Source organism: Kribbella sp. NPDC059898, from assembly GCF_042730855.1.
Lineage (GTDB): Bacteria > Actinomycetota > Actinomycetes > Propionibacteriales > Kribbellaceae > Kribbella.
The window spans coordinates 125,807-180,785 of record NZ_JBHWKR010000015.1; the positions used below are offsets into that span (position 1 = coordinate 125,807).

General features: G+C 68.7%; 54 protein-coding genes and 2 pseudogenes (1 of these 56 only partly in view). 34 read left to right on the top strand and 22 right to left on the bottom strand.

What is annotated here, in order from left to right; all coding sequences use genetic code 11:
- Positions 1–288 (top strand): annotated as a pseudogene (locus ACFV9C_RS35790) (hypothetical protein); the annotation flags it as partial.
- On the opposite strand, the gene ACFV9C_RS35795 reads toward ACFV9C_RS35790, so the two are convergent.
- A complete protein-coding gene (locus ACFV9C_RS35795) occupies positions 289–1,203 on the bottom strand; it encodes a hypothetical protein (protein WP_380200716.1) in 915 nt (304 codons plus the stop codon).
- A gap of 61 nt (positions 1,204–1,264) precedes the next feature.
- Entirely contained in the window at positions 1,265–2,212 is a 948-nt protein-coding gene (locus ACFV9C_RS35800) for a hypothetical protein (protein WP_380200718.1), read from the bottom strand.
- Between the two features lie 108 nt (positions 2,213–2,320).
- Between ACFV9C_RS35800 and pgsA the strand changes: the two genes are divergently transcribed.
- The 3 genes from pgsA to ACFV9C_RS35815 are packed head-to-tail and all read left to right on the top strand — an operon-like array spanning position 2,321 to position 4,915.
- The gene (pgsA, locus tag ACFV9C_RS35805; RefSeq protein WP_380200720.1) at positions 2,321–2,956 is read left to right on the top strand and encodes a phosphatidylinositol phosphate synthase; all 636 of its coding nucleotides are present in this window, start codon (positions 2,321–2,323) and stop codon (positions 2,954–2,956) included.
- A complete protein-coding gene (locus tag ACFV9C_RS35810) occupies positions 2,956–3,822 on the top strand; it encodes a phosphatidylinositol mannoside acyltransferase (RefSeq protein WP_380200722.1) in 867 nt (288 codons plus the stop codon). The genes pgsA and ACFV9C_RS35810 overlap by 1 nt, the downstream gene beginning before the upstream one ends.
- Before the next feature lie 10 nt (positions 3,823–3,832).
- Positions 3,833–4,915, top strand: coding sequence for a glycosyltransferase family 4 protein (locus tag ACFV9C_RS35815; protein ID WP_380200724.1), 1,083 nt, complete (start codon positions 3,833–3,835; stop codon positions 4,913–4,915).
- On the opposite strand, the gene ACFV9C_RS35820 is transcribed toward ACFV9C_RS35815, so the two are convergent.
- Complete coding sequence (locus ACFV9C_RS35820; protein WP_380200726.1) at positions 4,891–5,853, bottom strand: helix-turn-helix transcriptional regulator; 963 nt, start codon at positions 5,851–5,853, stop codon at positions 4,891–4,893. The genes ACFV9C_RS35815 and ACFV9C_RS35820 overlap by 25 nt on opposite strands.
- Positions 5,854–5,914: 61 nt before the next feature.
- Here ACFV9C_RS35820 and ACFV9C_RS35825 point away from each other — a divergent pair, with 61 nt between their 5' ends.
- Positions 5,915–7,051 (top strand): epoxide hydrolase family protein, encoded by a 1,137-nt coding sequence (locus tag ACFV9C_RS35825; RefSeq protein ID WP_380200728.1) that lies wholly within the window; start codon positions 5,915–5,917, stop codon positions 7,049–7,051.
- Here the strand turns inward: ACFV9C_RS35825 and ACFV9C_RS35830 are convergent.
- Complete coding sequence (locus ACFV9C_RS35830) at positions 7,044–7,451, bottom strand: HIT family protein (RefSeq protein WP_380200730.1); 408 nt, start codon at positions 7,449–7,451, stop codon at positions 7,044–7,046. The two genes, ACFV9C_RS35825 and ACFV9C_RS35830, sit on opposite strands and share 8 nt — an antisense overlap.
- 51 nt (positions 7,452–7,502) lie before the next feature.
- Between ACFV9C_RS35830 and ACFV9C_RS35835 the strand changes: the two genes are divergently transcribed.
- The 3 genes from ACFV9C_RS35835 to ACFV9C_RS35845 are packed head-to-tail and all read left to right on the top strand — an operon-like array spanning position 7,503 to position 10,074.
- A complete protein-coding gene (locus ACFV9C_RS35835) occupies positions 7,503–7,952 on the top strand; it encodes a hypothetical protein (protein ID WP_380200732.1) in 450 nt (149 codons plus the stop codon).
- Positions 7,949–8,827 carry a tetratricopeptide repeat protein gene (locus ACFV9C_RS35840; protein WP_380200734.1) on the top strand — a complete coding sequence of 293 codons (879 nt, stop codon included), beginning with the start codon at positions 7,949–7,951 and terminating at the stop codon, positions 8,825–8,827. Before ACFV9C_RS35835 ends, ACFV9C_RS35840 begins: the two co-directional genes overlap by 4 nt.
- On the top strand, positions 8,824–10,074 hold the full coding sequence (locus ACFV9C_RS35845; protein ID WP_380200736.1) for a tetratricopeptide repeat protein: 1,251 nt from the start codon (positions 8,824–8,826) through the stop codon (positions 10,072–10,074). The genes ACFV9C_RS35840 and ACFV9C_RS35845 overlap by 4 nt, the downstream gene beginning before the upstream one ends.
- Here the strand turns inward: ACFV9C_RS35845 and ACFV9C_RS35850 are convergent, their stop codons facing one another.
- Positions 10,075–12,201: an elongation factor G-like protein EF-G2 gene (locus ACFV9C_RS35850; protein ID WP_380200738.1), complete on the bottom strand. Its 2,127-nt coding sequence runs from the start codon at positions 12,199–12,201 to the stop codon at positions 10,075–10,077. It lies immediately after the preceding gene.
- 95 nt (positions 12,202–12,296) lie between these two features.
- Between ACFV9C_RS35850 and ACFV9C_RS35855 the strand changes: the two genes are divergently transcribed.
- Both ACFV9C_RS35855 and ACFV9C_RS35860 read left to right on the top strand, forming a co-directional pair.
- Positions 12,297–14,189: a DUF2207 domain-containing protein gene (locus ACFV9C_RS35855; protein ID WP_380200740.1), complete on the top strand. Its 1,893-nt coding sequence runs from the start codon at positions 12,297–12,299 to the stop codon at positions 14,187–14,189.
- 32 nt (positions 14,190–14,221) lie between these two features.
- Positions 14,222–16,123 (top strand): DUF2207 domain-containing protein, encoded by a 1,902-nt coding sequence (locus ACFV9C_RS35860; protein WP_380200742.1) that lies wholly within the window; start codon positions 14,222–14,224, stop codon positions 16,121–16,123.
- 1 nt (position 16,124) lies between these two features.
- Here ACFV9C_RS35860 and ACFV9C_RS35865 read toward each other — a convergent pair whose 3' ends face one another.
- The 3 genes from ACFV9C_RS35865 to ACFV9C_RS35875 are packed head-to-tail and all read right to left on the bottom strand — an operon-like array spanning position 16,125 to position 19,590.
- On the bottom strand, positions 16,125–16,652 hold the full coding sequence (locus ACFV9C_RS35865; RefSeq protein WP_380200744.1) for a ferritin: 528 nt from the start codon (positions 16,650–16,652) through the stop codon (positions 16,125–16,127).
- Positions 16,649–18,559 (bottom strand): DUF2264 domain-containing protein, encoded by a 1,911-nt coding sequence (locus ACFV9C_RS35870; RefSeq protein ID WP_380200746.1) that lies wholly within the window; start codon positions 18,557–18,559, stop codon positions 16,649–16,651. The genes ACFV9C_RS35865 and ACFV9C_RS35870 overlap by 4 nt, the downstream gene beginning before the upstream one ends.
- Positions 18,559–19,590, bottom strand: a complete 1,032-nt coding sequence (locus ACFV9C_RS35875; RefSeq protein WP_380200748.1) for a hydroxyacid dehydrogenase — start codon at positions 19,588–19,590, stop codon at positions 18,559–18,561. The genes ACFV9C_RS35870 and ACFV9C_RS35875 overlap by 1 nt, the downstream gene beginning before the upstream one ends.
- Positions 19,591–19,739: 149 nt before the next feature.
- Between ACFV9C_RS35875 and ACFV9C_RS35880 the strand changes: the two genes are divergently transcribed.
- From ACFV9C_RS35880 to thrS, 3 genes are all read left to right on the top strand, one after another.
- Positions 19,740–20,654, top strand: a complete 915-nt coding sequence (locus ACFV9C_RS35880; protein ID WP_380200750.1) for a proteasome assembly chaperone family protein — start codon at positions 19,740–19,742, stop codon at positions 20,652–20,654.
- Positions 20,655–20,705: 51 nt separating this feature from the next.
- Positions 20,706–21,551 (top strand): acyl-CoA thioesterase, encoded by an 846-nt coding sequence (locus ACFV9C_RS35885; protein ID WP_380200752.1) that lies wholly within the window; start codon positions 20,706–20,708, stop codon positions 21,549–21,551.
- 148 nt (positions 21,552–21,699) lie between these two features.
- Positions 21,700–22,950: a threonine--tRNA ligase gene (gene thrS, locus ACFV9C_RS35890; protein ID WP_380200754.1), complete on the top strand. Its 1,251-nt coding sequence runs from the start codon at positions 21,700–21,702 to the stop codon at positions 22,948–22,950.
- Between the two features lie 44 nt (positions 22,951–22,994).
- On the opposite strand, the gene ACFV9C_RS35895 is transcribed toward thrS, so the two are convergent.
- Genes ACFV9C_RS35895 through ACFV9C_RS35910 form a run of 4 tightly spaced genes read right to left on the bottom strand, consistent with a single transcriptional unit; the run spans position 22,995 to position 27,218 of the window.
- Positions 22,995–23,852: a MaoC/PaaZ C-terminal domain-containing protein gene (locus ACFV9C_RS35895; protein ID WP_380200756.1), complete on the bottom strand. Its 858-nt coding sequence runs from the start codon at positions 23,850–23,852 to the stop codon at positions 22,995–22,997.
- Positions 23,852–25,198, bottom strand: a complete 1,347-nt coding sequence (locus tag ACFV9C_RS35900; RefSeq protein ID WP_380200758.1) for a 3-oxoacyl-ACP reductase — start codon at positions 25,196–25,198, stop codon at positions 23,852–23,854. Before ACFV9C_RS35900 ends, ACFV9C_RS35895 begins: the two co-directional genes overlap by 1 nt.
- 8 nt (positions 25,199–25,206) lie before the next feature.
- Entirely contained in the window at positions 25,207–26,484 is a 1,278-nt protein-coding gene (locus ACFV9C_RS35905) for an acetyl-CoA C-acetyltransferase (RefSeq protein ID WP_380200760.1), read from the bottom strand.
- Complete coding sequence (locus tag ACFV9C_RS35910) at positions 26,481–27,218, bottom strand: TetR/AcrR family transcriptional regulator (protein ID WP_380200762.1); 738 nt, start codon at positions 27,216–27,218, stop codon at positions 26,481–26,483. The genes ACFV9C_RS35905 and ACFV9C_RS35910 overlap by 4 nt, the downstream gene beginning before the upstream one ends.
- A gap of 84 nt (positions 27,219–27,302) precedes the next feature.
- Between ACFV9C_RS35910 and ACFV9C_RS35915 the strand changes: the two genes are divergently transcribed.
- On the top strand, positions 27,303–28,658 hold the full coding sequence (locus ACFV9C_RS35915; protein ID WP_380200764.1) for an acyl-CoA dehydrogenase family protein: 1,356 nt from the start codon (positions 27,303–27,305) through the stop codon (positions 28,656–28,658).
- 615 nt (positions 28,659–29,273) lie between these two features.
- Here the strand turns inward: ACFV9C_RS35915 and ACFV9C_RS35920 are convergent.
- The 4 genes from ACFV9C_RS35920 to ACFV9C_RS35935 are packed head-to-tail and all read right to left on the bottom strand — an operon-like array spanning position 29,274 to position 31,662.
- On the bottom strand, positions 29,274–29,573 hold the full coding sequence (locus tag ACFV9C_RS35920) for a hypothetical protein (protein ID WP_380200766.1): 300 nt from the start codon (positions 29,571–29,573) through the stop codon (positions 29,274–29,276).
- On the bottom strand, positions 29,528–29,896 hold the full coding sequence (locus tag ACFV9C_RS35925) for a dTMP kinase (RefSeq protein ID WP_380200768.1): 369 nt from the start codon (positions 29,894–29,896) through the stop codon (positions 29,528–29,530). The genes ACFV9C_RS35920 and ACFV9C_RS35925 overlap by 46 nt, the downstream gene beginning before the upstream one ends.
- Positions 29,871–30,491, bottom strand: coding sequence for an exonuclease domain-containing protein (locus ACFV9C_RS35930; RefSeq protein ID WP_380200770.1), 621 nt, complete (start codon positions 30,489–30,491; stop codon positions 29,871–29,873). Before ACFV9C_RS35930 ends, ACFV9C_RS35925 begins: the two co-directional genes overlap by 26 nt.
- A complete protein-coding gene (locus ACFV9C_RS35935) occupies positions 30,484–31,662 on the bottom strand; it encodes a hypothetical protein (RefSeq protein WP_380200772.1) in 1,179 nt (392 codons plus the stop codon). Before ACFV9C_RS35935 ends, ACFV9C_RS35930 begins: the two co-directional genes overlap by 8 nt.
- An 818-nt stretch (positions 31,663–32,480) precedes the next feature.
- Between ACFV9C_RS35935 and ACFV9C_RS35940 the strand changes: the two are divergent.
- The 3 genes and pseudogenes from ACFV9C_RS35940 to ACFV9C_RS35950 all read left to right on the top strand — a co-directional run.
- A pseudogene (locus ACFV9C_RS35940) lies at positions 32,481–32,741 on the top strand (helix-turn-helix domain-containing protein); the annotation flags it as partial.
- A gap of 228 nt (positions 32,742–32,969) precedes the next feature.
- On the top strand, positions 32,970–33,785 hold the full coding sequence (locus ACFV9C_RS35945) for a hypothetical protein (protein WP_380200876.1): 816 nt from the start codon (positions 32,970–32,972) through the stop codon (positions 33,783–33,785).
- Positions 33,785–34,264 carry a hypothetical protein gene (locus ACFV9C_RS35950; protein WP_380200774.1) on the top strand — a complete coding sequence of 160 codons (480 nt, stop codon included), beginning with the start codon at positions 33,785–33,787 and terminating at the stop codon, positions 34,262–34,264. Before ACFV9C_RS35945 ends, ACFV9C_RS35950 begins: the two co-directional genes overlap by 1 nt.
- 1,296 nt (positions 34,265–35,560) lie before the next feature.
- On the opposite strand, the gene ACFV9C_RS35955 is transcribed toward ACFV9C_RS35950, so the two are convergent.
- A complete protein-coding gene (locus tag ACFV9C_RS35955) occupies positions 35,561–36,250 on the bottom strand; it encodes a hypothetical protein (RefSeq protein WP_380200776.1) in 690 nt (229 codons plus the stop codon).
- Positions 36,243–36,623 carry a hypothetical protein gene (locus tag ACFV9C_RS35960; RefSeq protein WP_380200778.1) on the bottom strand — a complete coding sequence of 127 codons (381 nt, stop codon included), beginning with the start codon at positions 36,621–36,623 and terminating at the stop codon, positions 36,243–36,245. Before ACFV9C_RS35960 ends, ACFV9C_RS35955 begins: the two co-directional genes overlap by 8 nt.
- Positions 36,624–37,331: 708 nt before the next feature.
- Here ACFV9C_RS35960 and ACFV9C_RS35965 point away from each other — a divergent pair.
- The 4 genes from ACFV9C_RS35965 to ACFV9C_RS35980 all read left to right on the top strand — a co-directional run bounded on the left by ACFV9C_RS35965 (position 37,332) and on the right by ACFV9C_RS35980 (position 41,573).
- Positions 37,332–38,150: a serine/threonine-protein kinase gene (locus tag ACFV9C_RS35965; protein ID WP_380200780.1), complete on the top strand. Its 819-nt coding sequence runs from the start codon at positions 37,332–37,334 to the stop codon at positions 38,148–38,150.
- 2 nt (positions 38,151–38,152) lie between these two features.
- Positions 38,153–39,511 (top strand): hypothetical protein, encoded by a 1,359-nt coding sequence (locus ACFV9C_RS35970; RefSeq protein ID WP_380200782.1) that lies wholly within the window; start codon positions 38,153–38,155, stop codon positions 39,509–39,511.
- Positions 39,512–40,767: 1,256 nt separating this feature from the next.
- On the top strand, positions 40,768–40,929 hold the full coding sequence (locus tag ACFV9C_RS35975; protein WP_380200784.1) for an acyl-CoA dehydrogenase family protein: 162 nt from the start codon (positions 40,768–40,770) through the stop codon (positions 40,927–40,929).
- A 281-nt stretch (positions 40,930–41,210) separates the two neighbouring features.
- Positions 41,211–41,573 carry a hypothetical protein gene (locus tag ACFV9C_RS35980; RefSeq protein WP_380200786.1) on the top strand — a complete coding sequence of 121 codons (363 nt, stop codon included), beginning with the start codon at positions 41,211–41,213 and terminating at the stop codon, positions 41,571–41,573.
- Between the two features lie 48 nt (positions 41,574–41,621).
- On the opposite strand, the gene ACFV9C_RS35985 is transcribed toward ACFV9C_RS35980, so the two are convergent.
- Positions 41,622–42,233: an exonuclease domain-containing protein gene (locus ACFV9C_RS35985; protein ID WP_380200788.1), complete on the bottom strand. Its 612-nt coding sequence runs from the start codon at positions 42,231–42,233 to the stop codon at positions 41,622–41,624.
- Positions 42,234–42,382: 149 nt separating this feature from the next.
- Here ACFV9C_RS35985 and ACFV9C_RS35990 point away from each other — a divergent pair, with 149 nt between their 5' ends.
- Genes ACFV9C_RS35990 through ACFV9C_RS36005 form a run of 4 tightly spaced genes read left to right on the top strand, consistent with a single transcriptional unit; the run spans position 42,383 to position 44,851 of the window.
- The gene (locus ACFV9C_RS35990) at positions 42,383–43,072 is read left to right on the top strand and encodes a helix-turn-helix domain-containing protein (protein WP_380200790.1); all 690 of its coding nucleotides are present in this window, start codon (positions 42,383–42,385) and stop codon (positions 43,070–43,072) included.
- The gene (locus ACFV9C_RS35995) at positions 43,069–43,734 is read left to right on the top strand and encodes an arsenate reductase ArsC (RefSeq protein ID WP_380200792.1); all 666 of its coding nucleotides are present in this window, start codon (positions 43,069–43,071) and stop codon (positions 43,732–43,734) included. Before ACFV9C_RS35990 ends, ACFV9C_RS35995 begins: the two co-directional genes overlap by 4 nt.
- Positions 43,731–44,453: an aquaporin gene (locus ACFV9C_RS36000; RefSeq protein ID WP_380200794.1), complete on the top strand. Its 723-nt coding sequence runs from the start codon at positions 43,731–43,733 to the stop codon at positions 44,451–44,453. The genes ACFV9C_RS35995 and ACFV9C_RS36000 overlap by 4 nt, the downstream gene beginning before the upstream one ends.
- On the top strand, positions 44,450–44,851 hold the full coding sequence (locus ACFV9C_RS36005; protein WP_380200796.1) for an arsenate reductase ArsC: 402 nt from the start codon (positions 44,450–44,452) through the stop codon (positions 44,849–44,851). Before ACFV9C_RS36000 ends, ACFV9C_RS36005 begins: the two co-directional genes overlap by 4 nt.
- A gap of 104 nt (positions 44,852–44,955) precedes the next feature.
- On the opposite strand, the gene ACFV9C_RS36010 is transcribed toward ACFV9C_RS36005, so the two are convergent.
- A complete protein-coding gene (locus ACFV9C_RS36010) occupies positions 44,956–45,303 on the bottom strand; it encodes an ArsR/SmtB family transcription factor (RefSeq protein WP_380200798.1) in 348 nt (115 codons plus the stop codon).
- A gap of 72 nt (positions 45,304–45,375) precedes the next feature.
- Between ACFV9C_RS36010 and ACFV9C_RS36015 the strand changes: the two genes are divergently transcribed.
- Positions 45,376–46,758 carry an FAD-dependent oxidoreductase gene (locus ACFV9C_RS36015; protein ID WP_380200800.1) on the top strand — a complete coding sequence of 461 codons (1,383 nt, stop codon included), beginning with the start codon at positions 45,376–45,378 and terminating at the stop codon, positions 46,756–46,758.
- Between the two features lie 51 nt (positions 46,759–46,809).
- Here the strand turns inward: ACFV9C_RS36015 and ACFV9C_RS36020 are convergent, their stop codons facing one another.
- On the bottom strand, positions 46,810–47,343 hold the full coding sequence (locus tag ACFV9C_RS36020) for a DinB family protein (RefSeq protein WP_380200802.1): 534 nt from the start codon (positions 47,341–47,343) through the stop codon (positions 46,810–46,812).
- A gap of 100 nt (positions 47,344–47,443) precedes the next feature.
- On the opposite strand from ACFV9C_RS36020, the gene ACFV9C_RS36025 reads away from it, so the two are divergent.
- The 8 genes from ACFV9C_RS36025 to ACFV9C_RS36060 all read left to right on the top strand — a co-directional run bounded on the left by ACFV9C_RS36025 (position 47,444) and on the right by ACFV9C_RS36060 (position 54,215).
- Positions 47,444–47,830 carry a MerR family transcriptional regulator gene (locus ACFV9C_RS36025; RefSeq protein WP_380200804.1) on the top strand — a complete coding sequence of 129 codons (387 nt, stop codon included), beginning with the start codon at positions 47,444–47,446 and terminating at the stop codon, positions 47,828–47,830.
- On the top strand, positions 47,827–48,153 hold the full coding sequence (locus ACFV9C_RS36030; protein ID WP_380200806.1) for an alkylmercury lyase: 327 nt from the start codon (positions 47,827–47,829) through the stop codon (positions 48,151–48,153). Before ACFV9C_RS36025 ends, ACFV9C_RS36030 begins: the two co-directional genes overlap by 4 nt.
- A gap of 16 nt (positions 48,154–48,169) precedes the next feature.
- On the top strand, positions 48,170–48,550 hold the full coding sequence (locus tag ACFV9C_RS36035) for a VOC family protein (RefSeq protein ID WP_380200808.1): 381 nt from the start codon (positions 48,170–48,172) through the stop codon (positions 48,548–48,550).
- Positions 48,551–48,605: 55 nt separating this feature from the next.
- The gene (locus ACFV9C_RS36040) at positions 48,606–49,406 is read left to right on the top strand and encodes a hypothetical protein (protein ID WP_380200810.1); all 801 of its coding nucleotides are present in this window, start codon (positions 48,606–48,608) and stop codon (positions 49,404–49,406) included.
- A 119-nt stretch (positions 49,407–49,525) separates the two neighbouring features.
- A complete protein-coding gene (locus ACFV9C_RS36045; RefSeq protein WP_380200812.1) occupies positions 49,526–52,324 on the top strand; it encodes a LuxR C-terminal-related transcriptional regulator in 2,799 nt (932 codons plus the stop codon).
- A complete protein-coding gene (locus ACFV9C_RS36050; protein WP_380200814.1) occupies positions 52,321–52,824 on the top strand; it encodes a hypothetical protein in 504 nt (167 codons plus the stop codon). The genes ACFV9C_RS36045 and ACFV9C_RS36050 overlap by 4 nt, the downstream gene beginning before the upstream one ends.
- Positions 52,825–52,891: 67 nt before the next feature.
- Complete coding sequence (locus tag ACFV9C_RS36055; protein WP_380200816.1) at positions 52,892–53,731, top strand: cytochrome c; 840 nt, start codon at positions 52,892–52,894, stop codon at positions 53,729–53,731.
- 1 nt (position 53,732) lies between these two features.
- Positions 53,733–54,215, top strand: coding sequence for a DUF1269 domain-containing protein (locus tag ACFV9C_RS36060; RefSeq protein ID WP_380200818.1), 483 nt, complete (start codon positions 53,733–53,735; stop codon positions 54,213–54,215).
- Between the two features lie 6 nt (positions 54,216–54,221).
- Here ACFV9C_RS36060 and ACFV9C_RS36065 read toward each other — a convergent pair whose 3' ends face one another.
- Positions 54,222–54,979 carry the 3' portion of a hypothetical protein gene (locus ACFV9C_RS36065; protein ID WP_380200820.1) on the bottom strand. The gene runs 1,141 nt beyond the window's last position, so the window shows 758 of its 1,899 coding nt (coding positions 1,142–1,899); the start codon falls outside the window, past its right edge — the gene reads right to left on this strand; it ends in the stop codon at positions 54,222–54,224.

Here is a 54,979-nt window from a genome sequence, read left to right on the forward strand (position 1 = left end):
CGGCCCGCCCCTAACACACCCTTGCTCCCCCCCCTGTCCCCCCCGTTGGGCCCCCCCCCCCCCGGCCGGCGGTGGCCGGCGGGGCCGCGGTTGGCCGCCGCCCACGGCTTCAACATCGGCATGAACCAGGGCGAGATCGCCGGCGCCGGCATCGCCGCTCACCTGCACCAGCACGTCGTACCGCGCTGGTCCGGCGACATGAACTTCATGCCGGTCATCGCCGGTACGAAGGTCCTCCCGCAGCTCCTCTCCGACACCCGGGCACTACTGGCCAAGTCCTGGCCGTGATCAGTCCCCGGCGAGCAGCGGATCGCCGAACGCGGCCCAGCGGAAGTAGACCGGGTCCTTGAACGTCGCGGGCACCTTGCCGAGGCCCTGGACGGTCGTCGCCAGTCCGTTGGCGTGCCCAACGGAGTACAGGTAGCCGTTGCCGGTGTCCCGGTCGATGCCGAGCAGGATCGAGCCCTTCCCGCACGGTGCCGCGACCAGGGTCTCGAACACCTGCCAGGTCGACGTACGGACAGGCTTCACCTCGGTCCGCAGGGGCTTCCCGCGGACCGCCGAGAACCGTACCGTGGTCAGCTTCCCGTCGCTGCGTGACATCAGGAACGTGTCGTACGTCGCCGTCTGGCTGATCTGCGCGATCCCCTTGGTGTACGGGAAGTTCCCAAGCACGCCGTCGTAGTGGTAGTACTGCCGGCCCTCGACGGTCTCGATGGTCCGGCGTTCCATGTTGCCGTTGTTGTTCAGCGACCAGGCCGTGTCCCGCAAGCCGAACCCGGTCAGGTCGTAGCTGCGGTAGTTCTGCCAGCCCGGCCCGATCCGCGTGAGGTACTTCTCCAGTAGCGCACCGCCGCCGGCCGGTGTCCGGTAGGAGACGTTGTACAGGATGGAGCCCAGTACGGCGTTCCCGATGTGCAGCTCCGAGCCTTCCCCCATGCCGTACCGGAGCTGGGAACTGATCCTCGCCTGCCCCGGCGCGTAGACGCCCTTCGCGACGACCTTGTCGGTGACCTTCGTGACCGGCGCCGTCGCGGTGAACGTCTGCATCCGATGATCCCCGGCGGCCGTCACCGAACCGACCGAGATCCTGCACGGCGCCGTCGTCCCGCTCTGCTCAGCCGTCGCCGTGTCCGGCGTGAGCAGCCCCATGGTGAGTACTCCGGCCGTCAGCAGCCCGCCGTACCCGAGAAACCTGCGCATTCTCCACCACCCCCATTGATGATCGATGATGGTTGGATGCCGGTCTGGACCGGAAAGTTGGTCAACGCAGGAACAGCGGGAGCATTGGGTCGACCAACGTGGTCAGGGTGTCGAGGCTGACCGGCTGCGGCGGGTCGGTGAGGGCGGTGACCCGGACGACGCGGCGGCCTTGGCGGAAAACGAGTTCGGGGGTCTGGGGGAGGTAGTAGCCGGGATCGCCCAGCGGGGCGAAGCCCGGCGGCGGGATCTGCTCGGCTTCCGGGATCGTCTTCTGGTCGAAGGCCTCGACGATCGAGACCGTGGCGTCGGCGGTTCCCCAGATGCAGGTGAGCGCGCCCTTCACCCGGTAGTCGCGGCGCAGCCGGACCTGGGCGCGGACGAACCGCTCGGCGGCGGCGTTGGACAGCTGGCACGTCTCGTCGACCTGTCGTGCGGGCCGCAGACTGCGTGGTGCGGCGTCCCGCGCGGCCTCGGCGATCGCGACGGCCGTGGCCCGGCTGATGCCGTCCGGTGTACCGAGGTCGATGCCGCCGGCGGGGGTGACCCGGACCGCGTGGCCGTCGGCGTGGAAGACCAGGCGGGACTCGCCGATCAGGGCCTCCGGGCCGAGCTCGGGCAGCGACTCGACGCCGCCGGCGTCCCGCATCAGCCGGACGAGCGAGTCCGGGCGGCTCGGCAGCGCGCTGACGCCGATCGTGACCGGTCGCCCGTCGACGAGCAGCGTGCACAGGTCCATCGAGGGCAGGCCGCCGTCGTTCCAGGCGTTCGGCTTCGCGGTCACCGGGTGTTCCAGACGGGTGGTCAGGGCTCGTGTGATCGCCGTACACACCTGCGGCCCGGGGGCTCCCGCCGTACCGTCGAGGCCCTCGGGCTGGGCGGGAGCGACCGCGGTCGGGAGCACCGTCGTCGGCTCGACCGGTGCCGGGGCCGTGCCGTTCGCGCGCTGGGCGACCGCACAGCCGCTGGTCAGCAGCAGGAGAGTGAGCGCGCCGGCCAGCTGTCGTCGCATGCGTCACCTCCTCCAGCACCCAGCATCGCCCCTGAAAGGCTCGGTCGCAGGCTGAAAGTCGTGCCTCGTCATCGGATGGTGACCCGGGTGAACTACGATCGCGCTGCCATGCTTAACAGATTCCGTCAGTTCTGGACCAAGGTGATCACGCCGATCGCCACCCTCCTGCTCAAGCTCGGCGTGAGCGCCGACATGGTCACGCTCGTCGGCACCATCGGGGTGTCCGCCGGTGCGCTGATCTTCTTCCCGCGCGGGCAGCTGTGGATCGGCGTCCTGGTGATCACGCTGTTCGTGTTCTCCGACCTGATCGACGGCTACATGGCCCGGACCTCGGGGACGTCCTCGAAATGGGGCTCGTTCCTGGACTCGACGCTGGACCGGATCGCCGACGGCGCGATCTACGGCGGCCTCGTGATGTACTACGCCAACTCGAAGGCCGGCGACTCCACGCTGATGGCCGCGGTGACGCTGTGGGCGCTGGTGATGGGCGCGGTCACGTCGTACGCGCGGGCCAAGGCGGAGAGCCTCGGCCTGAAGGCCAGCGGCGGGCTCGCCGAGCGCGCCGACCGGCTGGTGTTCACGCTGATCCTGGCGTTCTTCTCGGACCTGTTCGACCTGCCGATCCTGCTCGAGCTCGTGATCTGGTACGTCGCCGTGGCGAGCACGATCACGGTGGTCCAGCGGTCGCTCTCGGTCCGCAAGCAGGTCATGTCCGACCCGGCGAAGAACGACCTCGAGTCCTGATGGAGGCCGCCCGGCAGCGGGCCGTCGACCTGGCGTTCGCGCTCGCCTGGGCCCTGGTACGGCGGTTGCCCGAGCGGACCGTGACCTGGCTGTTCGCGAAGGTGGCCGACCGGACGTACGCGCGGAACGGCCGCGGCGTACGGCGCCTGCGCTCGAACCTGGCCGCCGTACGGCCGGACGCCACCGATGCCGAGCTGGACGCGCTGACCCACGCCGGGATGCGGTCGTACCTGCGCTACTGGCAGGAGGCGTTCCGGCTGCCGGAATGGTCGGACGAGCAGATCGTCGGCCGGGTCCGGACCGTCAACGAGAAGCTGCTGCGGGACGCGTACGCCGCCGGGCAGGGCGTCATCTGCGCGCTGCCGCACCTGGCGAACTACGACCACGCCGGCGCCTGGGCCGGGCTGACCGGGATGCCGGTGTCGACGGTCGCGGAGCGCCTGCGGCCGGAGTCGCTGTTCGACCGGTTCATCGCGTACCGCAAGCGGCTCGGCATGGAGGTGCTGCCGCTGACCGGCGGCGACGAGGACGTGACCGCCGTACTCGCGGACCGGTTGCGGGCGGGTGGATTCGTCTGCCTGGTGGCCGACCGGGACCTGTCCGAGCGCGGCGTACCGGTGACGTTCTTCGGCCGGCCGTCGCGGATGCCGGTCGGGCCGGCCGCACTGAGCCTGAAGACGGGCGCGCCGCTGATTCCGGCGACGCTGCACTACGACGGGCCGGACCTGGTGATCACGTTCCACGACACGATCGAGCCGGACACGGCGGCCGGCATGACCCAGCGTTGCGCGGACGCCTTCGCCCGAGGGATCGCCGAGCACCCGGGGGACTGGCACATGCTGCAGCGCATCTTCCTCGACCAGTAACAATCTAAGGGTGAGGATCGGCGTGGTGTGCCCGTACTCGCTGGGTACGCCCGGCGGGGTGCAGAACCACGTCCGCGACCTCGCCGAGGCGCTGCTCGGGCTCGGACACGAGGTGTCGGTGCTCGCCCCGGTCGACGACGCCGACAACGTGCCGCCGTACGTCGTCTCGTCCGGCCGCGCGGTCGGCGTCCCGTACAACGGGTCGGTCGCCCGGGTGACGTTCGGCCCGCGGACGGCGGCCCGCGTGAAGAACTGGCTCGCCGACGGCGACTTCGACGTCGTCCACGTGCACGAGCCGACCACGCCGAGCGCGTCGATCATCGCGCTCTGGTCCGCGGACGGGCCGTTCGTCGCCACGTTCCACACCTGGCAGGTGCGGTCCCGGGCGATGAGCGTCGCATCGAGTCTGCTGCGCCCGGCGCTGGAGAAGATCGACGCGCGGATCGCCGTCTCGGAGAACGCCCGCTCGATGATGGTGCAGCACGTCGGCGGCGAGGCCGTGGTGATCCCGAACGGCCTCTACACCGCGCGCTTCAAGGGCAGCCCGCGCGCCGAGTGGATGGGCGCCGACGGCACTATCAGCTTCCTCGGCCGCCTCGACGAACCCCGCAAGGGCCTCAGCGTCCTGCTGGACGCCGTACCGCTGCTGCTGGCCGAGCGCCCGCACCTGAAGATCCTCATCGCCGGCGCCGGGCACGCGGACATCCCGGTACCGCACGAGAACGTGCTGTTCCTGGGCGCGATCGACGACGAGGCGCGGGCCGACATGCTGGCCGGGTCGGACGTGTACGTCGCCCCGCATCTGGGTGGTGAGAGCTTCGGCATCGTCCTGCTGGAGGCGATGGCCGCCGGGGCTCCGGTCCTCGCCAGTGACCTCCCCGCCTTCCGCACCGTCCTGGAGGGCGGGCGCTTGGGGGAGCTGTTCGAGCCCGGCAACGTGACGGAACTGGCCGCCCGAGCCCTCCGGCTCCTCGACAACCCGGTGCGGCGCGAGAGCCTTCGTGCCAATGGGCTGGCCGCAGCACCGGGCTACGACTGGTCCGTCCTGCTCCCGGAGCTCCTGTCGGTCTACGAACTGGTCGCCCGCCGATAGCGCTCCGCCAGCTTCTCCAGGTACGCCGTCAGCTCCGGCGGACCCTCCACCACCACAAAGTCCTCGTCCAGCAAGCTCAAGCGCACCGCCAAGCTCTCCACCCGGTCCGCACCGGTCCGCAGCAGACACCGCCCGTCGTCGATCGGCTCGACCACCCCCACTGCGGGCGTCAACCGCTCAGCCAACACAGACGCCCGTACGGCGACCTCCACCGACGCCTTGTATCGCCAGGCAGCCGCGGCCGCGCCCCGCGACACGTACGCCGCCACGTCCCCGCCCGACGGCAGCTCGCGCGGGACGAATCGCGGACCGGTCGGGATCCGCGGCCGCACCCGGTCCACCCGGAACGTTCGCCAGTCGTCCCGCTCCAGGTCGAACGCGACCAGGTACCAGCGCCGCCCCCAGTTGACCAGCCGGTGCGGCTCCGCCCGCCGCAGGGACGCCGTACCGTCGTGAGACAGGTAGTCGAAACGCAGCTGCTCGCGGTCCCGACAGAGCCCGGCCAGCTGGGTGAGGACCTCCGGGTCGACCTGCGGCCCCGCCTCGTCCGCCGGGACCTGGACCGTGTAGCTGGCGAGCGTGCTGACCCTCCGCCTGAGCCGCGACGGCAGTACCTGCTCCAACTTCGTCAACGCGCGCAGCGACATCTCCTCGACACCGGCAACGCCCGCGGCCTTGCGGAGCCCGATCACCACCGCCACGGCCTCGTCGTCGTCCAGCAACAGCGGAGGCAATGCGGCACCCGCGCCGAGTCGGTAGCCGCCCACCGAACCACGGGTCGCGTCTACCGGATAACCGAGCGACCGCAGTCGCTCCACGTCGCTCCGCACGGTCCGCGGGCTGACCTGCAGCCGCTCCGCCAGCTGGGCACCCGTCCAGTCCCGAGGCGACTGCAGCAGCGTGAGCAGCTTCAGCAACCGCGCCGATGTCTCGATCATGCCGAAAGTCTCGCAGACCATTAGGAAGCTAACTCGCCTAATGGGTTCCTAGATTGACGACATGACGAACAACACCGAGATCCGACCCTTCCGCATCGACATCCCGCAGGCCGACCTGGACGACCTGCGGAGCCGGCTGACCCGGACGCGGTGGGCGAACGAGCTGGACATCGACTACACCGGCGCCGTACAGACCGGTCCGACACCGCCGGAGTGGGAGTACGGCGTACCGCTGTCCTACGTACGGCGGCTGACCGAGCAGTGGTTGACGTCGTACGACTGGCGGGCGTGGGAGCAGCGGCTGAACGCGTACCCGCAGTTCGTGACCGAGATCGACGGGCAGACCGTGCACTTCTTCCACGTCCGCTCGGCCGACCCGGACGCGATCCCGCTGATCCTCACGCACGGCTGGCCGAACACCTCGCTCGAGTACGTCGACCTGATCGAGCCGCTGACGAACCCGCGGAACGGCGAGCAGGCGTACCACCTGGTCATCCCGACCATCCCCGGCTTCGGCTTCTCCGGCCCGACGAAGGACCGCGGCTGGAACAGGTACCGGGTGGCGGCCGCCTGGGCCGAGCTGATGCGCCGCCTCGGCTACGAGCGGTACGGCGCCCACGGCAACGACGCGGGGTCCTACGTCGCGCCGGAGCTCGGCCGGATCGACCCGGAGCACGTGATCGGCGTCCACGTGACGCAGCTGTTCTCGTTCCCGAGCGGGGATCCGGCCGAGCTGGAGAACCTGACCGAGGAGGAGCAGGGCTACCTGAAGTTCCTGCAGTTCTTCAACGAGAACATGGGTGCGTACGCGAAGCTGCAGGAGCAGGCGCCGCAGAACCTCGCGCATGCGCTGGCCGACTCGCCGACCGGGCAGCTCGCGTGGATCGCGCAGCTGCTCAGCAGTTGCGGCGACGAGCACGTGCTGACGAACGCGACCATCTACTGGCTGACGAACACCGGTGCGTCGTCAGCGCGTTTCTACTACGAGGACAAGCACGCGGAGCACCCGCAGGAGCCGACGACCGTACCGACGGCGCTGGCGAGCTTCGCGTTCGACTTCCGGCCGCTCCGCCGGTTCGCGGAGCGGGACCACGCGAACATCGTGTCCTGGCACGAGTTCGACCGCGGCAGCCACTGGGCCACCCAGGACGCGCCGGACCTGCTGGTGCAGGATCTTCGCGGGGTCTTCGTCAGGTGAGCTTCTCGTGCACGGCCTTGATCTCGTCGAGGTTGCCGGACTCCGGCTTCCAGGGGAGGACCATCGGGTCGTCCGGGTAGCGGGGGATGACGTGCAGGTGGGTGTGGAAGACGCTCTGCCAGGCGTCGGCGCCGATGCAGCTCAGCAGGTTCGCGCCGGTCGCGCCGTCGAGGCGGTCGATGACGCGGCCGACCAGGGACTGGGCGAGCAGGGTGGCGGCGGTCAGGTCCTCGGGGGCGGCCTCGCGGAGGTCGGTCGAGTGCACCCGCGGGATCACCAGCAGGTGACCGGGGGTCGCCGGCGCGATGTCCATGAACGCGATCGCCCGCTCCGTCTCCGCCACCCGGGTCGAGGGGATGGTTCCGGCCACGATCCCGCAGAAGATGCAGTTCTCGCTCATCCGCACAGGCTATACACTGCGCGAGCGAACCTGCCCAGCACTAGGAGCCCGATGCCGGACGATCTCCTGCGCCCGACGATCGGCGCCGGCGTGAACATGTCGGCCCGGCCCTGGCGGCTGATGTCGCAGACGTACGTCGCGTTCTTCGGTGGCGTGATCGCGTCCACGGTGGTCGCGTACCTGAACGCGGGCCGGCTCGGGGTGGACGCCGCGAAGCGCCGGCTGATCCTGCTGTCCGGGCTGGCCGGCCTCCTGGTGGTGGTCGCGGTGTTCATGCTGCTGTACTCCGACGCCGGAGTGCTGTCGGGGCTCCGGGTCGGGATCCGGGTGGTGGCGGTGCTGTGCTGCATGGCGCAGATCCGGCTGCAGCGGCCGATGGACCGGGCGTTCCAGTTGCGCGGTGCGGAGTACCGGTCGCTGTGGGGCGTGGGGATCGCGGCGACGATCGGTGGCGCGATCACCGAGGCATTGATCCTCCTTCTGGTGACGGTGATCTGGTGAACGATCCGAGTGAGTCCCGCCTGCAGATGGCCGCGCACTGGTTGCGGATCGCCCGTCCCGAGCGGACGCTGGACGAGCTGCGGGGCCTGTCGGGCGAGGCGGCCGTCGACTACCGCGCGTACCTGTTCCGCGGTGCCGCGCTGCACGCGCTCGAGCGGAACGAGGAGGCGGTCGAGGTACTGCGGGACGGCCTGGCGCACCACGGTCCGTTCCCGGCGATGCTGCACGTGCTCGGGTCCTCGCTGCGGTCGGAGGGCCGGCTGCCCGAGGCCGAGGCGGCGTTCCTGCAGGGTCTGAGCCTCGACCCGAATGATCCGGACCTGCTGCTCGGGTACGCGCACGTGTGCCTCGCGGCTGGGCAGGCCGAGAAGGCGAGCGCGCTCGTCGAGCGGGCGGCGTCGCACGCGCCGGAGAGCGTCGCGGTGTCGGCGGCCCGCGCGCAGGTGGCGTTCGCGCTCGGCAAGGACCGCGACATGCACCGCCACAGCACCGAGGCGCTCGCCTACGACCCGGAGGACCCGAACGCGCGCGCCCTGCACGGTACGGCGTCGATGCTGACCGGTGACTCCCGCGCCGGGTACGACTCGCTCCGCTCGGCCGCCGCCGCGCAGCCCGGAGACGAGGATCTGCGGACAGCGGCCCGCGAGGCGAAGCTGTTCAACCACCCGCTGATGCTGCCGCTGCGGCCGTTCGCGCGGGTGAACCCGTTGATCGTCTGGGTCGGCGCGGTCGCGGTGATCTACGGTCTCCGCGCCGTCGGCGCCGCCCCGCTGTCGTTCGCGTTCGCGATGATCTGGCTCGCGTTCTGCGTGTACTCCTGGGTCGTCCCACCACTCGTCCGCCGCTGGATCAACCGGAGATGGGGCTCCTCATGAGTAGTGACCGGATCGACGCGCTGCGCAAGGCGGTCGAGGCGAACCCGGACGACGTACTGCTCCGGCTGGTGCTCGCGGAGTCGTTGAACGCCGCGGGTGCGACCGAGGAGGCGCTCGACCAGTACGTCGTCCTCCTCGACCACCAGGGGCTGCCCGACGACCAGTTCGTGCCGGTCGGTGAGCTGGCCGCGGCGAACGGGCGGCTCGCCCTGCTGCGGAACCTGCTCGAGGCGGCTCGCCAGCGCGGCGTCGTCGAGGGCACCGGGCGGCTGCAGCAGCTCGTCGACGGGATGATCGCGGAGCGCAGCGGCGTCCGGATCAAGGTCGGCCCCGAGGCGGAGACGGCGTACGAGCAGGAGCTGGTGAAGGAGTCCACCACCTTCGACCAGGTCGGCGGGATGGACGAGATCAAACGGGTCATCCACCGGATGGTGATCCTGCCGCAGAGCCGCCCGGAGCTGTACGAGAAGTACGGGCGGAAGTCCGGCGGCGGCGTGATGCTGTACGGGCCGCCCGGCTGCGGCAAGACGCTGCTCGCGCGGGCGACCGCGGGGGAGTGCGGGCTGCCGTTCGTCAACGTCCGGATCGAGGACGTGATGGACCCCTACCTCGGCGTCTCCGAGCGGAACCTGCACGAGGCGTTCGAGCGGGCCCGGGCGAACGGTCCGTGCGTGCTGTTCCTCGACGAGCTGGACGCGCTCGCGTTCGCGCGGCACAAGCACGGCGGGTCCGAGGCGCGCCGGCTGGTCGACGTACTGCTGCAGGAGCTCGACGCGATCGGCTCCGAGAACGAGGGCCTGCTGGTGCTCGCCGCGAGCAACGCGCCGTGGGACGTGGACGAGGCGATGCTCCGGCCGGGACGGTTCGACCGGGTGATCTTCGTCCCGCCGCCGGACGAGCCGGCCCGCGCCGACATCCTCGGCGTACTCACGAAGGACGTGCCGGCCGACGGGCTCGACCTGAAGGCGCTCGCCGCGCAGACCGCGATGTTCAGCGGCGCGGACCTGCGCGCGCTGATCGAGCGCGGCGTCGACGCGGTGATCGACGAGGCGCTGTCCACCGGCGGCGAGCCGCCGCTCGGCATGCAGCACCTGACCGAGGCCCTCGCCGCGGTGAAGCCGTCGACACTGGACTGGCTGCACCGCGTCCGCTCGTACATCGAGTTCGCCAACCAGAGCGAGCGCTACGACGATGTGGCGGCGTACCTCAAGTCCCGTGACGTACGCCGCCGCCTCAACAAGAGCTGACTACTTGAGCTTGGCGGACACCGAGTCCGGCATTGCCTCGTAGCGGGAGAACTCGCGGCTGAACGACGCCGCGCCGTGGGACAGCGAGCGGAGGTCGATGGTGTAGCGGGTGATCTCCACCTGCGGCACCTCAGCCTTCACCAGCGTCCGGCTCTCGCCGACCTTGTCGGTGCCGAGCAGCCGCCCGCGCCGCCCCGACAGGTCGCTCATCACTGCGCCGACCAGGTCGTCCGGCACCAGCACCGAGACCAGGTCGACCGGCTCGAGCATCGCGACCCGGGACGCGGCCGCCGCCTCCCGCAGCGCCAGCCCGCCGGCCATCTGGAACGCCATGTCGGACGAGTCGACGCTGTGCGCCTTGCCGTCGGTGAGCGTGACCCGGATGTCGACCATCGGGTACCCGGCCCCGACGCCCTTCTCCATCTGCGCCCGGACGCCCTTCTCCACGCTCGGGATGAACTGCCGCGGCACCGCGCCACCGACCACCTTGTCGACGAACTCGAACCCGGTGCCTTCCGGCAGCGGCTCGACCTCGATGTCGCAGACGGCGTACTGCCCGTGGCCGCCCGACTGCTTCACGTGCCGCCCGTGCCCCTTGGCCGGACCGCCGAACGTCTCCCGCAGCGGCACCCGCAGCTCGACGGTGTCCACCGTCACGCCGTACCGGTTCGCGAGCGCGTCCAGGACGACGTCCGAGTGCGCCTCGCCCATGCACCACAGGACGATCTGGTGGGTCTCCGGGTTCTGCTCGATCCGCAGCGTCGGATCCTCCGCGGCGAGCCGTTGCAGGCCGGCGCCGAGCTTGTCCTCGTCGGTCTTGGCGTGCGCCTGGACGGCGATCGGCAGCAGCGGCTCCGGCATCGTCCACGGCTTCAGCAGCAGCGGATCGGACTTGTCGGACAGTGAGTCGCCGGTCTCCGCGCGGGTCAGCCGGCCAATGGCGCACAGGTCGCCGGCGACCACCTCGCCGGCCGGGCGCTGGATCTTGCCCAGTGGGAACGAGAGGGTGCCGATCCGCTCGTCCTCGTCGTGGTCCTCGTGCGAGTTGTGTTCACCGAAGAAGGACGTGAAATGGCCCGACACGTGAACCGTCGCGTCGGGCCTGATGGTGCCGGAGAACACCCGCACCAGGCTGACCCTCCCGACGTACGGGTCGGACGTCGTCTTCACCACCTCGGCGAGCAGCGGCCCGTCCGGGGCGCAGACCAGGCCCTGGCGGGCCACTCCGTGCGGGTTGAAGGCCTCCGGGATGGTGTGCTCGGGCGGCGACGGGAACCCGCTGGTGATCACCTCGAGCAGCTCGAACGTGCCGATCCCGGACGCGCTGCAGACCGGGACCACCGGGAAGAACGACCCGCGGGCGACGGCCCGTTCGAGGTCCTCGATCAGGACCTTCTGGTCGATCTCCTCGCCGCCCAGATACCGGTCCATCAGCGACTCGTCCTCGGACTCCTCGATGATGCCCTCGATCAGCGTGCCGCGGAGCTCCTCGATCTGGTCCGCGTAGATCCGATCCGGGGTCACGATCCTGCGATTGCCCTGCGCGTATTCGTAGTACGACTGGGAGAGCAGCCCGATCAGCCCGTCACCAGCGGGCAGGTAGAGCGGCAGGACCTTGTCGCCGAACGCCGTCTGCGCGCCGGCCAGCGCGTTCTGGTAGTTCGCCCGGGCGTGGTCGAGCTTGGTGATCACCACGGCGCGCGGCATCCCGACCTCCTGGCACTCCTGCCAGACGGCGCGGGTCGGCTCGTCGACGCCCTCGCTCGCCGAGACCACGAACAGCGCACAGTCCGCGGCCCGCAGCCCGGCCCGCAGCTCGCCCACGAAATCGGCGTACCCGGGGGTGTCGATCAGGTTCACCTTCACGCCGTCGTGGGGGAGCGACGCCAGCGACAGCCCGACCGAGCGCTGCTGCCGGATCTCGGCGTCGTCGAAGTCGCACACGGTGGTTCCGTCGACGACGGTGCCGGGTCTGTTCAGGACTCCGGAGGCCACCAGCAAGGCCTCGACGAGGGTGGTCTTGCCGGCGCCCGACGGGCCGACCAGTACCACGTTGCGGATGGCGGCCGGGCTGTCCACAGCGGGCGCGGCCCCGGTGCCTTGGGAAGTGTTCGCCTTGTCTGCCATGACGTTCCTCCTGGTCCACCCACGATTCCCCTATCGGACACTTCGCACAAGTGCCCTCACCGGCCCGGACCCCGCGAATCGATAGGGTCCGGGGTATGCGTAGGGCACTCGGGGTCGTCATCAGCACGTTGTTCGCGGTACTGGCGGTGGCGGGTTTCGCCCTGCCCGCGAGCGCGCGCCCGGTGGAGTACGGCGACAAGGTCACGAACTTCGGCATCGAGTACACGGTCACCACGGACGGCGTCCTGAAGGTCACGGAGACGATCGACTACCAGTTCGCCTCCAGCGGCCGGCACGGCATCTTCCGGAACCTGGTGACCCGGGAGCCGTACGTCGACGACGACTCCAAGGACCAGGAGTATCAGGTCTCGAACATCAAGGTCTCCTCGACGGACGCGCCGGACGAGTTCAGCACGTCGACGTCCTCAAGCAACCATGGACGCTACGAGACGACGCAGATCAAGATCGGTGACGCCAACCAGACCGTCTCCGGTACCGACGCGACGTACAAGATCACCTACGAGGTCAAAGGCGCGCTGCGGCACTTCGCCGACCACAGCGAGCTGTACTGGGACGCCACCGGCAGCGGCTGGGAGGCCGACCTGGAGAACGTGCAGGTCACGGTCAACGTCCCGCAGGGCGTCACGAAGGTCGAGTGCTTCACCGGCTCGCACGGCTCGAAGCAGAACTGCCCGTCCAGCACGGTCGTCGGCGGCGAGGGCAAGTTCGAAGCCACCAACCTGACGAACGACGACCAGCTGACGATCGTCGCCGGCATCACCGCGGGCGCCGTTCAGAACGACACGCCGGTCCTCGTGAAACCGCCGAGCTGGCTGGAGCGCAACGGCCTCTCCTGGCTGCAGGTGATCGGCTCCGGCGTCGTCACCGTGCTCGCCCTGATCGTCGCCGCGCTGTACGCGAAACTCGGCAACAAGGACCAGCGGTACGCCGGGATGCCGCCGGGCACGTTCCCGCCGGACGGGACCAACGCCGAGCCGGTGAAGGACGACCTCCGCGCGGACCAGCTCCCGGTCGCGTTCGCGCCGCCGAAGATCCCGGTCGCCGAGGGCGGTCTGCTGATCGACGCGAAGGCGACCACGGTCGAGACGGCCGCGACGCTGATCGACATGGCGGTCCGCGGCGGTGTCCGGATCGACAACGACGGCGAGACCCGGAAGGCCGTGCTGCTGAACCCGGCGGCCGCGACCGCACCGCACGAGCAGGCGCTGATGCTGGGGCTGTTCCCGTCCCTGCAGCCCGGCGCCGAGGTGGTGCTGGAGCGCGGCGCGGTCGGCGACCACACGATGCGGAACGCGCACGACGCGATGCTCAAGGCGCTCCGCGACCAGGTGCAGGCGCGGCAGTGGTACCTCCGGATGCCGCGCGCGGGCGGCGGCTCGGTGTTCAAGAACGGCTTCGGGTGCGCCTGTATGGCGATGATCGGGATCTGGGTGGTCGGCGGCGGCGCGATAGGGGCGGTGGCCAGCGCGGCGGGCGGCGGCGCCGGGCGCGGAATCGTGATCGCGATTCCGGTGGTCGCGGTGGTCGTTGCCATCGGCACCTGGATCGCGATCCGTGGCCGCGGGCAACGGAATCCGGCCGGCCGGGCGGTGACCGACCAGGTGGCGGGCTTCCAGAAGTACCTGGCTACCGCGGAGGCGCAGCAGCTGCGCTTCGAGGAGGGCGAGGACATCTTCTCGAAGTACTTGCCCTGGGCCATCGCTTTCGGGCTCGCCGACCGCTGGCAGAAGGTCTGCGAGCAGCTCGTCGCGGCGGGCCGCATCCCGCAGGACCCGTACTGGTACTCCGGCCCGTCCTACTACACCTCCGGCTGGACCGCGGGCGCCGTCGGGTCGACGGTCGCGCACAGCTTCGACGCGCCGCCCACGCCGTCCAGCTCCGGCGGAGGCGGCGGCAGCTCGTCCGGCTTCAGCGGCGGCGGGTTCTCCGGCGGCGGTGGCGGCGGTGGTGGCGGCGGCAGCTGGTAGTCGCGACCTCTACGCTCGGTAGTGTCGCGCGCATGCGTCGTGCGCTCGGGGTCGTCGTCAGCCTGCTCGTGATCGCGATCGCCTTGGCCGGGTACGCCGTACCCGCGTCGGCGGCGATCGGCGACCGGGTTCCGTCGATGACGATCGCGTACGACGTGTCCGCGGACGGCGTACTGCACGTCACTGAGACGATCGAGTACCACTTCGGCGACCCCGACCGGCACGGGATCTTCCGTGACCTGGTGATCCGCGAGCCGTACGCCGGCGACCCGTCGAAGGACCAGCGGTACGACGTGTCGAACATCCGGGTGTCGTCGCCGAACGCGCCGTCCGGGTTCAGTACGTCGACGACGAAGACGAACAAGGCCCGCAACCAGGTACTGCGGATCAAGATCGGCTCGTCGGACGAGACGGTGACCGGGCGGGACGCGACCTACCGGCTCAGCTACGACGTCCGCGGCGCACTGCGGCACTTCGCCGACCACAGCGAGCTGTACTGGGACGCGACCGGCAACAGCTGGGAGGCGCCGCTCGACCACGTCGTGGTCACGGTGACGGTCCCGCAGGGCGTGACGAAGGTCGCCTGCAACGAAGGCCCGTCCGGGTCCACGGCGAGCTGCGACGCGAAGGCGATCGTCGGCGGGAAGGCCACGTTCACCCAGGAGACCGACGTGGTCCGCGGCGAGGAGCTGACGATCGTCGCCGGCATCGAAGCCGGTGCCGTCGGCAACGACACGCCGATCGTGGTGGACCCGCCGGGCTTCCTCGCCCGGTACGGCGTCAGTTGGCCGGCCGCGATCGTCTCGGTCGTACTGACCGTCCTCGCGATCGCCGCCGGCAAGCTCACCGTCCGTCGTCGCCGCGACCTCCGGTACGACGGCCTGCCGCCGGGTGCCGTCCCGCCCGCGGGGATCGCGGCCCGTACGGTGCCGGACCGACTGCCGGAGAAGGCGATCCCGGTCGCGTTCGCGCCGCCGGAGATCAGCGCGGCGGAGGGCGGCCTGCTGGTCGACGGGAAGGTGGACACGACCGAGGTCGCGGCGACCCTCGTCGACCTGGCTGTCCGCGGCGCGGTCCGGATCGAGGGCGACGACGACGTACGGACCGCCGTACTGGTGGATGCGCGGCTGGCCACGGCGCCGCACGAGCAGGCGCTGCTGAAGGGTTTGTTCCCGAAGCAGCAGCCGGGCGGGCAGGTTCGGCTGCTGCGGCCGGCGGTGGGGGATACCCGGCCGCAACGGGCCGCCGAGAGCATGGGCGACGCGCTGTGGAAGCAGGCTGCGGACCGGGAGTGGTACGCGCGGCTGCCACGTCGCTCGACCGTCGTGGAGTCGTCCGGGTACGGCTGGGTTCCGCTCGGCTGCGGGGCCTTCCTGGCGGTCCTGGTCGGGCTGTTCTCACTGATCGTCTACGTGATCAAGTTCGACGCCCCGCCGTGGCTCGGGCCGGCGATCGTCGTCGCGCTGCCGGTGCTCGCCGTACTGAACGCGGTCGTCGACCTGATCCTGCAGCGCCGCGCCGGGCGCCGGAGTGCGGTCGGTCGGGCGGTGACCGATCAGGTCGTCGGGTTCCGGCAGTACCTGAGTACGGCGGAGGCGGAGCAGTTGCGGTTCGAGGACGGCGAGGACATCTTCAGCAAGTACCTGCCGTGGGCGATCGTGCTCGGGCTGGCCGACCGCTGGCAGCAGGTGTGCAAGCAGCTGGTTGACACGGGACGGCTGACCGCGATGCCTTCGTGGTACGCCGGTTCCAGCTCGTACTACGACTCCGGCTGGACCGCCGGGAGCATCTCCTCGACGGTCTCCAGCACGTTCGCCGAGCCTCCGTCGCCGTCGACCGGAGGAGGGTCGTCCTCCGGTTTCTCCTCCTCGTCGAGCTCGTCCTCGTCGTCCTCGGGCGGCGGGGGCGGCGGCGGAGGAGGCGGCAGCTGGTAGGTCAGACAGCGCCGCCGGCCGCGGTGGGGGCCGTCGGGTCGGTGCCGGCGTCGCCGACCACCTCGCGGGCCAGGAAGTCCTCGAGGTGGAACAGGTTGTCACCGGCCCGCTTCGCGACGTTGACCAGTGTCTTCATCGCGGCGACCTCCTCGACCTGCTCCTTGAGGAACCACTGCATGAACTGTTCACCGATGTAGTCGCTCTCGTCCCGCGCGGTGCGGGCGAGCGTCTCGATCTGCTTGGTGACGGTGATCTCCTGCGCGAGGGCGAGCTCGAGCGGCGCGATCGCGGACCGGAAGTCCGACTCGACCTCGCCGACCGACGGGATCGCCGGCCGGATGTCCTTGTCCAGCAGGTACCGGACCATCATCATCGCGTGGTTGCGCTCTTCCAGCGACTGCTTGTAGAAGTGCGCGGCCAGCTGGGGCAGATCCTGGTCGTCGTACCAGACAGCGACTGCCACGTACTGCTGCGACGCGGTGAATTCGTTCCGGATCTGGTCCTGCAGGAGTTTTTCGTACGTACTCATTCCGTCAATCTACTCTGTCCCAGCTCGACCACCTCGGAGTCGCCACCGGGCAGCCCGATCCGCGCAGCCGTCCCTTGCACGTCGATATCGATGCCCTCGGCAATCGCCTCGACCCGGAGGGCGTCCCGCGTCAGCACCACGGCGTTCACCAGCACGAGCGGCTCTCCGCGGTGCGCGGCAGTCAGGTACGGCGTGGCCGAGTGCACCCCGAACGGGTTCACCCCCACGGCCCGATGCACCCCGGCAGCGTCGTACCCGTACAACCCGACTACCGCCGACAACAACCCGTCCGCGTTACGGCTGGAAGCGGCAGTAGCCGTGGCGGTTGCCTCGGGCAAGGAGTCGCCGGCCACCGCGAAGCCGGCACTTCGGACGTGTGCGCCCTCCGGTCCCTCGACCAGCGCGCAGCGGATCTCCCAGCCGTTCCACACGAGCGAGGCGACCTCGATCGCCCACGGGCCCTCGTCGCCGAGCCACGCCTTGTGCCACGACGACGCCGTACGGCCGTCCACCCCGAGCCGGCGGATCCGCCCGCGCCCGCTCGCCGTACCGTCCGCCGAAACCAGCGAGATCAGGTTGTCGATCCCCGGCTCCTGGTCCGACAGATCCGGCCCCGCGTGGTTCGCGTACGCCAACCGGTTGTAGTGCGCGTCGCCGGCCGGCTCAACCCCGGCAGGCTCCGCCACCGGCGCATGGTCCGCCCCGTGGTTCACCAGCTGCACCACCTGATCGTGCCGGCTGGCGTGCACGATCCACCCCGGCTCCGGCATCGCCTTGACCTGATCCGCGTCGTCCAACGGGATCGAGTCCTCCGGATCCGACCACACCGGATGCTCCGGCGGCAGGATCAGCCCGACGAACCCCTTCGAAGCCCAGTACGGCGATCCCGGCCCGGAGTACTGCTGCGTCGTCGGCAGGAACGTGTCGTACCACCCGAGCGTCAGCACGCCCCGCTCGTCCGGCACGCCATGCTGCACGAAATGCCGCGCGATCCCGGAGCACAGGCGCCGCGTCTCACCCGGCGTCAACGGTGTCGAGTCGAGCAGCGCCCCCATCCAGTACGGCGCCGCGGCCGCCATCCGGTACGTGAGCGACCGCCCCTGGTACAACGGCGCGCCGTCGTTCCCCACGAAGTACTGCGCGTCCCGCAGGAACAGGTTGATCCGCTCCTGGTAGAGCTTCAGCCGGTCCTCGTACTGCGCTCCCGGCGTCGCGGCGGCCATCCGCGCCCACAGCCCCGGGTAGAGGTGCATCGCCCAGCCGATGTAGTTGTCGAAGTTCTGCCCGTCGCCGTCGGAGTACCACCCGTTGCCGACGTACCAGTCCTCGATCCGGTCGAGGCCGCCGTCGATGTCCTCCTGCCGGTACGGCGCGCCGACCGACGCGAGGAACTGCTCGCTGACGACCTGGAACAGCCGCCAATTGTTGTCGTGCGTCACGGACCCGTTGAATCCGCCGAGCCAGTCCGCGACGTGCTGCTGCGCCTTGTCGTCGAGCCGGTCCCAGATCCACTCGCGGGTCTCGTGCAACGACACCGCGATCGCGGCCGCCTCGACCATCTGCTGCGACCGCGGGGTGAGCCGCAGCCACGCCTCCGGGTGGTCCGGGTTCGCGCCGTTCGCGACGCCGCGCGCGTACCGCTCGATCAGCTGCTCGCAGCCCTTGCCCTGGACGCCGGCGATCCGGAACGCGGCCAGCATGAACGACCGCGCGAACCCTTCGAGCGCGTCGGACGCCGTACCGGATCGACTCGGCCGGCCGGGCAGCTCGACCAGCGACAGACCGGGGGAGAAGTACGGGACGAGCGAGTCGAGCAGGTGGTCGGCAAGCGCCTCCCAGTGCGCCCGCACCCATCCGGTCTGCCGGGACAGCTCACGATCGGTGTCAGGCAGGATCAATCGAGTCACTACGCGAGCCTTCCTAGTTCGGCTGGGCTGATGGCGTGCTGGAGGGGCTGGCCGGCGGTGAGGCGTTCGAGTTCGCCGACGGCGAGTTCGCCGAGCCGGGCGATCTCGTTGCCGACGGCACCGGCGACGTGCGGGGTGACGAACACGTTCGGCAGGTCGAGCAGCGGCGAGTCCGGCGGCAGCGGCTCCGGGTCGGTGACGTCGAGGATCGCGTCGATCCGCCCCGAGGCGCACTCGCGGAGCAGTGCGTCGGAGTCGATGATCTTGCCGCGCGCGGTGTTGATCAGCGAGGCGCCGTCCTTGAGCAGCCCGAGCAGGCGCCCGTCTACCAGGCCGACGGTCTCCGGGAGCAGCGGCGCGTGCACGCTGAGGATGTCACTGCGGCGGAACAGCGTGTCGTTGTCGACCAGTTCCGCGCCCAGGTCGGCGGCCTCGGCCGCGGTCAGGTACGGGTCGCTGATCAGCACGTGCAGGTCGAACGCGCGCAGCCGCTCGGCGACCATCTTCGCGATCCGCGACGCCCCGAGCAACCCGACCGTGGTGCCGTAGTTGCCCGGCATCCCGTGCGCGTCGCCCTTGCGCCGCTCCAGCCGGTACTGCGCCGCGAGCCGGAACGCCCGCTTGCCCGCCATCACGATCGCCGCGACCGTGAACTCGGCGACCGGCTGCGCGTTCGCGGTGGCCGCCGACGAGACCTGGATGCCGCGGTCGAACGCGGCCGGGTCGACGATCGCCTTCACCGAGCCCGCCGCGTGCAGGATCGCCTGCAGCTTCGGCGCCGCCTCCAGCACCTCCGGCCCGATCCGCGGGCAGCCCCAGCCGGTCAGCAGTACGTCGACGTCCGGGAGTGCCGCCCGTACGGCGGGATCGTCCAGGAAGCCGGCGTGGGGGAGGCCCTGGCCGGGGCCGGCCGGCAGCACGGTCGCGACGGCGTCCAGGCGCTGCCGGACGGACGGGACCAGGACCTGTGCCCGGGTGCCGGCGTTCATCGCCAGCATGACGGTCAGGGCGGGGTTCGGTTCGAGGCTCACGACGCTAACCTAGCAAGCGCTTTCCAAGGTTGTCTCGCCGGTGCCGCGTCGTGGACCTTCCGGAATCTTTGCCGATCCCGGAATTTGTCCGCGCGGCCCCGGCGTTGGGAACAATAGACGTGCCCGTTGGTGATGCGAAGGAGACGACGATGCTGCGACCGGACGACCTCTACGAGATCGTCGACGAGTCGGTGGCGACCGGCCCGGCGGCGGCGCCGAAGGTCATGGTGCACTCGCTGGACGGATTCATGGACGCCGGCCAGGCCGGCCGCGTGACCGCCGACCACCTGCTCGAGGTGCTGGACCACCGGTTGCTGGCGCGGTTCGACGTCGACCTCCTGCACGACTACCGGGCTCGCCGGCCCGAGGTGACGTTCGCCGAGGACCGGTTCACCGACTACACGCCGCCGCACCTGTCGCTGCACCTGGTGACCGACGACGCGGGCGTCGAGTTCCTGCTGCTCGAGGGCGCCGAGCCGGACAACCACTGGGACCGGTTCGCCGGCGCCGTCCGGCAGCTGATCGAGCTCTACAACGTGACCCTGACCGTCGGCGTGCACGGCATTCCGATGGGCGTGCCGCACACCCGCCCGCTCGGCCTGACCGCGCACGCGACCCGGCCCGAGCTGGTCACCCGGTCGAACATCTGGGACGGCGAGATGCAGCTGCCCGCGAGCGCCGGCACGATGCTGCAGGTCCGCCTCGGCGAGGCCGGCAAGGACGCGATGGGCTTCGCCGTCCACGTCCCGCACTACCTGGCTGAGAACCGCTTCCCGGGCGCCGCGCTGGCGCTCGTGCACGCGATCTCAGCGGCCACCGGGCTGCTGCTCCCTAGCAAGGCCCTGCTCGACGAGGCCGCGGTCACCGGCCGCCTGGTCGACGAGCAGGTCGACGCCTCCGAGGACGCTAGCGCGGTGGTCAAGGCGCTGGAGACGCAGTACGACGCTGCCGCGGGTTCACTGAGCAGGAAGAGCCTGCTCGCCGACTCGACGCCGTCCGCGGACGAACTGGGCGCCGAGGTGGAGCAGTTCCTCGCTGAGCTCAACCGCGAGGACAACGAATAAGTCACAACGGGTAGGGCGGACGTCGAGGCTGGGGGCCTGTCAGGATGAGGCATGCCTGAGTCGTTGGAGGATCTGGTCGAGCTGCTCGACCTGGAGAAGATCGACGTCGACCTGTTCCGCGGCCGGCAGCCGCAGACGTCGATGCAGCGGGTGTTCGGCGGACAGGTGCTGGGTCAGGCGCTCGCCGCCGCGAGCCGCACGGTCGACGCGGAGCGGCTCGTGCACTCGCTGCACGGGTACTTCCTGCGCGCCGGTGACACGTCCGTACCGATCGTGTACCGCGCGGAGCCGACCCGCGACGGCGGCTCGTTCAGCAGCCGGCGGGTGGTCGCGTCCCAGCACGGGAAGCCGATCTTCTACATGTCCGCGTCGTTCCAGCGCCCGGAGCCCGGCCTCGACCACCAGGACCCGATGCCGGACGACGTCGTACCGCCCGAAGAGGCGCCTCGACTCGCCACGGTCCTGGAAGCACAGAGTGGACGGCCCGCCGCGGACTGGGATCGCGAGTGGGCGTCGCTCGACGTACGGCTGGCAGGTGTGACCGGTCGGCAGTTCTGGATCCGCGCGGCGGGGAAGCTGCCCGACGAGCCGGCGCTGCACGCCTGCGTACTGGCCTACGCGAGCGACCTGACGCTCCTCGGCGCCAGTCTCCTTCCGCACGGCATCGTGATCGGCGACCGCCGCATCCAGCCCGCGTCACTCGACCACGCGCTCTGGTTCCACCGCCCGTTCCGCGCCGACGAGTGGCTGCTGTACGACCAGGCCTCGCCGTCCGCGTCCGGTGCGCGCGGGTTCGCGACGGGCAGGCTCTACACGGTGGACGGCCGGCTGATCGCGTCCGTCGCGCAGGAGGGACTGATCCGTCCCGTCGGGCTGGATTCGGATCTGCTAACTTAGGAGTATGTCGCAGCGCGCTGTAGTCACGACGACGCCGGAGTACGTCCCGGCGCGCTGACACCTGACTGTCTGACGAAGCCCCGGGGCGAGTGCCCCGGGGCTTCGTCGTTCCCGTGGTCCCTCGCCCCATCTCAACGAGGAGACCACCATGTACGACCACCGCAAGCTCGGCCGCGAGCTCGGCCTGTTCGACTCCGACCCGCTGATCGGCGCGGGCCTGCCCTACTGGCTGCCGGCCGGAGCCGCCGTACGCCGGGCACTCGAGAGCTACATCGCCGAAGTGGAACGAAGAGCCGGCTACCAGCAGGTGTACTCGCCGGTGCTGGCGAAGAAGGAGCTGTACGAGATCTCCGGCCACTGGGAGAAGTACCACGACGACATGTACCCGCCGATGGACATCGGCGGCGGCGAGGAGCTGATCCTGCGGCCGAGCATCTGCCCGCACCACGCGCTGATGTACCGCTCCCGCGCGCACAGCTACCGCGAACTGCCGCTGCGGATGTCCGAGCTCGGCGGGCAGTACCGCGCCGAGCTGTCCGGCGCGATCGGCGGGCTCAGCCGGGTCCGCGCGATGCAGCTGAACGACGCGCACATCTTCTGCCGCCTCGACCAGGTCGCCTCCGAAGCGGCGTCGGCGCTGCGGCTGATCAACCAGGCGTACGCGGACATGGGCATCGCCGCGTCGCGCTACGTCCTCGCGTTGCCGTCGCAGGATGCCGAGTTCAACAGCCCGTCGAGCAAGTACGTCGGGGACGCGGCGAGCTGGGCGCACGCGGCCGCATTGCTGCGGGACGTGCTGGAGGACGCGGGCGTCGAGTACTTCGACGCACCCGGCGACGCGGCGTTCTACGGGCCGAAGATCGACATCCAGATGATGGATTCGGCCGGCCGGGAGTTCAGCCTGTCGACCGTCCAGATCGACTTCCACCAGCCGGCCGCGTTCGGGCTCGAGTACATCGGTGCCGACGGCAACAAACACCGGCCGGTGATGGTGCACCGGGCGATCGTCGGCAGCATCGAGCGGGCGATGGCGCAGCTGATCGAGGTGCACGGCGGCGCGTTCCCGGCCTGGCTCGCGCCGGTGCAGGTCGTCGTACTGCCGATCTCGGACGACGAGGAGAAGGCCGCCGCGGGGGTCGCCCGGCGGGCGTCGGACCGCGGTCTGCGGGTGGAGATCGCGCACGCCGACGAGGGCAGCCTCGGGGCACGGATCCGGGAGAACCGGCTGGCGCCGTACCAGGCAGTCATCGGCGCCCGCGAGGCCGAGGCCGGCGCGTTGGCGATCCGCGAACGCGACGGCAGCCGGTGGGACCCGGCTCCGATCGGGCAGGTGCTGGATCGGATCCGGCGAGCGGCGGATCCCCAGGCCATCGCAATCGCCGAGGAGGAGGCGGTGTGAGCGTGACCGCCGGCGGCGGAGCGCGGTTGTGATGGCCTGGCGATTCAGCTCTCCCGGAGCTGACCGATCAGGTGCGTCACGTCGTGCGACTCGTCGTACAGCGCGAAGTCGGTGGTCTTGCCGTTCTGCTGGTAGCCGAACTGGGTGCGGGACGGGAGCAGCAACGGTTTGCGGAAGTCCACGCGGACCGTGAACGCGTCCGGCAGCGCGCCGGCCCGCTGGACGGAGGCGAGCGCGGCGGCCTTGGCCCACATTCCGTGCGCGATCTGGCGCGGGAACCCGAACGCCTGCGCGGTGAGCTTGAACAGGTGGATCGGGTTCCGGTCGCCGGACGCGGCGGCGTACCGGCGGCCGAGGTTGCCGCGCAGGTCCCACCAGGCGGTCGCGCCGAGGACCGGATCCGGCAGCAGGTCCGCGTGCGCGTCCGGCGTACCGGAGGAGCGGCTGAGCAACGTGGTGAGGTCGCTCCACACCAGCTCGTGGTCGACGAAGACCTCGCTGATCACGTCGAACACGGTGCCCTTCGGATGCGGGCGTTCCGGCGTACTGTGCACGCGGATCGAAGGCTCCGCGTGCAGCGGGATCGGCTGCTTCTGGGTGATCGTGTTGGACAGGTGCACGATCCCCATCGGCTTGTACGGGAACGAGGGGTCGGACATCAGGTCCAGGTGCAACGGGAACGCCAGCACATGCGGGTACGTCGGGGGCAGCGCCGGCCCGGCCTGGAACCCGGTGACCTCCCGGTACGCCGTCAGGTGGTCCTGGTCGACCGCCGACCGCGGCAGCTCGAGCGTGAGGCCGTCCTCGGTTGGCTCGTAGTCGGCGCGGCGCAGCGTCGCCTTGACGGTCCGCGCGTACAGCGAGCCGAGGCCGGGGGAGTCGTCGTACCGGCGGGTCGGCATCAGGCCCCCAGCAGGCTCTGGCCGCAGACGCGGACGACGTTGCCGGTCACGCCCGCGGACGCCGGGTCGGCGAACCAGGCGATCGTCTCGGCCACGTCGATCGGCAGCCCGCCCTGCTGCAACGAGTTCAGCCGGCGGCCGACCTCGCGGATCGCGAACGGGATCTTCGCGGTCATCTCGGTCTCGATGAACCCGGGCGCGACCGCGTTGATCCGGATCTGCCGGTCCGCGAGCACCGGCGCGAGTGCCTGCACCAGCCCGATCACGCCGGCCTTGGAGGTCGCGTAGTTCGTCTGGCCGTTGTTGCCGGCGATCCCGGCCATCGACGAGACGCCGACGATCGACCCGCCGTCACGGAGCGCGCCGGACTCGACGAGGTGCTTGGTGATCCGCTCGGGTGCGCGCAGGTTCACGTCGAGGACGGCGTCCCAGGCGTCGGTCCGCATGTTCACCAGCCGCCGGTCGCGGGTGATGCCGGCGTTGTGGACGACGATGTCGAGGCCGCCGTGCTGCTCCTGCGCGTGCGCCGCGATCCGCTGCGCCGCGTCGACCGAGGTCACGTCGAGGAGCAGCTCGGTACCGCCGATCTTCGAGATCACCTTGCGCAGCGGGTCCGCGTTCTGCGGTACGTCGACGCCGATCACGGTCGCGCCGTCGCGGGCCAGGGTGTTCGCGATCGCCGCGCCGATACCACGGGCCGCGCCGGTGACGAGCGCCGTACGTCCGGCCAGCGGGCGCTGCGGATCGTTGCTCACCAGCGGGCCGGTGCCGATCCGGGCGACCTGCCCGTCGACGTACGCCGACTTGGGGGACAGGAAGAAGCGGAGCGTGGAGTCGAGTTGCTCGTGCGCGTCCGGGGCGACGTACACGAGGTTGACCGTGGCGCCGCGCTTCACCTCCTTGCCGAGGCTGCGGGTGAAGCCTTCGAGGGCGCGCTGCGCGATGTGCTGCTCGGTGGTGGGGCTGAGTTCCGGCGTACGGCCGGCGACGATCACCCGGCCCGCCGGGGCGAGCTGGCGGATGACGGGGGAGAAGAACCGCTGCAGGCTGGACAGGTCCGCGGTCGAGGTCGCGCCGGTCGCGTCGAAGACCAGCGCCTTCGGGCGGATCTCGCTGGACGCGACGCCTTCGGTCGCCGTACTGAAGCCGGCGCCGATGTCGCGCAGCAGGGCCTGGATCGCCTTGCCGGCGTCGGACTCGCCGATCGCACCGAAGACGACCGGCCCGTCGATCACCGGCGCGCCGTCGGTCCAGCGCGGCAGCGGCAGCGGGTCGGGCAGACCCAGGTTCTTCACCAGCGTCTTGCCGAGCGGCGTCCGGGTGAAGGTCTGGTAGCGATCCGTCATCTCAGCTCCTACTTCTCGAGGATGGCGACGACACCCTGGCCACCCGCGGCGCAGATCGAGATCAGCCCGCGGCCGCCGCCGTTCTCGTCCAGTTGCTTCGCCAGCGCGGCGACGATCCGCCCGCCGGTCGCCGCGAACGGGTGCCCCGCGGCCAGCGAGCTCCCGTTCACGTTCAGCTTGTCCCGATCGATCTCCCCGAGCGGCGCGTCGAGACCCAGCCGTTCCTTGCAGAAGATCGGGTCCTCCCACGCCTTCAGGGTGGACAGTACCTGGGAGGCGAACGCCTCGTGGATCTCGTAGTAGTCGAAGTCCTGCAGTGTGAGACCGGCACGCTGCAGCATCCGCGGTACGGCGTACGCGGGGGCCATCAGCAGGCCCTCGGCGCCCTTCACGTAGTCGACCGCCGCGGTCTGCGAGTGGGTCAGGTACGCGAGCGGGCGGAGGCCGTGCTGCTCGGCCCACTCGTCGGTGGAGAGCAGGACGGTCGACGCGCCGTCGGTCAGCGGGGTCGAGTTGCCCGCGGTCATCGTCGCGGTCTCGCCGTTGCCGAACACCGGCTTCAGCTTGGCCAGCTTCTCGAGCGTGGTGTCGGGTCTCAGGTTCTGGTCCTTCTCGAGCCCGAGGTACGGCGTGATCAGGTCCTGCTGGAAACCCCGGTCGTACGCCTTCGCCAGGTTGAGGTGGGAGCGGTACGCGAGCTCGTCCTGCGCCTCGCGGGTGATGCCCCACTCCAGCGCGGTCAGCGCGGCGTGGTCACCCATCGACTTCCCGGTCCGCGGCTCGGCGTTCCGCGGGATCTCCGGTACGACGTCCTTCGGGCGGACCCGGGCGAGCACCTTCAGCCGGTCCGGGTACGTCTTCGCGCGGTTCAGGTCGAGCAGGACGTTGCGCAGGTGGTCGTTGACGCTCAGCGGCGCGTCGGACGCGGTGTCGACGCCGCCGGCGATGCCCGCCTCGAGCTGGCCGAGCGCGATCTTGTTGCCGACCAGGATCGCCGCCTCCAGCCCGGTACCGCAGGCCTGCTGGATGTCGTACGCCGGGGTCGTCGGCGCGAGCTTCGACCCGAGCACCACCTCGCGGACCATGTTCCAGTCCCGGGCGTGCTTGAGGACCGCACCGGCGACCACCTCGCCGACCTCCTGCCCGCCGAGGCCGGCCCGGTCGACCAGCCCGTTCAGCGCGGCGGTGAGCATGTCGGAGTTGGAGGCGTGCCGGTACGTCTTGTCCTGCCGGGCGAACGGGATCCGGTTCCCGGCCACCACGGCCACCTTGCGCGGTTCGGTCACGATGTCTCTCCTGCTCTGGCTCTCGCGGAGCGGGTCTTGGTTGTCAGGGCTTTCTGTCCCACCGCGGTTGCCAGCGTCGCGGTGATCGCGGTCGACCGGACGGTGCCGACATCGGCATGATGCACTACGGGATGCCCGGGCCCGCTGCCCGACACGATCAGACCGACCCTTGCCATGTGCAACGATCCGAGGGTCTGCGTGTACAGGTGGTTGGCCAGGTACGCGGTGTCGACCTCGTCGAAGACGCCGGTCCGCTGGCCGGCCTTCAGGATCGCGGCGATCCGGTCCAGCGGCGCGGCCATCGCCGTACCGAGTTTGACCATCACCGGCTCGGTGATCTCGCCGAACAGCTCCTCGCCGGTCCTGCGCAGCAGACTCATCGCGCAGTCGGTGAACGCCGGGTAGCCGAGACAGAAGTCCACGAACGTCTCACTCAGCGCCTTGAGCCGGTTGAGCGGAGTTCTTCTCGGGCTGTCATTTTCTTGCAGGCGCTCTTCGAGTTCCTGGAGGTAGTCGACGAGCGTCAGCGCGAACAGTTCCTCCTTGCCGGCGAAGTGCCGGTAGATGAGAGCCTTGTTGATCCCGACCCGCTTGGCGATATCGTCGATCTGGGCGTCGATCGTGCCGCGCTCGTCGAAGATCTCCCGGGTGGCGCGGATGATGTCCCGCTCGCGGTCGCGCCGACGCTCCGCCGTGGTCCGGCGGCGTCCGATCGCGAGCAGCGCGGAGCTCATGAACCGATCTTAGCCACAGCGGTACCCGTTGGTGCAAACGACAGTTACACTCATCGGTAACATCTCCGCTTTTGTGAGGACCTGATGAGCGACTCTGTTGTGTCCGCAGACGTGATGACGCTGGCCGGTGAACTCGGCGCCGAGCGCTCGAGGCCGGGCTGGAGCCCCTTCTCCCTCGCGCTGAACGAGGAGCAGAAGGAGATCCGCGACTGGGCCCACACCTTCGCCGCCGACGTCATCCGCCCGGCCGCCGCCGAGTGGGACGAGCGCGAGGAGACCCCGTGGCCGGTCATCCAGGAGGCCGCCAAGATCGGTCTGTACGGCCTCGACGCCAACATCAACCTGTTCGTCGACCCGTCCGGCCTGCTGATGCCGCTCGTCCACGAGGAGCTGTTCTGGGGCGACGCCGGCATCGGCATGTCGCTGAAGGGCACCGGCCTCGCCTCGTCGGCGATCTTCTCGAACGGTACGCCGGAACAGTGGAGCCAGTGGATGCCTCGCTGCTACGGCACACCTGACGACGTACGCGTCGCCGCCTTCTGCTCCTCCGAACCCGGCGCCGGCTCCGACGTCTCGGCGATCCGCACCCGCGCCGTTTTCGACGAGGCTTCCGGCGAATGGGTCATCAACGGCCAGAAGGCCTGGGCCACGAACGGCGGCATCGCCGACATCCACGTGGTCGTCGCCACGGTCGACCCGTCGCTCGGTACGAAGGGCCAGGCCGCGTTCGTCGTACCGCGCACCGAGGTCCACGGCCTCCAGCAGGGGACGAAGCTGCGCAAGCACGGCCTGCGCGCGTCACACACCGCGGACGTCTTCTTCGACAACGTCCGCATCCCCGCCGCCAACGTCCTCGGCGGCAAGGAAAAGCTCGACGCACGCCTCGCCCGCGCCCGCGAAGCCGCCGCCGCTCGCGCCTCCTCCGACATCTCCTCCGGCGCCGACGCGGCCCGCTCCGCCGGCCGGAACGCCTCGATGGCCACCTTCGAAATGACCCGCCACATCGTCGGCGCCCAGGCCATCGGCATCGCCCGCGCGGCGTACGAAGTAGCCCTCGAATACGCCAAGACCCGCGAACAGTTCGGCCGCCCGATCATCGACAACCAGGGCATCGCCTTCAAACTCGCCGACATGGCCATGGAGATCGACGCCGCCCGCCTCCTCGTCTGGCGCGCCGCCAACATGTCCGCCGCCCTCATGCGCGGCGAAACCCCCGACTACCGCCACGGCGAAGGCTCCATGGCCAAACTCAAAGCCGGCGAAGTAGCCGTCAAGGTCACCGAAGAAGCCATCCAAATCCTCGGCGGCAACGGCTACACCCGCGAATACCCCGTAGAACGCATGCACCGAGACGCCAAGATCTACACCATCTTCGAAGGCACCAGCGAAATCCAACGCCTGGTCATCGCCCGAGCCATCTCCGGCATGCGCATCAGGTGATGTAGCCCCCCGCGTGCTCCGCAGGGACTCCGGTCGCTCCGCTCCCTCCCGCCCCTGCTACGCGCGCTCCCACCCACCCACCGGCTAGCGCCGGCAACTTCTTCCGGCTCGCGCCGGGCTGTTGCCGGCTCCCGCCGGCGATTTGCCCGCTGCCGCGGGCGTGTTGCGGGCTGCCGCCCGCGGGCGAGTGCTTGGCCGGCGCCCGTGGGTGAACGTACAGGTGGTGACGGGCAACTGGGGTTCATCCCCCCGGCGTGCTCCGCAGGGACTCCGGTCGCTCCGCTCCCTCCCGCCCCTGCTCCGCGCGCTCCCACCCACCCTCCGGCTAGCGCCGGCTTCCTGCCCGCTGCCGTGGGCGAGTTGCGGGCTGCCGCCCGCGAGCGATTGCCGGGCGCTACCGGACGCAGCAGATGACGTCCATCCGAGCTCCGTCCCGCACGCGTCCGACGGATCGTCTCGCCTGCAGGATCGGGCTCGTCCGACAGTTGGTTCGCCTCGCAATCGACATGTCCCCAAGCGGAGCGGCGCCCTTCGTCAACCAGGTGGATCCTGTTGCTCTGACGGGTCATTGACCGGTCCGCGGCGACGCTGCCTGGACCAACCGGCAGGCGAGGTCTATCGCAGGAGCATCTGCCGCACCAATACCGCTACTTCCCGAGGTGTGTGCTGACCGGTGCTGATCCGGACCGCTCGGTAGCCAGCGGCACTGAGACGCTCGTATGCCTCCTTGTAGTAGCGGACCTCGGCTGCCGTGCTGTTGGACTGACGCTGCAATCGATTGTGCGGACCTCTAGCCGCAAGCCGTTTGCCGATCACGCTCGGATCGGCGCTCAAGATGACGGCCAGATGCGGCCGATCAGCCAACGCGTTCACGTTCCACAGGAAATCAGGATCGATCCCGTCGAGTCGCTGCATGACAAGGGCCGACGGGATGTAGCGATCGCAAGGACCAGGCGTCCTGCCTCGAGGCTCGGGCGGACCTCGGACTGCAGGTGGTGGTATCGATCCGCGGCGTACAGGCACGCAAGGGCGGGGCCGGTGACAGTGTCGGTGAGGTCGTGGGCGAGACGGCCGATCGGGCCGCGCGAGGGTTCGGCGGTGAGGTGGACAGGGACGTTGTCGGCTCTGAGGAGCTGAGCGAGGTGGGTGATGGTGGTGGTTTTGCCCACGCCGGACGGGCCGTCGATGGTGATGAAGAGTCCGGCGCGAGGTTCAGAAGAGGGTCGCGGCAGGGTCATCGGCAGCGTCCGTGGTGCTCTTGTTGGGTGCGGTGTTCAGCAGTTCGGCGAGCGTGAGCGGTTCGCGGCCGGGAGGTGTTGCCAGGTGGACGAAGAGCCTCGCGCACACGATGGCGTCGTAGGTTGCGCGGTGCGGCGCGAGGTCGGGGGAGAGGCCCTTGGCTAGATCGAGTGCGTCGACCAGGGCGCCGAGTTTGTACGAGTCGCGGCCGGGCAGCAGCCTCCGGGCGAGCTTTAGCGTGTCCAGAACCTGCTTGGGTTGGTAGCCCTGAAGTTCGCGGCTGACGACGCCGAGGTCAATGCCGGCGTTGTGTGCGACGAACACCATGCTGTCCAGCGCGGTGCGCAGTTCGGCGTCGATGTCGGTGACCGTTGGCGCGTCGGCAACTTGCTCGTCGGTGATCCTGTGGAAGCGTCGGGCCATTGCAGTGATCGGCCGCGGTGGGCGGACCAGCCAGCTCCTCGCTTGGCCGATTGAGCCGTTCTTGATCGCGACGATCGAGATTTCAACAAGGTCAGGGGGTTGCTGTCCGTTGCCTTCAACGTCGACCACGGCGTAGTCGAACGCCGACCATGGGCTGTTTGATTCAGCCATTGGTCGTCGCCTCCCATCCGATGTCTGCGCGGCCGTGCCGGTTGAGGTGGTGCGGGTGCCCGGCATCGTGGACCTGGAATGCGAACGCGTGCTGCAGGAAGTATCGGGGCTGCTCCGATGCCAGCCCGTCGACCTGTACTGCGCGGCCGGTGATGTCGAGCACCTCCAAGTCTGCCGCCTCCGGCAGCTCAGCTGCTGCATCCAGGAACGCGCGCGTCGTCGGGACTTTATGGGCGTCGGCGCATAGCTTCAGTTGGGCCAGGGGGCAGATGTCGCACAATTCGCGGATCCCGTAGTGTCCGTTGTAGTCCGGCAGCCCGTGTGCGTAGGAGACGGCACAAGATGTCTTACGGAACAAGGGTGACGCGCCGTCGGGTCGGGCTGCGAAGGCGTCGATGACGCGGCGATCGAGGGCTTCGGGCACGATCTTGCGTCGCGCGGTTCCCTCGTATGGTTCGGGGATCCCGTTGGCCTTGTAGTACTCGGCGATCTGCTCGCGGTAGAACAGGCCAGTGAACACCGTGGCGTCCGCGGAAGCTGACAGCTCGATGGCCCGCTGCAGGTGGTCGTCGGTGTCATTTAGGCCCGGTACGAGCGGACGCCAGTACAGGATGGTCCGATAGCGACGTGGCTGTTGGGCCGAGCCGTAGGCGGTCGCACGGCGAAGGGAAGCGGCGGCTACGGAGCTCGGATAGGGCTCCACGCGGCGGTCTTCGATGCCGGAGTAGGTGAACAGCAGCGTCAGTTTGAGGTTCTTCAACGCGTTCAGCCGGGCGCAGTCGGAGTCACGAACGACCGCGCGTGTGATGACAAGTACGTGGTTCGTGAGCCCCCGGGCGTCGAGGTCTTCGAGTACTGCGAAGAGGTGGTCGCGTACGCCGGCGAGGAACGGATCGGTGGACCTGTTGAAGATCTGTAGCGGCGTCTTGTGCGGCCTGAAGTACCGGTGCTTGACCAGTTGCTCGACTGCTTCGGCATCGGTCATGAGCGCCGCCGGTGTGTCGGCGTCCCACAGGCCGTAGGTATGACGGATGCAGTAGGCGCACCCGAGCGGGCAGCCCTGCACGTGGTTCAGCGACAGTCCGGACTTGCGGTACTCGACAACCTCTTGAGCGCGCTCGGGTAGTGCGGCAACGGTCTCGGCAGACAGCAGTGGAACGAACGTGGTCATTCGGACCTCCGTAAGGGGCGGCAAGGGTGGAACGGCGGACCGGCGCAGATACAGGGATCGACACGCCGGCCCGCCGGAATTGGGGAGCCTTGGGCCTGCGATCAGTCCGCAGACTCAGCTCGAGGGCAGGCTTGGTGGCGAGGGACGCCGGAACTCCTCGATGGGGCTCCGGGCCTCCGAAGGAGCGGGCGTGAGGCACTCGCGATCGCGGATGGGCGCGCAGAGCAACCGGCGTCCGGGTAGGCCTCGGATGCGCAGCCGGATCACGTTGGCGTACTGCTCAGCCAAGGCAGCAGGTGCGATGTGTTCCTCGATCAGATAGTCGGCGAGCCAGAGTTGCACCCGCCAAATCTCGTGTTTCACCGGCGCTCGGCGATCGGTTCGTCGCTGACTCGCAGGCTCGGAAATCGTCGCCGCATGGCAGCGGCGTACTGGCTGGCCGTGTGTTCGCTGCCATCGAATCTCGTGATGACCGTGTCGCCGAACCACACCCGGATCCGACGTCGAGCGCAGATCTTGGACGGGGTCATCGGTCCATCACATCCCGGACGATGTCGGCAACCATGGCGATGGCTGCCGCACCGGTGACGGCAATCAACATCCACATCTCTGCAATCACTCTGAGTCACATCCTCAGTCGCCTTTGACTATCTGGTGTAGATCAGTAGCTCTGAGTAGCTACGGTGACTGGTGTGCCTCGCTGACAGCTATCCCCTTTGGGGATATGACTTCACAGGACGGCTCGTACGGGCAGTCATGATGTGCGTACTGTCGGATACGATTTCCTCCTGACTCCGGGACTTTGAGCTAGGACTTCTATGCGCGATGAGGCGGCAGAGGCGATCAGGCTTCCCCCGTCGTTCTGGCGCGCGGCAGCCGTGCAACGGTCGCTTCATGAGCGCGACATTGGTGGTCTGTTCCGCGAAGCTGGCGCTAGGGGAATCAGCCAGACGCGAATCGGGACGGCCGCCGGTTTCAGCCAAGGCAGGGTCAGTGAGATAGTCCGGGGTACCCGGAGAGTGTCGCGCCTCAATGTGCTGGAGCGCATCGCTGACGGGCTCTTGATGCCCGAGCGTGAGCGGGAACTTCTCGGCTTGGCACCGCGACATCGGGACGAGGTACCCCGGCACGAGGTGGAGCGCGGGGGTGATGGGACAGGTGATGACGACGTGGAGCGCAAGCAGTTCTTGCGAGTAGCGCTCGGAGCAGGTGCTGGGATCGCTTCAGCGCGGTACATCTCCATTGACGATCACGCCTCCTCAGACCTCCGATCGGCTCTCGCAGGACCAATCGCTCACTATCGGCGAATGGAACACGCAGTTCCGTCGGAACACCTCGCGACGGCCGTCGAGGCTCACTTGTCGCTGGCGCGAGTGACGGTGGATCAGAGCCTTCGAACCAGCGGCGGGTACAGCGTGCTCGCCGAGATTGCAGGCATGACGGCATGGCTTGCGATGGATCGTGGCGAACCTGCCGCCGCTCGAACGCGCTACAACGAGGCGATCCGGCGTGCCGAACAAGCCGGCCACCCGCTGCTGACGGCCTACATGGTCGCGAGCCTCGGCCAGTTCGAAACTGAGTCTGGCAACGCGCGAGTCGGGCTCCAACACGTCGCCCATGCCGAGGCCCTCCTCGACCGCTCGGCCCCTGATGCGGCGCGCGCGTGGCTCTCATCGGTCCGTGCAGTTACCGCTGGAAAGCTGCAGGACCAGAAAGCAACTCTGGCTGCACTGAAGCTCGCGGACACGCTGACGGACCATCCGAAAGGTGAGCCGGTGTGGCCCTGGGTCTTCCAGTTCGATCGCGGCAAGCTCGCCTCAGCTCGTGCCGTCGCTCTCGGCCGACTGGGTGATATCGAAGGCGCCCGGAGCGCGTTCCGGGAGGCAGATCCGCATCTCACCGGCCCGAAACCCCGCGCTCTGGCAGTGATCGACCATGCCCGTGTCCTGGTCGCTGCCGGACGCGTCGACGAGGGCTGTGCCGCTCTCCAAGCCGCACTTCGCACGGGCCAGCGCCTCGGCAGCAGGCGGATCGTGAATCAAGTTGAGATGTTCATCGAGAACCTACCGCCCGGCAGCAGCGAGGTTCGCTCGCTGACTCGGGCGCTGAAAGGGGAGGTTTAGTGCTGCACCTCGCAGTCTCCGGTCATCGTGGGTTGTCCGAATCAACAGAGGCCTGGATCGCAGACCAGCTTCGGCGAACTGTCGAGTCCAAAGGGGCAACCGACCTCGTCGGAATCTCATGTCTCGCGGACGGCGCCGACGCGCTCTTCGCCCGGACAATCCTCGACCTCGGCGGTCGCCTGATCGCGGTCATCCCGGCCACCACTTACCGCGACGGCCTGCCGGCCTCGTATCACCCGACCTACGATGCACTCCTGTCTGCGGCCTCTGAAACAATCGCCTTGGACCGCGCAGTCTCTGACTCTGACGCACACATGGACGCGAGTCTTCGCATGCTCGACCGAGCCGACGAGTTGATCGCCGTCTGGGACGGCCAAGCGGCCCGAGGCTACGGCGGAACCGCCGACGTCGTCCAAGCAGCACGCGACAAAGACCTACCGGTGACAGTCGTCTGGCCGACCGGAGTCACGCGCGACTGACCGGCGGTTCACGTATCCCAGCCTCGGAGGCGGCGCCGCGTCGACGACGCAGGCGAACGTATCAGTACCAAGTCGGGCCTCGACCCGAACACCGGCTCCGCAGCTGACAGCAGGAAACCCGCCGTCTGCTTCCGCGGCCGATACCGCCGTTCATCGCGAGGACCGGTCGAAAAGAGCCCGCCGGCCGGACCTGCTCAGTCCGGCGATCAGGCGCATCCGCGCGCGCGAAAGTGCCCCGCGGAGTGTCGCCTTCGCATGCTGAAGCTCGGCAACTTGATGCTGCAACCGGGCGACCTCTGCCACCAGCACGCCCACGCTTTCGGCTTCGATCGCCTCCGCTGCCCGGACCCGTCGGCGGCTTCTCCAATGGCGGAGACGGCACCGATCTGAGCAGAAGCGTTGATCGGATTTGGCCGCGCTGTAGGTGTCGCTACACTGCTCGCAGACGTGTTGGCGCGCAGTCAAATCACGCCCGAACGGCGCTGAGAAGTCATCCATATATGCTCAACGTCCGCCGCCCGAACATGCCGCATTTCTCGTTGCAGGTAGCCGAAACGCCTCGAATGCAAGAAGTGTGACGGTGGTGCTGTCCTCATTTCGGCGGGTTGAGCGTGCCTTCGAGGCGCGGACCGTCTGGCGAGCTGTTGATGCTTCACCCATAGGTCAGGCGCCCATGACGCGGAGCTTGATGGCAGCAGCGTGGAGGCACCTGGCCCAGCTGGATCACGAGACGCGCCCGTTGCTCCGAGGGGCTATGGACGGAAGAAGGCCGAAGCATCTGCGCTAGGTATCGAGCTGCGCGGGGATGCGTCTATCTTCTCCCCTGATCCGGATGCACTGACGTCTCTCTGGCCGGGTTCAGTGTCGGCGGCTCCACGACGCTGAAGTCCTACACGGCGTACCAAGAGGAGCGGTCCCAGCTCGCCGCAAAAGCCCTCATCATCCGCATGCCTTCTCGGCCGAAGCTGCCAGGGGCCCTGCGTCCAGGGTGCCACGCATGGCTCTTCTCCTGCCTGATGTTGATGCTGCCGATCTGGAACCGTACCGTCGCATCGCTGCCGACCTGCGTGGCGCGATATCCAGCGGCTTCATTGCGCCAGGCATGCCTCCATCGACTACGAGGGCGCTAGCCGAACGCGACGGCGTCGCAGTGAGCACAGCGCACCGCGCCGTGGCGCTCCTGATCGAGGCGGGACTCGTCAAGGCATCCCGCGGGGTACGGGTGACGGGTGCGGTTGCAAAGGATGCGGAATCTCAGCAGGTACGACAGGCGCGTCCTAGTACGACGTTGCGTCCCTAGGAGATGGCGCTTCCGCCTGAAGGCTTATCCGACCCACTTACAAGTCGGAGACCGTAGTCAGCGCTGTCGATGGCTCGGAGAGCTTCGTCTGGATCGACTGGCTCGCCGTGGATCGCCCTATTGGCAACCTTTACGGCGTATCGGAGTGAGCCGGCCGCGTCTTCCGAAAGCGCACCCAGCTGCGCGGCCGCGCCGATCAGTTGGCCTGCACCCATCCGTTCCCCTAGCTCGGGATGCGATGCTCGTATGGTCAGCTCGAGGTGACGCCGCATCAGAGCCAGACCGTTCCAGACCTCACCCCGGAGGATCTGCTCGCGCGCCGTGCTGAGCTCGTCGATCGAGAGCTGTGATGCTGCGGGTGTCGCCGGCGCCTCGCCTGCTTCTGCAGGTGGTTCGGTCCCGATGAACGTTGTTAGCCTCGAAAATGCTCGGAGAGTTCTGCCGCGCACGTCGTCGTTGGTTACAACGTCGCTGACCCGCACTGCTCCGATGTCATCGAAGAGGTACCGTCCCAGTGTCTCGATGTCAGCAGAGTTCACCGCACTCAGCTGGGCAGCATCGGTCAGCCTGGCGCGGTCCTGCCGCCGCCGTCGAGCAGCCACCACTCGACTCGCCGATTGGACGACAATCGACACGAGTCCAGCAGCGGCGGCCGCGGTCGATACTAGAGTCGCCCATTCAGTCATCTGTCGACTGCTCCCTTGCTTCGTACAGCCTAAGGAATGGTTGCACTCGGATTGCCTCGCTAAGCAATTCCTGGGCGATCACATACTCACGATAGATCCGGCGAATCCGTTGATATGTGAAGACGCCGGTGGCTAGCACGAGTACAGCACCGATGGCCCCTCCAATGACCGGCCGCCAGTCCGCGCCGTCTTTGTGCTGGAGAGCTGCAGCCAGGACAGCAACCAGCAGTGAAGCACCAGCGCCGACCACAGCTTTGGCTGCCGTCGCCAGGTATTCGTAGCGCCACAGATATAGCTGCTTGAGGTCGGCCTGAGGATCGGAGAGCTCAGCACGCGCCAGCACCAGGATGTCCCGTACTTCGATGTCCCGCACGCTTGCCCCCCGTCGCTTCTCCCAGCAGAGATATCGTCCGAGCGACGCTGGCGTTACGAGGCGTCGGCGAATCGATTGTGGATGGCAACGCGGATCGCCGCAAAGGAAGTCGCTGATCGGGACCGATGCCAGGGGCGTGGAGCGACCTGACGTCCTCTCCATATGCAAGATCGACCCGCGCCTTCGACAGGCCTTGATGTGCCAGTTCCGCGAAGGCTCGCGGGGGCGCAGAGCAGGCGGGCGTGGCACGCCTGCAGCGATCTCTCGAGTCGCCCAAGCCGATGCCTGATGCAGTAACGCGTAGGGTTCGAGTCGCGATGAGCTCACTGTCGACCCACTGCGACAGTACGGGGGCCAGCGGACGACTGAATTGAGCAGGTCGGGAGCCAACCGACAACCACAGAAGCACGGCGCGCGGACCGCGCAGGACCGCGTCATCGTCGACCGTCGGTTCCAGCCCCAGGCCTCGCCGCTTGTGGATGTGTAGACGACCGGCGGCGTCCGAGCGGCCTTCGGTTTAGGAAACCGCGGGACCCGTCGACACGATCCCTTCAGGCGGGTGAGTGACGCTAGTCGCGCGCCGAGTTGGGTCACTGTGCGCTTCCGACATGGCGGCGGGACGGCCGCATGACTCTCCGCGGTCCTCGACAAACTGCGCAGCACCTGTATCGTTTGAACGAACACGAAGCGTGACGCCGGGGGGCGGAAGTGCAACAACAATTCGAAGCCGACGAGGTATGTCAGGCTCTGGGGGTCGGTGCTGTGATGTACCGCGGCACGGGCAGTTTTGGTGAGACGTGGCGCGCCGATTTCGACGAGCAGGATGCAGCGTACAAGATCATTTACAAGGATGGTTATGACCTACAGCGGCTGAGTCGAGAGGTCGCGAGTTATCGTCGGATCGACCATCCCAACGTTGTCGCATTGCTCGATATTCGCCAGGCTCATATCCGAGGCGTTGATCGCCCAGTCATGGTATTCGAGTACATCGATGGTTGCGATCTCTCGGACGTGGTCGCTGATGTTCGGCCGAGTGCAGCAGAATTGCGCGCGCTTGCGAGCGGCCTTCTTGCTGGCGTTTCGGCGATGCACGCGGCTGATCTATTGCATCGTGATCTGAAACCGGCGAATGTCGCTCTGCGAGGAGGTAACTATGGTAATCCAGTCATCCTAGACCTAGGCCTCGCGAAATTGTTGGATGTCGAGACGATTACCACCTACCCGACGCTGGTGGGGACAACGCTCTACATGGCGCCTGAACAGTTGCGCCAGGAGCGCGCCCTGCGCGCGAGCGACCTGTGGGCTGTTGGGGAGCTTCTGTTTGAAGCGGCCGTCGGAAGCCATCCATTCTTCCGGCCAGGTGAATCCCTAACGATCGGAGAGGCGATGAAGCGGCTGTCCGCACCTCCGGAGATGCCATCGACATTACCGCCGGATGTGGCCATCCTTATAGTTCGGTGCCTCTCCGATCCGCCCTATCGTCGCGGCACGGTTGCGAAAGCTCTAAGTCTGCTGGCTGGAGGATAAGCATGCCCAATGAAGATGACATTCTTGAGCTATTGGTAGATTCTCTCGACCTCGATCCTACGGATGCCACGGCAGTCGATGAGGACCTCGACGAGGACGCTGACGAGGAGCTCGAGGAGGAGTTGACGGCAGGCCTAGAGGAGGAACTGGATGACCCAGTGGAAGCTGCATTGCGCCGTGGGGCTCCGTTGCTCTTACTTCACAAGAGTCACCAGCACTCGAGCGTCTTACCGCAGGTCGCAGACGATATTCTGCGTCGTCATGGGGGAGCGCTCCAACTGGGCACAATCGCCCCAATGCCGCGAATGAGTCCGACGAGCATTGAGGCGTACTTTGATCGGATGTCCACTGCGCCGGTTCGGATTGCCGACCCTGAATGCTTCGCTCGCGACGACTCTTTTGGATCGAGTTTGGCCGCCCAGCGTGACGGAAAGCCATATGTCGGCTCGACGTCGAAACATTGGTCCTACTTTACCGATGTTCAAAAGAACGGCCACACCGAAACTTGGGTGCGTGACGTGCTCGATGCTCAGCGATCGTGCGGTGCAACAGTGCTGTTGACTCCGGGCCTTTGGGGCGATCCAGCGACCGCTAAGTACGCTATCGCAACGATGCGGCAGCATGCCGAGTGGTCACGACGTGCGCTGGACGCCGATGAAAAGCTGGCAGTAAACGTTACAATTCCCGCCAGTTGGCTCACAACTGGCGCGCTGCGGGATCGCTTGCTTGATGAAATCGTGGACATGGACGAACAGGTCTTTTACCTGCGCGTCCGATGGCCGCTGCTGGGGCAGCCCTACGGCCAGTTGATCGATCGCACGATCCTTGACGGCTATCTTGAACTGGCTGCCGTCTTCGATGACAACGACAAGGTACTAATCCTTCCAAATACGGGTCTCACTGGATGGGTGGGCGCCGCTTGCGGTGCACATGGGTTCTCTACTGGCATAGGGTCGGGAGAGCGGGCGTTCGCCGACACCCGAGTGATCAAGATCAATACGAAGCCGCGGCCAGCCCCGACCCGTCGCGTCTTCGCCCACTCACTTCTTCACGTCGTCGACGTGACGACTGCGGAACAAGTTGACTCCCTGACTGCCGATCGGTGTCACTGCCGATTCTGTCGTGCACAGAGACGTCTCCCGGCGGGGCAATGGGACAAGGCGCTGGCCGGTGCGCACTACCTGCGGCGAGTGGGGGATATGACTGCAGGCATTGCCACGAATCCCAGGGGCCGGCGGGTCGCTGCACGCCGTGCCACCCGGGATGCCCGGCGCATCGTCGGCGACGTGAGCGCCAGGTTGCCGTTGGTGGGAGCGAACGAGCCCAAGCACCTGGAGTTATGGGCAGATCTGCTGCGTTAGTGCCCCGAGCGGAACGACGTCCGGGGGTCAACGCCTGAGGACGTCGTCAGATGTCGCCCAAAGACATGGCGGACCTCTCCGGATCGGCGGCCGGCGAGGTCCAGCTCCATCACCCGTTCCGCTACGACGGCGCTCGCAAGGCGTGAGACCCTGCTTCGCCTGCGGGCGGACGATTGCTTCTTCACACCTGGCGAGGCGTGGCTCACGGTTAGGAGCCCGACGCCTGCGAAATCAAAGGCTTGGCGAGCTTTTCGGAGATCGGAGCCGCTATCACGGTCGAGTGCGACGTAGGTCCTCTCGGCGAACTCTGTGTACGCGACGGCTTGAGAGAGTGCCTTTCGCCAATCACGCCTCTTAAGCTCCACGGCCAGCATATCGCTCCCTGGCATTCGGTACGGAGTGGTAGCCATCCACCGACCGTCAACCCGAACGACCCACCCCGCATCGACTAGTCGTGGCAGTACCTGTCCGCGCAGATGCGGTGCTGTAACTGCCGTCCTCTCCGTGATCGCACGTGCAGCGACCGGCGTGTCCGTCTCGCTGCTGGCGCCCATGTCGGTGAGTGCAATCATGGTTGCAACCGCTGTGACGTCAGACAGTGCAGGTAAGTCGGCAGCTACACGCGTCGCTACGACGGATTCGTCTAGCTCGACGTAAAGCAAGTCGACGACGCCTCGCATCGTTTGCACCTCAAAGTACGGCTTTCCCAGCGGCGAGCGCAGGCTTGACTCAATGCCGTCCAGCAGCGGGGCCAGCATGTCGGCCTCGCGGACGAAGCGAGCGGGCTTTGTTACGCCGTGTCCAGCTGTCGGGCCAGACTGAAGAACCGGTGCCATACACGCAGATTAGGGGCTCGAATGCCTGAACGCCTACCCGTCATCGCGCCGCGCGTCCGCAGCCGCGACACCGGGCCGCCAGCCTCACGTCCGGCTGAACCTTCTATCGCCGTGTTGCGCCGCCCGGCGTTACGGAGGCACGAAGTACGCCGGTGCGGTCGATCGGCACCTCGGCTCACTGGGGCACGGCCTACCTGCAATCCGATATCGAGAGTTTGTTCGCCACCGGGCCCGCCTCTGGCTCTACAGTCGAGCCCTCGAAGTACTCATCGAGGCCGACCTGCCGTCAGTGCATGATCGGGCTGCTGCCGGGCCCGGAGACCCGCTCCCTAGCACCGCCCCAGGCACGCCCGAAGTGTTGCTGGGGCAAATTCCTGCTCCGTCACTGCTCCGTGAGACGCTGACAAACACTGGTCACCGTTGATCATCGGTGAAGGACGAAAGTGCAGGTCAGGAGCCAGATGCGCCTGCACCATACGAGATGTCCGCCGGCGGACGCAGATCTACACCATCTTCGAAGGCACCTCCGAAATCCAACGCCTCGTCATCGCCCGAGCCATCTCCGGCATGCGCATCAGATGATGTAGCCCCCCGCGTGCTCCGACCCACCCACCGGCTAGCGCCGGCAACTTCTTCCGGCTAGCGCCGGGTTCTTGCCCGCTGTCGCTCCGCTCGCCTGCGACCGCCCAGTACTACCGGGCCACACGAGACGACCGAACGCCGACGCTCTCCGGGCGGATCAGCAGCGCAGCCGCGGAGCGCTCCGTGAATGGAGCCACTGAACGCCTGCCCCGGACCCTGTGACAGTGCAGCGGTCGCGTACGTACTGCGCCGGCACCCTCGACCATGAAGGCGTGCTGTCTGTGAGCATGTTCGACCCGCTCAATCAACCCTATGGCGCCACCCCGGTTGAGGAGGAGGACAGGCAGCACCTCCTGGTTCCTCATCGAGGCATCGAGACGATGGCTGAGCTCAACGATGTCGAGAGTCGGAACATCGCCGATGCCCGGTTCTGGATTCGCGATGAGGCACTCGATGTGGATGATCTGCTGTCCGTGCAATGCGACATCCATCGACGAATGTTCGACCATGTGTGGGATTGGGCCGGACGCATTCGTACGAGGGAGCTCTCTATCGGGATAGAGCCCGCATCCTGGCGGAGGAGCTCGCACTGGGCCTCGGCTTGGGGGATGACTGCTCCTCCTGGGGAGGGCGCCTGGACCTGACCCAGCCCCCATGCATGCGGGCGGAGTCACGCTTGACGACAGAGGCGCTCAGAAGAGTGTGGCGGTTGTGTCGTCTGTTGAGGACTTTGTCGTGGCGGGTTCCAGCAGTTCGGTGAACGTGAGTGGCTGGCGGTCGGTGGGCGTCGCGAGGTGGGAGAGCAGTCGGGCGCAGACGAGTGCGTCGTACGTCGCACGATGTGGGACCAGGCCGGGCGGGATGGCTTTGGCGAGGCCGAATGCGTCGGCGAGCGCCTCGAGCCTGTAGGAGTGGCGATTCGGGTGTAGTCGTCGTGCGAGTTTGAGTGTGTCTACGACGCGTGTGGGTTGGAATCCGGGCAGTTCGCGGCCTAGTACCGCGAGGTCGACGCCGGCGTTGTGGGCAACGAACACCTTGTTGCTCAGCGCCTGGCGTAGTTCGGCTTCGATGGCGGCGACGGGTGGAGCGGTTGCGATCTGCTCGTCCGTGATCTTGTGGAACTGGCGCACCATTGGAGTGATCGGGCGAGGCGGGCGGACCAGCCAGCTCCTCGGTGGGCCGATCAAGCCGCCCGTGATTGCCACAATCGAGACCTCGACGAGATCCGGCGGCCGCTGCCCGTTGCCCTCGACGTCGACGACGGCGTACTCGCAAGCCGTCCAAGGGTCAGTGGTGCTCTCCATTTGTCGCTATCCGCCTCCGATGGTCGAGTCACCCAAGTCTGCTGCCATCGCCCGCTCGCGCGCTGCATCAGGTCGCGGTGTTTCGGCGATCGTCCACACCCCCCGGCCCGGAGTTGACGAGAGACGATGGCTCAGTGAAGATTGAGGCAATGAATGTTGAGCGGGATTCTCTGGTGGAGCGGGCTCGGGTGCATGCGGCGCTCGGCGATCCTGCTCGGTTGGTGATCGTGGATGCGTTGGTGGTGGGGGATGCGGCGCCGGGGGAGTTGGGGGCGTTGCTGGAGATGCCGACGAATCTGGTGGCGCATCATCTGAAGGTGCTGGAGGAGGCCGGGGTGGTGGTGCGGGGGCGGTCGGAGGGGGATCATCGGCGGACTTATGTGCGGCTGGTGCCGGAGCGGTTGGCGGCGGTGGCGGGGCCTTTGTTGAGTGAGGTGCCGCGGGTGGTGTTCGTGTGTACGCACAACTCGGCGCGGTCGCAGTTGGCGGCGGCGATCTGGGCGCGGCGGAGTCAGGTGCCGGCGGTGTCGGCGGGGACGCGGCCGGCGGGGCGGGTGCATCCGCGGGCCGTGAAGGTGGCGCGGCGGCGTGGGCTGGATCCGGCGAAGTGGCGTACGGCGCAGGTCGGTGATGTGGTGAAACCGAATGATCTGGTGATCGCGGTGTGTGACATCGCGTACGAGCATCTGCCGGCACAGGCGCGGCCGCGGGTGCATTGGTCGGTGCCGGATCCGGCGCCGGCGGACACAGACGCGGCTTTCGAGGCGGCGTACGACGAGATCGCCGGCCGGATCGACCGGCTGGCGCCACTGGTTTCCCGGAAGGGGGCGCGGTCGTGACCGAGCTCGTGTGGCATCACCAGGACCTGTCGATCGATCAGCAATTGGCTTTGCGTACGGCGGCGACGCGGCTGCGGGAGCAGTTCGCGGAGTTCTACGGGGCGGAGACGATCGAGCGGTTTCTGTCGTCGAGTTACGACCAGTTCGCGACCGGCAGTACGGTCCCGAACTTCTTGCCGTTGCTGGCGGAGCGGTTCGCGCGTCAGCGGCTGACCGCGCTGGCGAAGGTCGAGGGGCATCACGACGACGGCCGTCCGGTGGTGCTGTTCCTGTGCGTGCACAATGCGGGGCGCAGTCAGATGGCGCTGGGGTTCTTCGAGCACCTGGCCGGTGACCGGGCGGTGGGTTGGTCGGGTGGTTCGGAGCCGGGGATCGAGGTGAACGTCGCTGCGGTGGCGGTGATGGCCGAGCGCGGCATCGACATCTCGACGGAGTACCCGAAGCCGTGGACCGACGAGGTCGTTCGCGCGGCCGATGCGGTGGTGACGATGGGGTGCGGTGACGCGTGCCCGATCTTTCCCGGAAAGCGCTACGAGAACTGGGATCTGGATGATCCCGACGGTCTGGGGGTGGCGGACATTCGGCCGATCCGGGACGAGATCGAGCGCCGCGTTCGCGGTCTGCTGGGCGAACTCGCCGTGCCTGTGGTGAGCGGCCGGTGACGCCGTTGTGGTGGCGGGCTGTTGCCGAGGGCATCGGTACCGGTCTGCTGGTCGCCGTCGTGATCGGCTCCGGCATCGCCGCTGCGCAGTTGTCGCCCAACGACGTCGGTCTGCAGCTCCTCGAGAACGCCTTCGCGACGGCGCTCGGTCTGGCTGTGCTGATCCTGATGATCGGTCCGGTGTCGGGTGCGCACTTCAACCCGGTGGTGTCGGTGGTGGACTGGTGGCTCGGCCGCGGGCTGTCCATACGGGACGTGGCGGCGTATGTGCCGGCGCAGATCGTCGGCGCGATCCTGGGCGCCGTACTCGCGAACCTGATGTACGGCGAGGCCGCGGTGTCGTGGTCGACGAAGGATCGCAGCGCGGGGCATCTGTGGCTGGGCGAGGTCGTGGCGACGGCCGGGTTGATCGTGCTGATCTTCGCGCTCGCTGCCTCCGGCCGGGCCGCACTCGCGCCGGCTGCGGTCGGTGCGTACATCGGGTCGGCGTACTGGTTCACCTCGTCGACGTCGTTCGCCAATCCTGCGGTGACGATCGGGCGGGCGTTCAGCGACACGTTCGCGGGGATCGCCCCGGCGTCGGTACCTGGTTTCGTGGTCTCGCAGCTTGTCGGAGCTGCCGTCGGAGTGGGGCTGCTGGCCCTGCTCTACCCGAGTGCCCGACGAGCTGCTGACGAAGTTGTCACTCCGCACCTAGATACAACTGGAGCGTCCAAGTGAGCAAGCCAAGTGTTCTCTTCGTCTGTGTGCACAACGCCGGCCGCTCGCAGATGGCCGCGGGCTGGTTGCGGCACCTGGCGGGCGACGCCGTCGAGGTTCGCTCGGCCGGATCGGAACCTAAGGACCAGATCAACCCGGTCGCGGTGGAGGCGATGCGCGAGGTCGGCATCGACATCACCGGTGCGATCCCGCAGAAGCTCGAGTACGACGTCGCGCAGGACAGCGACGTGATCGTGACGATGGGCTGCGGCGACGCGTGCCCGGTGTTCCCCGGCAAGCGATACGAGGACTGGGAACTCACCGATCCGGCGGGTCAGCCGATCGAGGTCGTCCGCCAGGTCCGCGACGAGATCCGCGGCCGCGTCGAGAAGCTCGTCGCCGAACTGCGGACTGCCTGAGCCCAGCTCGCTGTCGACCGGGCGCGGTGGTCAGAGCCCGCGGATGAGCTCGCGCGCGGTGCGGCCGCCACCGATCACCGTCGCCCTCACCGGCAGGTCGTTGGTCAGGTGGTTGCGGGTGCGGAGAGCAGCGTTGACAGCCGGCTCAGGCGTTCGGGGATCGGCCAGTAGTAGACCCAGGTGCCGCGACGTTCGCAGTCGACCAGGCCGGCCTCGCGGAGCACCTTCAGGTGGTGGGAGATGGTCGGGCCGCTGACGTCGAAGTTCGGGGTGATGTCGCAGACGCACACCTCGTCGCCGGCCGAGGCGATGATCGACATCAGCCGGAGCCGGACCGGATCCGCCAGTGCCTTGAACACCACGGCGCCGTCCGCCGCCTGCGCCGGGTCGAGCGCGGCCTCGGAGATCGGCGTGCAGCAGGTGTTCAGCACGGTCAGTTCCTGTTTCGGCATACGTCTATCTTGACTCTTGTCGAAACAGGAGGCAAGCTTCGTGATTAGATGAACGTCTAGACAGCGCGGAGGATGATCGTGACAGAGCCGGTGGTAGTCATCGGAGCGGGGCCGGTAGGACTGGCGGCCGCGGCGCACCTGGCCGAACGCGGCGTCGAGTTCCTGGTCCTCGAGTCGGGGCCTGGCGTCGCGGCGGCGATCGGCGAATGGCGGCACGTGAAGCTGTTCAGCCCGTGGCGCTACGACATCGACAGCGCCGCCCGCCGGCTGCTCGAGGCCTCGGACTGGATCGAGCCCGACCTGGACTCGCTGCCGACCGGCGGCGACCTGATCGACGAGTACCTCGCACCACTGGCCAAGACCCTCGCCGACCGGATTCGGTACGGCGCGGAGGTGGTCGCCGTGACCCGGGTCGGTTACGACCGGATCCGTACGGCGGGCCGCGAGGACGCGCCGTTCCTGGTACGGCTGGCTGACGGCGAGGAGGTCCTGGCGTCGGCCGTGATCGACGCCGCCGGGACCTGGCGCCGGCCGAACGTCCTGGGCGCGTCGGGCATCCCGGCACGTGGCGAGCACGACGTGGCCGAGGCGATCTCACACGCGCTGCCCGACGTCTTCGGGTGCGACCGCGAGCGATTCGTGGGCCGTCGTACGGCGGTCGTCGGCGCCGGTCACTCGGCCGCGACGACGCTGCTGGAGCTGGGTGAACTCGCCGAGCACGAGCCGGGGACCGAGATTGTATGGGTCGTGCGCGGCACGGATCAGGCGCGGACGTACGGCGGCGGGGACGCTGACGAGTTGCCCGCGCGAGGGGCGCTCGGCAGCCTGTTGAGGCAGCTGGTCCAGTCGGGTCGGGTCGAGTTGGTGAGCAGTTTCCGCACCGAGGCGATCGCCCGTACGGCGGACGGCCGCGTCGCGCTGACCGCAGGGGACCAGCAGGTCGTCGTGGATGTGGTCGTGAACTCGACCGGGTTCCGGCCGGACCACGACATGGTCGGTGAGCTGCGCCTCGACCTCGACCCGATCCTCGGCTCGACCCGCGCGCTGGCGCCGCTGATCGACCCGAACCAGCATTCCTGCGGCACGGTCCCGGCTCACGGCGTCGACGAGCTGACGCATCCCGAGCCTGGGTACTACGCGATCGGCGCGAAGTCGTACGGCCGCGCGCCGACGTTCCTGCTGGCGACCGGGTACGAGCAGGCACGTTCGGTCGTCGCCGCGCTCGCCGGTGACTGGGAAGCGGCCCGCGACGTCCAGCTGAACCTGCCGGAGACCGGCGTGTGCTCGTCGAACCTCGCGTACGGCGGCTCCGCGGACGAGACCGGCGGTTGCTGCGGCCCGGCGCCGGTGAGCATCGAGGCCCCGGTGAGCCGCGGTCTCGCCACCGGGATCAGCGGCGGCCTACTGACGGTGATCGAGCCCGAGCCGACCACCCGGTCCGGCTGCTGCAACTGATGACGGCGACTCCTGGACTGCCCGCTCGTCGCCGACCGGCTTGTCGTTGACTCATTGGTCGAGTGTCAATTGGCGGCGGTGGAAGTCGTAATGCTGGGTGGGGAAGCGGTAGATGTCCGCGAGGGTCATGTAGTCCTTGAAGAACGGGTCCCATCGGAATGGGTAGTGCATCCCGCGGTCGAGGTTGTGGTCGGTTTCGGCGTCGAGGCGGCGGTGGAGCTTGTCGACGACGTGGTCGAACATCACCGTCATCCGATCCGGCCCGATGACGTGGCCGGCGACGTACGAACCAAGGAAGTTTGCCGCGTCGAAGGGCCGGGTGGTTGCGTTGAGCAACCATGCGTACGCGCGGCTCGCGGGGCGCGGGAGCCGGCCGAAGACCCGGACCAGCCGGAGCAGCGCGCGGACGATCAGATACCCCAGGAGCATGTGGAACAGCAGTTCACGGTTGCTCCAGCGGGTCCCGTTCGATCGGCGGCGCAGGGTCGCAGGGTCCGACCGCTCGATCAGGCGGCGGAAGTCCAGGCGTGCTCGCTCGAGCTCGTGGTGTGTGGCGTCCCGGTCCATGTGCATCTCGCCCGCCATAACTAGCACTTCTCTCTAGAGGCTACCTGTGGGGGCTGGTTTCCGCTGAGCGCGCCCTGAGCTTGACTCCGGAGTTGGGTACGGGGTTCACGATGGGGGTATGCGTACGGGTGAGCTGGCTGGTCGGGTCGGGGTGAACACCGAGACGCTTCGGTACTACGAGCGTCGCGGGCTGTTGGCGGTGCCGCCGCGGACGGTCGGTGGGTATCGGGATTATCCGATGTCGGCGGTCGGGCTGTTGCGGTTTGTGAAGCGGGCGCAGGAGTTGGGGTTCACGTTGGACGAGGTGGAGGAGTTGCTGCACCTCGATCAGGGTGGGCCGGACAGTTGTGGTGCCGCGCGGGCGTTGGCTGAGCATCGGCAGGATGACTTGGCGGCGCGGATTCGGGATCTGCAGCGGATGCACGACGCGCTGGCGACGCTGGTGGGGCAGTGCGAGCTGCCGCGGGGTGATCGGGCGTGCGGGTTGCTGGAGGCGCTGCGATGAGGCTCGAGGTGCTTCAGGTGCCGGATTGCCCGAACGTGCGGCCTTTGCTGGAGCGGCTCGCGGAGGTGACGGACGTGCCGGTCGTGACACGGGTGGTTGAGAGCGAGGCGGACGCGGAGCGGTTCGGGATGGCGGGTTCGCCGACGTTGCTGATCGACGGGGTGGATCCGTTCGCGACGGCGGGTGGGTGCGGCGGTGTCGCTTGCCGGTTGTACCGGGATCAGGAGGGACGGCTGGTCGCCGTACCGTCGGTGGAAGAGCTCCGGGCCGCGCTCGGCGGAGAGCTGGACGGATCTCGTCGGGCGGCGCACAGTCGGTGGTAGTGGAAGGAGCCGAACCATGAGGATTCACGCGAGCTGTCTCGACCACGTCGTACTGAACGTCTCCGACCTCGACGCGAGCCGTCGGTGGTGGTCCACGCTGACGGGCGTACGTGCCACCAAGGACCACGAAGGCGAGGTGTCGTTCCTCGTCGGAGCGCAGGCGATCCGGCTGCGGCAAGGGGTGCCGGCGCCGCGCGGGTCGATCAGCGTGTGCTTGATGGCCGACGCCTCCATCGACGAACTGCACCAGCGCGCCGTCGAGCTGCACGCGGTCCACGGAGACGTCCATCCGCGTACGGCGGCCACGGCACCGGCGCAGGCCCTGACCATCGCGGACCCCGACGGCTATCAGGTCGAACTGGCCACCTACACGCCCGAGGGCGCTGCGATCCGTTGAGCCGCCAGATTGTGTAGTTTCGGTGGATGACCAAACTGTGCGGGGCGGTTTGCTGATGGACTCGGCTGTGCTCGTGGTGACGACCATGCCGTTGTCCAAGACGGCGCGGGCCGAGCTGAGCGAGATGCTCGGTCCCGGGTACACGGTCGTCGACATCAGGTCGGCGCCCGACAGCGCGAACATCGTGCTCACGCCGGTCGTGAGCGGCAACGCGCTCGGCATTCTGCGCGGCATGTTCCCGAAGGCGCGCATCCTCTACACCGAGCTGCAGGACGACGAGCGTGGCATCAGTTTCGCCGGGCCGCTGGCGCGGATCGTCGCGCTGGAGCCTGATGGGTACTTCGTGGCGCACTCGCTGGACGCGCTCACGCCGATCGTCCAGACCGAGGCAAAGCTGCAACTCACCGGCAGCACCCGCCGTACGCCGCTCACCCTGTCGCTGGACTCGGCACCCGCCGCCCCGCCAGACCTCACGCCCGCCGCCCCGCGCGACTCCGCGTCAGGCGTCCGGCAGGGCTCGGCGTCTTCCGTGACTCGGCAGGAGCGGTCTGTCGAGGACGATGAGTCGGGCGCCTGTACCGTCCGCTGGATCGACCGCGCGACGTCCCCCGCACCGAAGGGCCGCTGGCTGGACCTCGCCCCGATCGACGCGCTGGTCGTGACCCTGGTCGGCACGGACGAGCCCCGTCGCGACATCCTGTGGCCCGCGCTGGTCGCCGAATGCGTCGTCCGCCTGGCCGAATCCGCGCCCGCGGACATCCTCGTCGACGTCGCCGGACTGGACCCGAAGATCCGTGCCGAGCTGCAGATCCGGATCGAGAGCGAGCAGCTCGACCACGCGCCCTGGCCGGAATGATCCGGACCGTGGTCCGATTCTCAACCGGGGCTCAGGGGCTGCCGGGATGCTGTTGGACCAGTTAGTCTCGGTATTTGTAACGCTGGGTAGGAGCACGTCGGCCAGGGGAGGGCCACGAGGTGTGCGCCTCGATCGATCGGGAGCACCGGACAGTCGATCCGCGAACAGCCGGCGGGATTCCACGGCCGCCGGCGACGTTGGTGGTTCGGGAGCGGTTGCATGCCGCGCTCGACGTCGGGGTACGGGCGCCGCTCACGTTGCTGATCGCACCGCCGGGGACCGGGAAGACGGTGCTGCTGTCGGACTGGGTACGGCGCCGGCGCGACGACGGTACGGCGGTGACGTGGATCAGCGGGCATGCCGCGGGACCGTTCGGACGGCTGCTCGAGCAGGCGATGGACAGTGACCAACCGGAGCCGGAGCTGGTTGTGGTCGACGACGGGCACTTGCTGTCGGCAACCGTCCTGGCGGAGTTGGGGTCGGTACTGCGGAAGTCGCCGCACGCGCTGCGGATCGTGCTGGCGAGCCGGTACGACCTGGCGCTGCCGGTGCCGGAGCTCGAACTGCGGGGTCTGGCGCTGACGTTGCGGTCGCGGGATCTGCGGTTCACTGACGCCGAGGCGACCGAGTTGGTACAGGCCCATGCGGGTCGGGCGAGTGCCGAGGACATTCGCTTGTTCCAGGCGAACACGGCGGGCTGGGCGGCGGCGTTGGTGCTCGCGGCGCGGACGTTCGCGGCGTCGGGCGAGGTCCGGTGGTCGCTGGTCAACCAGGGGCCGGTGCTCGACCTGTTCCTCGGGGAGACGGTCAGCACGCTGGACGAGCGGGTTCAGACGATGTTGCTGAGTACGTTCGGCGTGCCGTCGGTGACTGCGGAGCTGGCGGCGGCGTTGAGCGATGACCCGGACGCGGGCGCGATGCTCGCGGAGCTGGCCGGGAACGGGTTGCTGGTCACGGCGTACGTCGACGGGCCGGGCGGAGAGCCGACGTACCGGTATCACCCCTTGCTGGTTGAGCTTCTGCGGCGGCGAGTGGCGGCGAACGCGGACCGTGCGCGGATCGTGGCGGCGGCTCAGCACCGGTCCGCGGTGTACTACGAGAACCGGGGAGACAGCGTCGGCGCGCTGCGGAGTGCGCTGGGTGCGGAGGATCCGGCGTTGGTGGCGCGGATCGTGCTGAGTCGCGGGCCGGAGCTGCTGGCGGCGGGCGAGCTGGAGCTGGTTGCTGTCGCGCTCGGAGTGGTCCCGGTCGAGGACTTCCCGCACTTGACGGGTGTCCGCGGCCTCCTGCGCCGAGCGTCCGGTGATGTGGCCGGCGCCGTCATGGACGCCGCCGCCGCCGACCGGCTGACCGGGGAACGGGAGGCGCGGACGTCGAGCGGTGTGGCCGGGGAACGGGAGGCGCGGACGCCCGGCGAGCCGGCAGGGAGGCCGGAAGGGCGGGCGTCGGATCGGGTTGCGGGGGAGCGGACGCCTGAGGACGATGCGTTGGAGGCTGATGCCGCTTTGCTGCGGCTGTGGAAGTCGCGGTACGGGTGGCATGACGTGCGGGCTGCGATTGACGGGGCGCGCGGACTGCTGGCGCCGGACGGGCGGAGCGGTGACGCCGTGCTCGGGCCCGAGCGGCTGGCCTGGCTGCTGATCGAGTTGGCTGCGGCGGAGACCTGGGCTGACGAGCTGGACAGCGCGTCCGAACACCTCGGCGAGGCGCTCGTATCGGCGCGGATGGCGGCGCATTCCCGGTTGATCGCCGGGGGACTGGTGCATCACGGCGTCGTGCAGTACGCCCTCGGCCAGGTGCGGAACGCGGCGCGGTCGGCGCGCGAGGCGCTCGACATCGGCGGCGACGAGCTGCCGCGGGAGTACGCCGTACGCGCGTATGTCGTGCTGGGGTTCGCGGCGCTCAGCGACCTGCGACGGGACGAGGCGTGGCGCTGGTACGAGCTGGTCGCGATGACCGAGCCGGCCGAGTCGGACACGGTGATCGGCGCGCTCCGGGCGATGCTCCGGGGCGTACTGCTGATCGAGGACGGCCGGCTCGACGAGGCGTTGTCCGAGCTGTCCGTGGATCCCGCCGCGGCCGGTCCGCTGCCGTCGTTCCTCGCCCGCGACCTGGCGCTGCTGCGGTTCCGCCTGGCCGTGCTGATCGGCGACGAGGACGGTGCCGTCGGACAGCTCGCGGAGCTCGACCGGACCGGGAGCTGCCCCGAGGCCGAGCTGCTGCGGGCGATGCTCTCGATCAGCGAGGGCGATCTGCGCGCGACGGTACGGATGATCGACGAGGTCCTCGCGCGGCCAGGCATCTACCCGCCGGTCGCGTCGGCGGCCGCGTCGTTCCGGACCGTACTGCTCGCACGCGCGGCCGATCCGGTCGCGGCCGAGGCCTCCCTGGTGGACACGCTGAACCGCGTCGCCCCGCAGCGCATCGTCCACACGCTGGTCCCGGCCGGCGGCGAGCAGGTGTTCCTCGACCAGCTCCGCGCGTACGTCGTGACGCCGAACCCGCACCCCTTCGCCGCGATCGCGCTCGAGAAGCTGACCGCGTACCAGAGCCCCGGCGGCGTGACCCTGCTCGCCCGGACCAGGCCGGACAAACAGGCCGCGCCGGACCGGCGTCTGAGCGCGGTCGTGAACGGTGCGCAGATCCGCCTCACCGCAAGGGAGGCCGACGTCCTGGACCAGCTCGCGCTCGGGAACTCGTACACCGAGACCGCGAAGGCGCTGTTCATCACCGAGAACACGGTGAAGACGCACCTGATGGCGCTGTACCGAAAACTTGGTGTCGAGAAGCGGTCCGCGGCGCTCCGGGTGGCCCGCGGCGTCGGACTGCTCCGGCCGGCACCTGCGGTAGAGACAGGCCTACCGGCGGCGCAGGGATCCTCGCCGGGGGCATTCGGTGGACAAGGGAGACTGCGATGAATCAGGGCCTGCTGAACTCGCTGACCGAGGCCGAGCGGTTGCTGGTGGCCGAGACCGAGCGGGACGCGTTGCAGCAGTTGGACGAGGACGATCTGCTGGACCTGCATCAACGGGTACGGCGGGCGCGGACGAAGTACGTCAAGAACTATCGCCGCGGGGCGGCCGCCGCCGTGGCGGATGTGGGCGGCCGCGGGCTGTCGTACGCGCGGAACCAGCGCGACCGGGACAAGGCCGAGCTGTTCGAGTCGGTGCTCGCGACGGTGAGCCGGGAGGTTGCGGCGGTGGCGCGGCGGGCGTCGCTGGAGCTCCGCGCCGAGCGGATCGCGGCCGGAAAGGCGGCCAAACCTGCTCTCACCACCCCGAAGCGGCCCGCCGCCAAGCAGCCGGCACCGGCGACCGATCCGCCGCCGCGGGCCACCAAAACCACGGGCGGGTTGAAGAAGGACGCGTCGACGCGGGCGCTCGGCAGTCGACGGCAGGCCAAGCGCGACTCTCGCTGACTCGCCCGATTCGGGTGATCACAAGCGCCGCCGGGTCGGGTCTGCTGGACACCGCGGAGGTGCGATCATGCACGGTGCGCGGTTCAGGTCCCGGCTGAGACTGCCGTTGATCGGTGCTGCGCTGGTCCTCGTAGGTCTGACGTACGCCGTACTCGTCCCGAACGGCGCCGCCGGAGCGGACGGTCCGCAGTCCCAGCAGATCGAACAGGGCCGGAAGCTCTTCGCGGTCGGTTGCTCCAGCTGCCACGGCCTGCACGCCGAGGGCAGTACCAACGGCACCGGTACGTTCACCGCGCCCTCGCTGATCGGGGTCGGAGCGGCCGCCGTCGACTTCCAGGTCAGCACCGGGCGGATGCCCGCGCAGCAGCCGGGTGCGCAGATCCCGCAGAAGACCCCGGTCTACTCGCAGGACGAGATCGCCGCGCTGGCGGCGTACGTCGCCTCGCTCGCGCCCGGTCCCGCGATCCCGCCGGAATCGGCGTACGACGTCAGCAAGGCCACCGACGAGCAGATCACCCGCGGTGGCGAGCTGTTCCGCACGAACTGCACGGCCTGCCACAACTTCGCCGGCAGCGGCGGCGCGCTGCCAAACGGGAAGTACGCGCCGTCACTGATGTCGACGACGCCGCGCAACATCTACCAGGCGATGCTGACCGGCCCGCAGCAGATGCCGGTGTTCTCCGACCAGGTCATGCGGCCCGAGGACAAGCAGGACATCATCGCGTACGTCGTCGCGCTGCAGCAGGCGAAGAACCCCGGCGGGATGGGCCTCGGGCGGCTCGGTCCGGTGTCCGAGGGGCTGTGGGGCTGGGTGATCGGAATCGGTCTGCTGGTCGTCGTCGCGGTGTGGATCGGCGCCCGGGTGCCGAGAGTACGGCGCCAGCCGGAAAGCAACGAAAGGAACTGACATGACCCATCTGGTGGTACTCGGGCTGAGCAGCCGTGAGGACGCCGAGCGCGTCGTACAGCTCACCGACGAGCTGGCCAAGCAGCAGCTGCTGCAGCGGGAGGACGCGGCGATCGCCTACAAGGATGCCAAGGGCAAGGTACGCATCCAGCAGACCATGAACCTGACCGCGGCCGGAGCGGCCGGCGGCGCGCTCTGGGGCACGTTGATCGGGCTGATCTTCCTGAACCCGCTGGCGGGCATGGTCGTTGGTGCGGCCAGCGGTGCGATCAGCGGCAAGCTCACCGACATCGGGGTCAGCGACCAGCTGATCAAGGAGATCGGCCAGGAGCTGCAGGAAGGCCATGCGGCCGTGTTCCTGCTGGCGCGGTCGGCCACCGTGGACCGGGTGATCGAGGCGCTGAAGCCGTACAGCCCGACCATCCTGCAGACCAACCTGACCCGCGAACGCGAGGAAGAACTCGTCCAGGCTCTCCAGTCCTGACGGGCCTCACGCGGACCGCAGCGCGTCCAGCGGCTCACCCGCTTCGGGTGGCCGCTGCGTGGCGCGGTCGAAGTACAGGTAGGCGACGGCCGCCGCGGCGATCGGCATCGCGAGCGCGAACAGGATCGACGACACGACGTTGATCAACGTCGGCGACCAGTCGGTCGCGAGCAGCAGGACGATACCGGCGATCGGCCCGACGGCGAGCCCGGCGCCGACCACCAGCGTCAGCGGTACGGCGGTCCGCCACCAGCGGCGTGCGACCAGGCGCCGGCTCCGCCGCAGCGCCGTACCTCCGGAGCAGTGCTCCGCGACCAGGACCTGTACGACGAACGCCCGGCTGACCGCGTAGTACACCGCCAGCGGGATGGTCGCGACGAAGATGGTCAGCACGACCACCACCACGACGTACTGCGCGGCCGCGCGTGCCAGCGGCCAACGGATCACGTCGCGTAGCGCGGTCGTGGTCGTCACCGGTTCGCCCCGATCGAGTTGATCGAGCGTTCGCATCACGGCCGCGAGGAGGACGACGTACGTCGCGATCGTGAGCAGTGTGACCGCCAGCGCGACGAGCGCTGCCCAGAAGCCGGTCGCGGTCTGAGTCGGGGCGCTGAGGTCGGTGGGGGCGTCCCGCCGGGCCGCCTCGAGCCTGGCCAGGCTGACGGTGACGAGGCTCAGCACGCCCAGCGCGGCGGCGAACCCGGCGAACAGGCCCGGTCGCCGGCGGAACAGCTGGACCGCGGACACCACCGCCTGACCCCACG

What these genes read in the sequence shown, in the direction of transcription:
- ACFV9C_RS35795 (WP_380200716.1), bottom strand. Translation starts at nt 1,203, where the DNA reads ATGCGCAGGTTTCTCGGGTACGGCGGGCTGCTGACGGCCGGAGTACTC.
- ACFV9C_RS35800 (WP_380200718.1), bottom strand. Translation starts at nt 2,212, where the DNA reads ATGCGACGACAGCTGGCCGGCGCGCTCACTCTCCTGCTGCTGACCAGC.
- pgsA (WP_380200720.1), top strand. Translation starts at nt 2,321, where the DNA reads ATGCTTAACAGATTCCGTCAGTTCTGGACCAAGGTGATCACGCCGATC.
- ACFV9C_RS35810 (WP_380200722.1), top strand. Translation starts at nt 2,956, where the DNA reads ATGGAGGCCGCCCGGCAGCGGGCCGTCGACCTGGCGTTCGCGCTCGCC.
- ACFV9C_RS35820 (WP_380200726.1), bottom strand. Translation starts at nt 5,853, where the DNA reads ATGATCGAGACATCGGCGCGGTTGCTGAAGCTGCTCACGCTGCTGCAG.
- ACFV9C_RS35825 (WP_380200728.1), top strand. Translation starts at nt 5,915, where the DNA reads ATGACGAACAACACCGAGATCCGACCCTTCCGCATCGACATCCCGCAG.
- ACFV9C_RS35830 (WP_380200730.1), bottom strand. Translation starts at nt 7,451, where the DNA reads ATGAGCGAGAACTGCATCTTCTGCGGGATCGTGGCCGGAACCATCCCC.
- ACFV9C_RS35835 (WP_380200732.1), top strand. Translation starts at nt 7,503, where the DNA reads ATGCCGGACGATCTCCTGCGCCCGACGATCGGCGCCGGCGTGAACATG.
- ACFV9C_RS35845 (WP_380200736.1), top strand. Translation starts at nt 8,824, where the DNA reads ATGAGTAGTGACCGGATCGACGCGCTGCGCAAGGCGGTCGAGGCGAAC.
- ACFV9C_RS35850 (WP_380200738.1), bottom strand. Translation starts at nt 12,201, where the DNA reads ATGGCAGACAAGGCGAACACTTCCCAAGGCACCGGGGCCGCGCCCGCT.
- ACFV9C_RS35855 (WP_380200740.1), top strand. Translation starts at nt 12,297, where the DNA reads ATGCGTAGGGCACTCGGGGTCGTCATCAGCACGTTGTTCGCGGTACTG.
- ACFV9C_RS35860 (WP_380200742.1), top strand. Translation starts at nt 14,222, where the DNA reads ATGCGTCGTGCGCTCGGGGTCGTCGTCAGCCTGCTCGTGATCGCGATC.
- ACFV9C_RS35865 (WP_380200744.1), bottom strand. Translation starts at nt 16,652, where the DNA reads ATGAGTACGTACGAAAAACTCCTGCAGGACCAGATCCGGAACGAATTC.
- ACFV9C_RS35880 (WP_380200750.1), top strand. Translation starts at nt 19,740, where the DNA reads ATGCTGCGACCGGACGACCTCTACGAGATCGTCGACGAGTCGGTGGCG.
- ACFV9C_RS35885 (WP_380200752.1), top strand. Translation starts at nt 20,706, where the DNA reads ATGCCTGAGTCGTTGGAGGATCTGGTCGAGCTGCTCGACCTGGAGAAG.
- thrS (WP_380200754.1), top strand. Translation starts at nt 21,700, where the DNA reads ATGTACGACCACCGCAAGCTCGGCCGCGAGCTCGGCCTGTTCGACTCC.
- ACFV9C_RS35895 (WP_380200756.1), bottom strand. Translation starts at nt 23,852, where the DNA reads ATGCCGACCCGCCGGTACGACGACTCCCCCGGCCTCGGCTCGCTGTAC.
- ACFV9C_RS35900 (WP_380200758.1), bottom strand. Translation starts at nt 25,198, where the DNA reads ATGACGGATCGCTACCAGACCTTCACCCGGACGCCGCTCGGCAAGACG.
- ACFV9C_RS35910 (WP_380200762.1), bottom strand. Translation starts at nt 27,218, where the DNA reads ATGAGCTCCGCGCTGCTCGCGATCGGACGCCGCCGGACCACGGCGGAG.
- ACFV9C_RS35915 (WP_380200764.1), top strand. Translation starts at nt 27,303, where the DNA reads ATGAGCGACTCTGTTGTGTCCGCAGACGTGATGACGCTGGCCGGTGAA.
- ACFV9C_RS35920 (WP_380200766.1), bottom strand. Translation starts at nt 29,573, where the DNA reads ATGCAGCGACTCGACGGGATCGATCCTGATTTCCTGTGGAACGTGAAC.
- ACFV9C_RS35925 (WP_380200768.1), bottom strand. Translation starts at nt 29,896, where the DNA reads ATGACCCTGCCGCGACCCTCTTCTGAACCTCGCGCCGGACTCTTCATC.
- ACFV9C_RS35930 (WP_380200770.1), bottom strand. Translation starts at nt 30,491, where the DNA reads ATGGCTGAATCAAACAGCCCATGGTCGGCGTTCGACTACGCCGTGGTC.
- ACFV9C_RS35935 (WP_380200772.1), bottom strand. Translation starts at nt 31,662, where the DNA reads ATGACCACGTTCGTTCCACTGCTGTCTGCCGAGACCGTTGCCGCACTA.
- ACFV9C_RS35945 (WP_380200876.1), top strand. Translation starts at nt 32,970, where the DNA reads ATGGAACACGCAGTTCCGTCGGAACACCTCGCGACGGCCGTCGAGGCT.
- ACFV9C_RS35955 (WP_380200776.1), bottom strand. Translation starts at nt 36,250, where the DNA reads ATGACTGAATGGGCGACTCTAGTATCGACCGCGGCCGCCGCTGCTGGA.
- ACFV9C_RS35970 (WP_380200782.1), top strand. Translation starts at nt 38,153, where the DNA reads ATGCCCAATGAAGATGACATTCTTGAGCTATTGGTAGATTCTCTCGAC.
- ACFV9C_RS35985 (WP_380200788.1), bottom strand. Translation starts at nt 42,233, where the DNA reads ATGGAGAGCACCACTGACCCTTGGACGGCTTGCGAGTACGCCGTCGTC.
- ACFV9C_RS35990 (WP_380200790.1), top strand. Translation starts at nt 42,383, where the DNA reads ATGAATGTTGAGCGGGATTCTCTGGTGGAGCGGGCTCGGGTGCATGCG.
- ACFV9C_RS36010 (WP_380200798.1), bottom strand. Translation starts at nt 45,303, where the DNA reads ATGCCGAAACAGGAACTGACCGTGCTGAACACCTGCTGCACGCCGATC.
- ACFV9C_RS36015 (WP_380200800.1), top strand. Translation starts at nt 45,376, where the DNA reads ATGATCGTGACAGAGCCGGTGGTAGTCATCGGAGCGGGGCCGGTAGGA.
- ACFV9C_RS36020 (WP_380200802.1), bottom strand. Translation starts at nt 47,343, where the DNA reads ATGGCGGGCGAGATGCACATGGACCGGGACGCCACACACCACGAGCTC.
- ACFV9C_RS36025 (WP_380200804.1), top strand. Translation starts at nt 47,444, where the DNA reads ATGCGTACGGGTGAGCTGGCTGGTCGGGTCGGGGTGAACACCGAGACG.
- ACFV9C_RS36030 (WP_380200806.1), top strand. Translation starts at nt 47,827, where the DNA reads ATGAGGCTCGAGGTGCTTCAGGTGCCGGATTGCCCGAACGTGCGGCCT.
- ACFV9C_RS36035 (WP_380200808.1), top strand. Translation starts at nt 48,170, where the DNA reads ATGAGGATTCACGCGAGCTGTCTCGACCACGTCGTACTGAACGTCTCC.
- ACFV9C_RS36040 (WP_380200810.1), top strand. Translation starts at nt 48,606, where the DNA reads ATGGACTCGGCTGTGCTCGTGGTGACGACCATGCCGTTGTCCAAGACG.
- ACFV9C_RS36050 (WP_380200814.1), top strand. Translation starts at nt 52,321, where the DNA reads ATGAATCAGGGCCTGCTGAACTCGCTGACCGAGGCCGAGCGGTTGCTG.
- ACFV9C_RS36055 (WP_380200816.1), top strand. Translation starts at nt 52,892, where the DNA reads ATGCACGGTGCGCGGTTCAGGTCCCGGCTGAGACTGCCGTTGATCGGT.
- ACFV9C_RS36060 (WP_380200818.1), top strand. Translation starts at nt 53,733, where the DNA reads ATGACCCATCTGGTGGTACTCGGGCTGAGCAGCCGTGAGGACGCCGAG.